50 protein-coding genes and 2 pseudogenes (2 of these 52 cut by a window edge) are annotated in these 57,671 nt (G+C 61.9%); 24 read left to right on the top strand and 28 right to left on the bottom strand.

The features are described 5' to 3' along the window. Positions 1–262, top strand: the 3' portion of a protein-coding gene (locus U9J33_RS23980) for a phosphoesterase (RefSeq protein ID WP_324699424.1). Its footprint begins 1,169 nt before the window's first position; 262 of the gene's 1,431 nt are visible here — the last part of the coding sequence; its start codon lies off the left edge, out of view; the stop codon is at positions 260–262. A gap of 73 nt (positions 263–335) precedes the next feature. Here the strand turns inward: U9J33_RS23980 and U9J33_RS23975 are convergent, their stop codons facing one another. The 3 genes from U9J33_RS23975 to U9J33_RS23965 are packed head-to-tail and all read right to left on the bottom strand — an operon-like array spanning position 336 to position 4,555. Continuing rightward, positions 336–1,772, bottom strand: a complete 1,437-nt coding sequence (locus U9J33_RS23975; protein ID WP_185999493.1) for a TolC family protein — start codon at positions 1,770–1,772, stop codon at positions 336–338. After that, positions 1,762–2,847, bottom strand: a complete 1,086-nt coding sequence (locus tag U9J33_RS23970; protein ID WP_132470139.1) for an HlyD family secretion protein — start codon at positions 2,845–2,847, stop codon at positions 1,762–1,764. Before U9J33_RS23970 ends, U9J33_RS23975 begins: the two co-directional genes overlap by 11 nt. Further along, positions 2,831–4,555, bottom strand: coding sequence for an ABC transporter transmembrane domain-containing protein (locus U9J33_RS23965; RefSeq protein WP_324699423.1), 1,725 nt, complete (start codon positions 4,553–4,555; stop codon positions 2,831–2,833). The genes U9J33_RS23970 and U9J33_RS23965 overlap by 17 nt, the downstream gene beginning before the upstream one ends. A 479-nt stretch (positions 4,556–5,034) precedes the next feature. On the opposite strand from U9J33_RS23965, the gene U9J33_RS23960 reads away from it, so the two are divergent. Beyond that, the gene (locus U9J33_RS23960) at positions 5,035–6,117 is read left to right on the top strand and encodes a sensor domain-containing diguanylate cyclase (protein WP_324699422.1); all 1,083 of its coding nucleotides are present in this window, start codon (positions 5,035–5,037) and stop codon (positions 6,115–6,117) included. 76 nt (positions 6,118–6,193) lie between these two features. Here U9J33_RS23960 and U9J33_RS23955 read toward each other — a convergent pair whose 3' ends face one another. After that, a complete protein-coding gene (locus tag U9J33_RS23955; RefSeq protein WP_420719926.1) occupies positions 6,194–7,207 on the bottom strand; it encodes a YeiH family protein in 1,014 nt (337 codons plus the stop codon). 186 nt (positions 7,208–7,393) lie between these two features. On the opposite strand from U9J33_RS23955, the gene U9J33_RS23950 reads away from it, so the two are divergent. Next, the gene (locus U9J33_RS23950) at positions 7,394–8,275 is read left to right on the top strand and encodes a LysR family transcriptional regulator (RefSeq protein ID WP_324699420.1); all 882 of its coding nucleotides are present in this window, start codon (positions 7,394–7,396) and stop codon (positions 8,273–8,275) included. 27 nt (positions 8,276–8,302) lie between these two features. On the opposite strand, the gene U9J33_RS23945 is transcribed toward U9J33_RS23950, so the two are convergent. Beyond that, the gene (locus U9J33_RS23945) at positions 8,303–9,511 is read right to left on the bottom strand and encodes a LysR substrate-binding domain-containing protein (RefSeq protein ID WP_324699419.1); all 1,209 of its coding nucleotides are present in this window, start codon (positions 9,509–9,511) and stop codon (positions 8,303–8,305) included. A 148-nt stretch (positions 9,512–9,659) separates the two neighbouring features. Between U9J33_RS23945 and U9J33_RS23940 the strand changes: the two genes are divergently transcribed. The 5 genes from U9J33_RS23940 (at position 9,660) to U9J33_RS23920 (ending at position 16,039) form a co-directional block, all read left to right on the top strand. Beyond that, positions 9,660–10,631 (top strand): PDR/VanB family oxidoreductase, encoded by a 972-nt coding sequence (locus U9J33_RS23940; RefSeq protein ID WP_324699418.1) that lies wholly within the window; start codon positions 9,660–9,662, stop codon positions 10,629–10,631. Positions 10,632–10,654: 23 nt separating this feature from the next. Further along, entirely contained in the window at positions 10,655–11,773 is a 1,119-nt protein-coding gene (locus U9J33_RS23935) for an aromatic ring-hydroxylating dioxygenase subunit alpha (RefSeq protein ID WP_054435521.1), read from the top strand. A 47-nt stretch (positions 11,774–11,820) separates the two neighbouring features. Further along, positions 11,821–13,086, top strand: coding sequence for a gallate dioxygenase (locus tag U9J33_RS23930; RefSeq protein WP_324699417.1), 1,266 nt, complete (start codon positions 11,821–11,823; stop codon positions 13,084–13,086). A gap of 77 nt (positions 13,087–13,163) precedes the next feature. Continuing rightward, positions 13,164–14,471 carry an MFS transporter gene (locus U9J33_RS23925; protein ID WP_324699416.1) on the top strand — a complete coding sequence of 436 codons (1,308 nt, stop codon included), beginning with the start codon at positions 13,164–13,166 and terminating at the stop codon, positions 14,469–14,471. 56 nt (positions 14,472–14,527) lie between these two features. Beyond that, entirely contained in the window at positions 14,528–16,039 is a 1,512-nt protein-coding gene (locus U9J33_RS23920; RefSeq protein ID WP_324699415.1) for an alginate export family protein, read from the top strand. Positions 16,040–16,490: 451 nt separating this feature from the next. On the opposite strand, the gene U9J33_RS23915 is transcribed toward U9J33_RS23920, so the two are convergent. After that, the gene (locus tag U9J33_RS23915) at positions 16,491–17,540 is read right to left on the bottom strand and encodes an aromatic ring-hydroxylating dioxygenase subunit alpha (RefSeq protein ID WP_324699414.1); all 1,050 of its coding nucleotides are present in this window, start codon (positions 17,538–17,540) and stop codon (positions 16,491–16,493) included. 101 nt (positions 17,541–17,641) lie between these two features. Between U9J33_RS23915 and U9J33_RS23910 the strand changes: the two genes are divergently transcribed. Beyond that, positions 17,642–18,571 carry a LysR family transcriptional regulator gene (locus U9J33_RS23910; protein WP_324699413.1) on the top strand — a complete coding sequence of 310 codons (930 nt, stop codon included), beginning with the start codon at positions 17,642–17,644 and terminating at the stop codon, positions 18,569–18,571. On the opposite strand, the gene U9J33_RS23905 is transcribed toward U9J33_RS23910, so the two are convergent. The 3 genes from U9J33_RS23905 to U9J33_RS23895 all read right to left on the bottom strand — a co-directional run bounded on the left by U9J33_RS23905 (position 18,568) and on the right by U9J33_RS23895 (position 25,355). Continuing rightward, on the bottom strand, positions 18,568–21,648 hold the full coding sequence (locus tag U9J33_RS23905; RefSeq protein WP_324699412.1) for an alpha-L-rhamnosidase: 3,081 nt from the start codon (positions 21,646–21,648) through the stop codon (positions 18,568–18,570). The genes U9J33_RS23910 and U9J33_RS23905 overlap by 4 nt on opposite strands. A 70-nt stretch (positions 21,649–21,718) precedes the next feature. Beyond that, entirely contained in the window at positions 21,719–23,038 is a 1,320-nt protein-coding gene (locus tag U9J33_RS23900) for a glycoside hydrolase family 1 protein (protein ID WP_324699411.1), read from the bottom strand. A 13-nt stretch (positions 23,039–23,051) separates the two neighbouring features. Next, positions 23,052–25,355 (bottom strand): TonB-dependent receptor, encoded by a 2,304-nt coding sequence (locus U9J33_RS23895; protein ID WP_324699410.1) that lies wholly within the window; start codon positions 25,353–25,355, stop codon positions 23,052–23,054. Between the two features lie 200 nt (positions 25,356–25,555). On the opposite strand from U9J33_RS23895, the gene U9J33_RS23890 reads away from it, so the two are divergent. Further along, positions 25,556–26,200 (top strand): TetR/AcrR family transcriptional regulator, encoded by a 645-nt coding sequence (locus U9J33_RS23890; RefSeq protein WP_231635480.1) that lies wholly within the window; start codon positions 25,556–25,558, stop codon positions 26,198–26,200. An 8-nt stretch (positions 26,201–26,208) separates the two neighbouring features. Here U9J33_RS23890 and U9J33_RS23885 read toward each other — a convergent pair whose 3' ends face one another. Genes U9J33_RS23885 through U9J33_RS23875 form a run of 3 tightly spaced genes read right to left on the bottom strand, consistent with a single transcriptional unit; the run spans position 26,209 to position 26,983 of the window. Continuing rightward, a complete protein-coding gene (locus U9J33_RS23885) occupies positions 26,209–26,397 on the bottom strand; it encodes a hypothetical protein (RefSeq protein WP_324699409.1) in 189 nt (62 codons plus the stop codon). A 31-nt stretch (positions 26,398–26,428) separates the two neighbouring features. After that, a complete protein-coding gene (locus U9J33_RS23880) occupies positions 26,429–26,794 on the bottom strand; it encodes a hypothetical protein (protein WP_324699408.1) in 366 nt (121 codons plus the stop codon). A gap of 12 nt (positions 26,795–26,806) precedes the next feature. Further along, the gene (locus tag U9J33_RS23875) at positions 26,807–26,983 is read right to left on the bottom strand and encodes a hypothetical protein (RefSeq protein WP_324699407.1); all 177 of its coding nucleotides are present in this window, start codon (positions 26,981–26,983) and stop codon (positions 26,807–26,809) included. Between the two features lie 303 nt (positions 26,984–27,286). Here U9J33_RS23875 and U9J33_RS23870 point away from each other — a divergent pair, with 303 nt between their 5' ends. The 3 genes from U9J33_RS23870 to U9J33_RS23860 are packed head-to-tail and all read left to right on the top strand — an operon-like array spanning position 27,287 to position 31,102. Then, positions 27,287–29,695 carry a TonB-dependent receptor gene (locus tag U9J33_RS23870; RefSeq protein ID WP_324699406.1) on the top strand — a complete coding sequence of 803 codons (2,409 nt, stop codon included), beginning with the start codon at positions 27,287–27,289 and terminating at the stop codon, positions 29,693–29,695. Between the two features lie 56 nt (positions 29,696–29,751). Then, positions 29,752–30,729: an MBL fold metallo-hydrolase gene (locus U9J33_RS23865; protein ID WP_324699405.1), complete on the top strand. Its 978-nt coding sequence runs from the start codon at positions 29,752–29,754 to the stop codon at positions 30,727–30,729. Continuing rightward, on the top strand, positions 30,704–31,102 hold the full coding sequence (locus tag U9J33_RS23860) for an FAD-dependent monooxygenase (protein WP_420719903.1): 399 nt from the start codon (positions 30,704–30,706) through the stop codon (positions 31,100–31,102). The genes U9J33_RS23865 and U9J33_RS23860 overlap by 26 nt, the downstream gene beginning before the upstream one ends. Positions 31,103–31,607: 505 nt before the next feature. On the opposite strand, the gene U9J33_RS23855 is transcribed toward U9J33_RS23860, so the two are convergent. The 4 genes from U9J33_RS23855 to U9J33_RS23840 all read right to left on the bottom strand — a co-directional run bounded on the left by U9J33_RS23855 (position 31,608) and on the right by U9J33_RS23840 (position 34,879). Then, positions 31,608–32,084 carry a nuclear transport factor 2 family protein gene (locus U9J33_RS23855; RefSeq protein WP_324699404.1) on the bottom strand — a complete coding sequence of 159 codons (477 nt, stop codon included), beginning with the start codon at positions 32,082–32,084 and terminating at the stop codon, positions 31,608–31,610. Positions 32,085–32,097: 13 nt separating this feature from the next. Then, entirely contained in the window at positions 32,098–33,111 is a 1,014-nt protein-coding gene (locus U9J33_RS23850; protein ID WP_324699403.1) for a serine hydrolase domain-containing protein, read from the bottom strand. Between the two features lie 951 nt (positions 33,112–34,062). After that, entirely contained in the window at positions 34,063–34,536 is a 474-nt protein-coding gene (locus tag U9J33_RS23845; protein WP_324699402.1) for a DoxX family protein, read from the bottom strand. 70 nt (positions 34,537–34,606) lie between these two features. After that, positions 34,607–34,879 (bottom strand): DUF2282 domain-containing protein, encoded by a 273-nt coding sequence (locus U9J33_RS23840; RefSeq protein WP_324699401.1) that lies wholly within the window; start codon positions 34,877–34,879, stop codon positions 34,607–34,609. A gap of 191 nt (positions 34,880–35,070) precedes the next feature. On the opposite strand from U9J33_RS23840, the gene U9J33_RS23835 reads away from it, so the two are divergent. The 6 genes and pseudogenes from U9J33_RS23835 to U9J33_RS23810 all read left to right on the top strand — a co-directional run bounded on the left by U9J33_RS23835 (position 35,071) and on the right by U9J33_RS23810 (position 39,872). Beyond that, positions 35,071–35,610: a sigma-70 family RNA polymerase sigma factor gene (locus tag U9J33_RS23835; protein WP_324699400.1), complete on the top strand. Its 540-nt coding sequence runs from the start codon at positions 35,071–35,073 to the stop codon at positions 35,608–35,610. After that, positions 35,607–36,248 (top strand): DUF1109 domain-containing protein, encoded by a 642-nt coding sequence (locus U9J33_RS23830; RefSeq protein WP_324699399.1) that lies wholly within the window; start codon positions 35,607–35,609, stop codon positions 36,246–36,248. Before U9J33_RS23835 ends, U9J33_RS23830 begins: the two co-directional genes overlap by 4 nt. Before the next feature lie 74 nt (positions 36,249–36,322). Then, the gene (locus tag U9J33_RS23825) at positions 36,323–36,595 is read left to right on the top strand and encodes a hypothetical protein (RefSeq protein WP_054436105.1); all 273 of its coding nucleotides are present in this window, start codon (positions 36,323–36,325) and stop codon (positions 36,593–36,595) included. A 59-nt stretch (positions 36,596–36,654) separates the two neighbouring features. Beyond that, the gene (locus U9J33_RS23820; protein ID WP_324699398.1) at positions 36,655–37,485 is read left to right on the top strand and encodes a DUF692 domain-containing protein; all 831 of its coding nucleotides are present in this window, start codon (positions 36,655–36,657) and stop codon (positions 37,483–37,485) included. Next, a complete protein-coding gene (locus U9J33_RS23815; protein WP_324699397.1) occupies positions 37,482–38,237 on the top strand; it encodes a DNA-binding domain-containing protein in 756 nt (251 codons plus the stop codon). The genes U9J33_RS23820 and U9J33_RS23815 overlap by 4 nt, the downstream gene beginning before the upstream one ends. A 697-nt stretch (positions 38,238–38,934) precedes the next feature. Continuing rightward, positions 38,935–39,872, top strand: a pseudogene (locus tag U9J33_RS23810) (Na+/H+ antiporter NhaA). On the opposite strand, the pseudogene U9J33_RS23805 reads toward U9J33_RS23810, so the two are convergent. From U9J33_RS23805 to ectA, 10 genes and pseudogenes are all read right to left on the bottom strand, one after another. After that, positions 39,863–40,093: pseudogene (locus U9J33_RS23805) on the bottom strand (SLC13/DASS family transporter); the annotation flags it as partial. The pseudogenes U9J33_RS23810 and U9J33_RS23805 overlap by 10 nt on opposite strands. A gap of 99 nt (positions 40,094–40,192) precedes the next feature. Next, positions 40,193–41,032 (bottom strand): hypothetical protein, encoded by an 840-nt coding sequence (locus U9J33_RS23800; protein ID WP_324699396.1) that lies wholly within the window; start codon positions 41,030–41,032, stop codon positions 40,193–40,195. Between the two features lie 3 nt (positions 41,033–41,035). Beyond that, positions 41,036–42,274: a mechanosensitive ion channel family protein gene (locus U9J33_RS23795; protein WP_324699989.1), complete on the bottom strand. Its 1,239-nt coding sequence runs from the start codon at positions 42,272–42,274 to the stop codon at positions 41,036–41,038. Between the two features lie 104 nt (positions 42,275–42,378). Further along, on the bottom strand, positions 42,379–43,692 hold the full coding sequence (locus U9J33_RS23790; RefSeq protein WP_420719925.1) for an MFS transporter: 1,314 nt from the start codon (positions 43,690–43,692) through the stop codon (positions 42,379–42,381). A 17-nt stretch (positions 43,693–43,709) separates the two neighbouring features. After that, positions 43,710–44,978 (bottom strand): MFS transporter, encoded by a 1,269-nt coding sequence (locus tag U9J33_RS23785; protein ID WP_324699394.1) that lies wholly within the window; start codon positions 44,976–44,978, stop codon positions 43,710–43,712. Between the two features lie 51 nt (positions 44,979–45,029). Beyond that, positions 45,030–46,469: an aspartate kinase gene (locus tag U9J33_RS23780; protein WP_324699393.1), complete on the bottom strand. Its 1,440-nt coding sequence runs from the start codon at positions 46,467–46,469 to the stop codon at positions 45,030–45,032. After that, positions 46,466–47,392, bottom strand: a complete 927-nt coding sequence (thpD, locus tag U9J33_RS23775; protein ID WP_324699392.1) for an ectoine hydroxylase — start codon at positions 47,390–47,392, stop codon at positions 46,466–46,468. The genes U9J33_RS23780 and thpD overlap by 4 nt, the downstream gene beginning before the upstream one ends. An 18-nt stretch (positions 47,393–47,410) precedes the next feature. Continuing rightward, complete coding sequence (locus U9J33_RS23770) at positions 47,411–47,797, bottom strand: ectoine synthase (RefSeq protein WP_324699391.1); 387 nt, start codon at positions 47,795–47,797, stop codon at positions 47,411–47,413. Positions 47,798–47,827: 30 nt separating this feature from the next. Next, a complete protein-coding gene (gene ectB, locus U9J33_RS23765; protein WP_324699390.1) occupies positions 47,828–49,144 on the bottom strand; it encodes a diaminobutyrate--2-oxoglutarate transaminase in 1,317 nt (438 codons plus the stop codon). Positions 49,145–49,161: 17 nt separating this feature from the next. Beyond that, the gene (gene ectA, locus U9J33_RS23760) at positions 49,162–49,653 is read right to left on the bottom strand and encodes a diaminobutyrate acetyltransferase (protein ID WP_324699987.1); all 492 of its coding nucleotides are present in this window, start codon (positions 49,651–49,653) and stop codon (positions 49,162–49,164) included. A 310-nt stretch (positions 49,654–49,963) separates the two neighbouring features. Here ectA and U9J33_RS23755 point away from each other — a divergent pair, with 310 nt between their 5' ends. The 5 genes from U9J33_RS23755 to U9J33_RS23735 all read left to right on the top strand — a co-directional run bounded on the left by U9J33_RS23755 (position 49,964) and on the right by U9J33_RS23735 (position 56,187). Continuing rightward, positions 49,964–50,410 (top strand): MarR family winged helix-turn-helix transcriptional regulator, encoded by a 447-nt coding sequence (locus U9J33_RS23755; RefSeq protein ID WP_054436096.1) that lies wholly within the window; start codon positions 49,964–49,966, stop codon positions 50,408–50,410. Between the two features lie 427 nt (positions 50,411–50,837). After that, on the top strand, positions 50,838–51,752 hold the full coding sequence (locus tag U9J33_RS23750; RefSeq protein ID WP_185999485.1) for a tyrosine-type recombinase/integrase: 915 nt from the start codon (positions 50,838–50,840) through the stop codon (positions 51,750–51,752). Between the two features lies 1 nt (position 51,753). After that, on the top strand, positions 51,754–52,950 hold the full coding sequence (locus U9J33_RS23745; RefSeq protein ID WP_186000109.1) for an IS91 family transposase: 1,197 nt from the start codon (positions 51,754–51,756) through the stop codon (positions 52,948–52,950). A gap of 518 nt (positions 52,951–53,468) precedes the next feature. Beyond that, positions 53,469–54,629 carry an IS30 family transposase gene (locus U9J33_RS23740; RefSeq protein ID WP_324695151.1) on the top strand — a complete coding sequence of 387 codons (1,161 nt, stop codon included), beginning with the start codon at positions 53,469–53,471 and terminating at the stop codon, positions 54,627–54,629. A 631-nt stretch (positions 54,630–55,260) separates the two neighbouring features. After that, positions 55,261–56,187 (top strand): family 43 glycosylhydrolase, encoded by a 927-nt coding sequence (locus U9J33_RS23735; RefSeq protein ID WP_324699389.1) that lies wholly within the window; start codon positions 55,261–55,263, stop codon positions 56,185–56,187. 391 nt (positions 56,188–56,578) lie between these two features. On the opposite strand, the gene U9J33_RS23730 is transcribed toward U9J33_RS23735, so the two are convergent. Beyond that, entirely contained in the window at positions 56,579–57,565 is a 987-nt protein-coding gene (locus U9J33_RS23730) for an MBL fold metallo-hydrolase (RefSeq protein ID WP_324699985.1), read from the bottom strand. A gap of 20 nt (positions 57,566–57,585) precedes the next feature. Then, a protein-coding gene (locus tag U9J33_RS23725) for an SDR family NAD(P)-dependent oxidoreductase (protein ID WP_324699388.1) crosses the window boundary here: on the bottom strand, positions 57,586–57,671 show its 3' end. The gene runs 670 nt beyond the window's last position; only the last 86 of its 756 coding nucleotides appear in the window; its start codon lies off the right edge, out of view — the gene reads right to left on this strand; the stop codon is at positions 57,586–57,588.

The following is a 57,671-nucleotide window of genomic DNA, read 5'->3' as shown; positions in this document are numbered from 1 at the left end:
GATCGCGGGTGGCGCTTCCGGCGTCGAGGGGGATCGCAACCGCAGCACTCGGCTCGTGAAGCGCTTTACGTCGCGCGATTTTCGGGCCGACGGCGATAGTCTGATCGTATCGCATCGGATGAAGGTTTTAGAGGGAATAACCTATCTGCGAATTCGCGGCACCAACACGCCGCAGGGCGAACCCGAGCCTGACTTCGTCGGAGAAGATCCCTGGCGTGATCTCTGGTTCTATTCCAACCCGATCTACTTTGCCCAGAAGTGAATCGCGCAATACCGTAGTTTTCACCTCGTCCGGTTGAACGTGTGGGCCTCAACTGAAAAGCGCGCCCAAACCTCTAAAGCCCCAATGCTGCGGCATTGCCGGACGAGGCCGCCAAGTCGGCGCTCGATGCGAGGCGTTTGAGATGGCCGTCTAGCAGGTTCAGGGCAACGCTGGCCGCCGCTTCCTCGCGCGTGTTGACGAGGAACAGGTCGCTGGCGCCCATCTCGAAGCGGCGCCGCTCCGCAACCGCCATAGTATCCGCTCGCTGCTTTTCCTGCTGGGACAGGGCGATAAGCTGCGTCGCGGCATCGAAGGCGATGGCGATGCCGTCCACTTCGGCGCGGATCTGCTCGTCCAGCCAGCGCGCGCGGGTCTGGTTGGCATCGAGTTCCGCCTGCGTCTGCATCAGCTTGCCGCGCGCCGTACGCTGTTCGAGCGGGACCGAGATCTTGATACCGAAACGCACGTCGTTGCCGCTGCGCGAGGCGCCGCCGGGACCGATATCGCCGATGTCGCGCGCCACTTCCATGTTGAGGTCGAGGCGCGGCAGCAGGGCATTGCGGTCGAGCGCGAGACGATCCTGCACCAGCCGGGTCTTCAGGTCGGCGACCAGCAGGTCCGGCCGCTGCAGATCGTGCGGTATGGCCGTGACGACCGGATCCGGCAGGGAGGCGGGCAACTGTTCGCGGCGTGGGATCGTGGGATTGCCCTCACTGTCGCGCCAGTAGAGCGAGAGGGCATTGGCGGCGGCGGCCATGGCCTGCTCGGACTGGACGACCATGGCCTGACGGCGCAGCACCATCTGGTCGTTCTCGGTCAGGACGATACGCGGGCGCAGCCCGGCCCTATAGGCACGATCGAGGCCTCGCTGGCGTTCCTGCGCAAGATCGAGGAGATGACGATAGACCTTGAGCCGCTCACCGCTCGCCACCCAGTTCAGGTAAGCGTCGAGCGCCTTGCGCTGCACGCCGATGGCCACCATCTGCCGCTCGGCATCGGCCACTGCGCGATCGGCATCCGCCGTCACCCGGCCGAAGCGGCGATCGTCGATCATCCGGTCGCGCAGCAGGGAGAACACCGCACCAGCGCGGATCTCGCCGAACTCGTTGGTGTAGTTCTTGTCCTCGTAGATCGGGAACCGGCCGCTGGATGCGCGGTAGCCGCCATAGATCTGGCCGCCCCAGTTCTCCAGCGGACGCGCCAGTTTCGCATCCGCATAAGTGCCGCCGTAATAACCGACCAGCCGCGATCCGCCCTCGGCGGAGAAGACCGTATCGAACGCACCTTCCGCGGTCAGCCGTTTGGCATCGGCAGCGCGGGTGCGGGCCAGCGCCTCGATGATCTGCGGCGATTGCCGGGCGGAGTTGGCGAGCAGGTCGTCCAGTTGCAGCACCGGCGCATCGAGCGGCGCAGGCCGGGGCAAGGGCGCGATTTGCTGGGCTACCCCCGGCGCAGCAAGTGCGCAGAGACCAGCAGCCAGCGACCACAGGGAAAGGCGCTTACTTGGCATTGCCGCCTTCCTTTTCCGCCGAGCCGCCGTTTCCGCTCACGCTGCCCGCATAAGTGCCCGCTTCGAGGGCACTCACCGGATATTGCAGCGGGAAGTCGTTGAGCAGGCGCCAGAGTTCATAGCCGCTCGACACGGTATCCATCATCACCCAGCCGCGTACTTTCGCGCCTAGGCGCACGAACGGCTCCTTCGGCCATGGCCGCGCGCCGGGCTTCTGCTCCACCAGCACGCGAAACAGTCCGTTGGCCGAAGCGGAAACGTCGATGGCCCGCACCTGCCCGTCGAACATGCCGACCGCTACCGAGGGCCAGCCGCTGAACTGGATCGCGGGCCAGCCCTCGAACTCCATCCGCACCGGACGGCCCGGATGGATCAGCGGCACGTCGCGCCCATCGACGTAGAGCTCCACCACGCGCACCGCCTGTTCGGGTGCGAACGTGGCGATCACATCGCCTTCCTTGACCATCGTGGCATTGTCGCCGCCAAGGATGCGCAGGATTCGCCCGTCGCGCGGGGCATGGACCATCTGAACCGACTGGCGGTTGATGTTGATGTCCAGCCGGTTGCGGTCGGCCAGGCTCTTGGCGACCTTGGCGCCGTAGTCAGCCACCTTGATCTGCGCGAGTTCGAGGTCGCGGCGCGGCGCCAGACCTTCGCCGTAGAGCTGCTGCATGCGCCCGACGTCGCGCTGGGCGACGCCCATCGCCTGGCGGGTTGCGGCAATCTCGGCATCGACTTGCGCGCGCTCGGCCTGGAGGCGCGCGATCAGGTTGGGATCGTTGTCGGCGATGCGGGCAATACGGTCGCCCTTCTTCACCAGTTCGCCGTCGGTCACATACCATTCCTCGACCCGGCCGGGGACGAGCGCGGTGATGTTCTGCACGCGGTCGCGCGGGTCGAGCGCGATGACCGAGCCGTTGCCGTTCGACGTCTGCTGCCAGGGCACCAGCAGCAGGAAGGCGACGACAATGGCCATCGCGATCAGCAGTATCCAGGCAAGCACGCGCGCGGGACGCGGCGGACGCAGGCCCTGGAGGGTCTTGAAATGGACGATATGGTCATCGCGGAAGGGCATGGAAACCTCCTTTCGCGGAGTTACGGGCGGCGGCGAAAGCCGCGCGGTCCTGTGTCAGCAATTGGGAATCCCGTCCAAGCCAGAGCATGTGGTCGAACTCGAAAGCATCGGGGCGGCAGGTGAAGACGATGATCGTCGTCTCGCGGTCGTCGAGCTGGCGCAGCGCCGGGCGCAGTTCCTCCACCGGCACCATGTCGAACAGGCCCGAGAGAATGAGTACCCGCGGGCGGGCCAGCAGGGCGCCCGCCAGCTTGAGGCGCATGGTCTCGGCGCGCGTCAGCGGCCAGCCGCTGGAGGACAGCAGGCAGTCCATACCGCCGTCGAGGCTGACGATCCGGTCGCCCAGCCCTACAAGATCCAGCACGTCCAGCACGCGCGCCGGGTCGGCCTGCGGATTGGCGAGGCGCAAGTAGTCGCGGATGGTGCTCTCGACGATGTCCGTGCGGTCGAGCACGATCACGTCGCTGCGCAGACGGTAGATGTTGAGGGCGGCGATATCGGCACCGCCCAGGGTGACGAGGCCCTCGTCGGGGCGGTAATGGCGCTTGAGCATCCGGCTGAGCAGCCGGTCGATCCCCGGATCGCTTGCCGCCACCGCATGGGTGCCCGAGGGAATGTCGAGATCGAAGCGGGCGCGGTCGCCCCCGGCTGCGATCGCCACCCGGCGCAGCGACAGGCCCCCGTCGCGCGGCCGCGCATCGCCCTCCCCGCGCGGAGCCATGTCCTCGACCGGAATGGCATGGAACAGCGAGAGTTCCTCGACCGCCGCAACCAGGTCGTAGAAGGTATCTAGATATGGCCCGAGCTGCGCGGCGCCGTAGAACACGCTCGACAGGATCAGCTCCGCCGCGACCAGCTGGCCGATCGAGAGCTGGCCGCGAATGACCAGCCAGCCGCCCAGCGCCAGCAGCGCCGCGCTGGCCAGCGCATAGAGCAGCAGCAGCGCCACGCTCTGCGGGAAGGTCGCGCGAAAATGCTCGCGGTGCGCATCGACATAGGCCGCCGTGCGCATTTCCGACATGTCCATCGCATAGTCGAGATGACGGCTTGACTTGTAGAAGCCGTTGGAGGCGCCCACACTTTCCAGCCAGTGCGCGGTCTCGTACTTGCGGTGGCTCAGCGCCACGCCGCTTTCCATCGCGCTGCGCGCCCAGATCTTCCAGATGATCCAGACCGCCAGCACGAAGAGCAGGTTGAAGGCCAGGAATACCGGGTGGTAAAACGAAGTGACGATGAAGCCGATCATCGCCTGAAAGAAGATCGTGAAGCCGCCGATCAGCAGGGAGGGCACCGCTTTCTGGACAGTGGCCACTTCGAAGAAGCGGTTGAACAGGTCGCTGCGGCGCTCGTCCTGGAAGAACGGGTTCTGGGCATGGACCGCCTGCAGAGTGATCTCGGCCACTGAACGCGCGAAGAGGCGGCGACGGAAAATTTCCATCACGTAAGTGCGCAGCGCGCCGAGCAGCGACCACAGCGCCAGCAGGCCGAACAGCACGGCGGCCAGCGTGAACAGCGGCACCGGCAGCGCCGTATTGGCCACCGAGTTGATCAGCATCTGCACGGAGATCGGCGTCGCCAGCGACAGCAGGCCGATCGCAGCGCCGTAGATCATCGCCATCGTCATGAAAGCGCGGTCTGGCGCCAGCACGCCCCGCGCCCAACCCAGGAATGTGCCCCAGTCGATCCGCTGGGGAGAATGGCCTGCCATCTGTGAAAATCCCTTTTCGCGCCCGTCATCGTCGCGAAGGGCGCAGGATGGTCCGGAGCTGCGGGCCTGAACCCGCGCCCTCGGACTACCCGGCGCGTCGTGAGATAGCGCGGCGGGGGCGCCTCTACAGACGGCGACGTAAAATTGGATGGACTGAAAGTTACATTTGGTTGCGCAAGCGATTTTGTTCATCGCGAAATGAGGGGGCTTTCGAAAGAAAATTCCTGGAAATCCGTTCCGATCCTGCCGCTAGCGGGGATCGGCGCCAGCTCTGGCTGCCCTGTGCTGTCGTTGCTCGGTCCGGCGCTGACCGTCCCACTGTCGGAGAAAGATATCCCAACAGGGCAGATGTAATTTTAAATGCTCGGACTGGTGTTTTTCAAAGTGAAATATGCCATTTTATCAACATTGCATGATGTGTTTGCCATTCGAAGATATGGTGGAGGCGACAAGGCACTGGTTTGCGGGAGAAGCTTTTGATGCCCAGGCACATTGATCGGCACCAGGGTGACTCGCTCCATGACGATCTTGAAAGCCCCGCGGATGAGGCGTCTTACGATGGCCTGTCCATTGAGCTTCCCGTCAGTTTCATCGAGGAATTGTCCGCCTCTCAGGGCATAGACGATATCATGAACGTGATAGCGCGCTGGTCACGCGTAATTTTTCGGGCCGACCGCGTCACGATCGCACTGCCGGGCGCGGATGCAGACCATCTTCGCCTGGTCGCTATGGAAGGCAATGACGCTATTCCCATTGATATGCCCGTCCCTGTTTCCGGTACCATGGTCGGGCGGGTCTTTGCCCAGGGGAAGGCTGAAATCTGCCCGGATCTCTCCTTGTTGGACGATTGGGATTGCAAGATCCTGAGCGACAAGGGTTTGAAATCATGCCTCGATGTGCCCTTGCTTAGCGGATCGCGCTGCTTCGGCACGATCAACATCGGGCACTGCCAGACATATGCGCAGGACGTGGAAGACATGATGCGATTGCAGGGGATGGCGCATTGGGTCGCCACATCTCTGCGCATTCATCATCAGATTATGGAAATGCAGACACTGGCAGATATCGATCCATTGACGGGTGCCCTGAATCGCCGCGCCTTTGCTCGAGAGTTCGCGGCCCTGTGTGCAAACCGGCATGAGGACGGCAGCGGGGAGATGGCTCCACTCGGCATTGCCATGATCGATCTCGATCATTTCAAAGCGATTAACGACCGTCACGGGCATGCGGCGGGAGACCGGGTGCTCATTCATGTCAGGGATGCGCTGACAAGTAACTGCGGCGAGCGCGATTTGATTGCGCGCATGGGGGGCGAGGAATTCTGCGTGGCGATAACGGGCATGAGCAAGCCGAAAATGCTGGCGCTGCTTGCCCGTTTCACCAAGGCCATAGAGTCCATCTATATTCCTGAGGCGGATCTCAATATCAACGTCACGGCAAGCGTCGGGGCTCTGCTGGTGCAGGGCAGAGTGGAGGATCAGGAGCAGTTATTGTCTCTGGTCGACAGGGTGATGTACCGGGCCAAGGAAACCGGCCGAAACCGGATTGTATTTCACCAATAGTGTCGCGCGGTCCGAGGGCGCAGCATCGGCAAGGCTGCGATGGGCTTTGCTTGCGGATTACGCCGTCGTAAACTCGTCACGCGATATGCAGCACGAACAGAAGCGTGAGGCTGATAGCGCCCAAGCCAAGAAGCGAGAGTACCACGGCCGCTGTGAGGCGCCCCCCGGCTCTCGCTACGCTCAACACATCCACGCTGAGGCCCAGGGCTGCCATCGATACCACCGTCAACAGCGTGGCGACCTGGCCCATCGGGGCGACCATACCGATCGGCACCACACCGAACGAACGGCACGCAACTAAGCCCAGGAAGCCGATGATGAACCACGGTACGAGATGGGCAATTCCCGGTTGCTTCGTCTTGGTGCCAGCGGCGGCTTGCTCGCCATTTCGATCTGTCCGGGGAGGGAGCTTTGGCGCGACAAAGGAAAGGGCGAGGCAAACCGGTCCGAGCATCAGCACTCGCACCAGCTTGACCAAGGTGCCCATCTGGACGGCGATCGCGCCCAGCGGCGAAGCGGCCGCGATCACTTGCGGGACAGCGTAAACGGTCAGCCCGACGAATGCGCCGAAAGCGAGCCCGCTCATTTCGAGTCCGATACCGATCAGCGGCAGGCCGAGCACCACGATCACGCCCAGAACGGCGGTGAAGGCGATCGACGCGGCGACGTCGTCGCCGTTCGCGTCGATCACCGGCGCTACAGCCGCTATGGCGGAATTGCCGCATATCGAGTTCCCGCACGCAACCAGCAGCGCCATGCGAGGCGGCAAGCCGAGCAGGCGACCAATTCCGAAGCTCAGGAGGATAGCGGCGACCACCACCCCGATAATGCCGAAAAGGAGGCCGGTGCCGGCAGACAAAATCATCGTGGCGCTAACCGATCCACCAAGCAGGACCACTGCAACTTCGAGTGGATATCTGGCACTGAACGCGATCCCGGAATGCCACTTATCGCTGGGGTTCCACAAGCTCCGCACGGCCGTGCCGACAAGGATCGCTAGTACGAGCGCCTCCAGCCACGCCTTGCCTGTAACTGCCCGCTCGGCAGCCTCCAGTGCATAAGCGGCTGCCGTTACGGCCAGGCAGAGCATGGCACCCGGCAGTACGGTGGGGCGCTGAATGAGGGGCAAGTGGGACAGGGCCTGGCGATCATGAGCGAAAACAGCCATTGCGATCTCCTTTCGCAGATCCAGCTACGGCCGATCGATCAATCAATCCAACCCGGACTTTTTATCATTCCGATCGTTAAATCATATTGATTGTGGTATGCGTCGTTTATGACTCTGGAGCAGCTTCGCATCTTCGTCGGCGTGGCCGAGCGTGAGCACATGACTGCTGCAGCCCGCGCGCTCAACGTTACCCAGTCGGCAGCTTCGGCGGCGATTGCGGCGCTGGAGGAGCGTCACGCGATCAAGCTGTTCCATCGTGTCGGGCGTGGCATCACGCTGACCGAAGCCGGGCGTCTGTTCCTGGCCGAAGCCCGCGGCGTACTCGCGCGAGCGACCGCTGCTGAGACGGTTTTAGAAGAATTGGGCGGTCTCAAGAGAGGATCGCTGCGTGTCGTCGCCAGCCAGACCATCGCCAATTATTGGCTTCCGCCCTTATTGGCGGTGTTCCAGCAGCGGTACCCGGCACTCGGTGTGGAGTTGACGATCAGCAACACCCAGCAGGCGGCGGTTCATGTCCATGACGGCAATGCCGATCTCGGCTTCGTCGAAGGCGAAATCGATCATCCGGCTGTCGCCCACTGGCCCATCGGCGAGGATCGGCTGGTGCTCGTCCAGTCCCGGCCGTTCACGACCGAACCGATCGACGCGGATTGGCTTCGAAAGGCTCGCTGGGTGATGCGTGAAAAAGGGTCCGGCACGCGTTCCACCCTCGACAGCCATCTGCGCGATCTTGGCATCGATCCGGCATCGCTCGACATCGCACTCGTGCTGCCCTCCAACGAGAGTGTCCGCACCGCCGTGGAGGCAGGCGCGGGCGTCGCCGTTCTGTCCTCGCTGGTTGTCGCGCCGGCTATAGCCGCCGGTACGCTGTACAAGGCAGGGATAGAGTTTCGGCCAAGGCCATTTTACGGCCTCAGACACAAGGAGCGGTATCGGACGAAACCCGCAGATGCATTGCTACAAATGATCGAATCGCAGCGCCGAGGCTGACCGTTCCCGCCCTTGACACCGGCGGCTTCAGCTTTCGGGCGGCAGGCATCGCTGCAGCACCTGCAGGAAGAGGTCCTGCGGCAGGGAGAGGGAATGTCCGACGGGCCAGGTGATCCCGATCTTGCGCACCGCTTCGGGGAAATCGGACGATACGGTTCCGAGCCGCTCGTGTAGCGATAGCTTCTGCCGGGAAGAGTATGTCAGAAGTCCGACCGCATCGCTTTCCAGGACAAGTTTTTCGGCGAGCGGGAAAGTCACCATTTCGCAAATCTGGGCTGGCGGTGTCATGCCGCGCTCGAGCAGGAACGCCTCGAAGAACTGCCGGGTCGGCGTGCCGTGCGGACCGACGACCCAGGTTTCGCCGATCAGGGTTTCAAGTTCGGCATGGCCTTCTGTCAGCCGATGCCCGGGGCGGGCGATAATCGTCAGGTGTTCGTCGAGAAGCGGGGTTTCACGCAATGCGCCGGGCGCTGCCGTTCCGCGCAGTGGCCCCAGCATGAGATCGATTTCGCCGCGGCGCAGGGCATCGGTGAGGGCCGTGTAGCTTCCGGTCACTGCCTGCAGCCGTAAATGGGGATGCTCGCGGATAAGGACCGAGAACGCCTCCACCACGACATCCTGCTCTGAAAATGGAAGGAGGCCGATCGCGACGCGTCCCGTCACCTGATCGGCCAGAGCACCCAGGTCCGTCATGATCTGACCGGCTTCCTCGCGCAGTTCGCCGCGAAGGGTTTCCAGTATCGGAACGCAGGGCGTTGGGGCCATGCCCGAGGCGATGCGGATGAAGGGGGCTTGCCCGATTGCAGCGGCGGCTTGAGCCAGCGTTCGGCTGATCGTTGGTTGAGAGACGGAAAGGTAATCGGCGGCCATCGAGGCGCTTCCCGTGCGGCGGACAGCGTTGACGACATCGAGAACGAACCAGTTGAGATGGTAGCTGAGATCGCCGGCATGGGCGCCAAGCGCATTCAGATCGCGGCTAGCCTGTACGATCCTGGTCATCATGCGGCGTGCATGGACAATCATGATGGCCCCGAATGATGTCGGCTCCATGCCGTTCCAGCCGCGCTGGAACAGCTTGCGGCCCAGCGCTTTCTCGGCGTCCGCAATCTGGCGTGATAGGCTGCTTTGGCTGATCGCCAGTTGTTCGCTTGCGCGGACAAGGCTGGCATGTTCCGAGACGGCCACGATCGCGCGCAATTGCTTGATCGAGATGAGCGGCTCGGTTTCATGGGCCATAGCGCCCACCTGCCAGTATTATACCTATTTCGCAAGTCTGCTTCTGCAAATTGCATAAGCGAGGCTGCGGGCGATTCCGTAGGTCCGTGCCGAAGCAAAGCGCAGGTTCGCCAGCCCGAATGATCTGGCGCTGCGCAGTGGAGAGGCCATGCAGGACAAGTACCTGGACGCCGTCATAGTGGGGCGGCGAAATCTTACAGACCGTATCTCGGAGTTTCTCATCGGGGCCGCCGATGGCCGCCCGTTACCGCCCGCCGAAGCCGGCAGCCATGTGGAACTGCGCTTTGGCGGCAGCGAGGGCCGGTTCCTTCGGCACTATTCGGTGGTCGGCGCACTCGACGCAGGTGCAGCGCCCGAACCGTTCTGGCGGATCGCCGTCCAGCGCGAGGACCGCTCGCGCGGATCGGCGTTCATCCATGGCAATTTCGAAGTCGGAACGCGGCTGCGCGTATCGCGCGCGCTGAATGCCTTTCGCCTGATCCGCAACCTGCCGAACCACCTGCTTATCGCCGGCGGCATCGGGATCACCCCGATCTTCGCAATGGCACGTTCCCTCGGCTCCCGGCAGGAGACGTTTTCGGCGGTTTACATCGGCCAGGAACGCGGGGCCATGGCCTATGTCGGCGAACTGGAATCGCTGTGCGTCGGCCGCCTCGCGGTGATCGAAACCAAGCGGGGCGGGATGCCCGATCTCAAGGCGCTTCTCGCCGCGCAGCCCGAAGGCACCCAGGTCTATGTCTGCGGTCCTTCGGGAATGATCCAGGCGCTCGTGTCGGCCGCAGAGGAGCTTTGCTGGGATCCGGCGCGCATTCGATACGAAGTGTTCAACGCGGCGCACAGGCCCGATGATCAGAGCTTCGAGGTCCGATTGAAGAATGGGGCAAGGGTGCCGGTTGGTGCCGGGATCACCATCCTCGATGCACTGGAGGCCGCGGGTGTCGAGACTTACGCGGACTGCCGGCGCGGAGAATGCGGGCTGTGCATCGCCGATGTGACCGGTTGCGACGGCGCGCTCGATCACCGCGACCATTTCTTCAGCGACGAGGAGCACGTCGCGGGCGGGCAGATGACCATCTGCTGCTCGCGCATCCGCGGCCGCGTGCTCGAACTCGATCTCTGATCCTTGGACAACAGGACGTATCCATGACTACGACCAACCCCGAGGCACCCGCCCGGCAACGCACCGACAACGAGATTTTTGCGGCCATGGAGCCGCAGGATTCCGGCTCCTTCGCCAACAATACAACCCCGCTCATCCGCAATTGCTGGTATGCCTGTGCGCGCTCGACCGAGATCGGACGCACCCCGCTTGCGCGCAAGCTGCTGGGCGTGGACGTCGTGCTTTATCGCACTCTGGACGGCGCGCCAGTCGCTCTCCGCAACCGGTGTCCGCATCGATCCTTCCCGCTTGCGAAAGGCAAGCTGGTGGGTGACAAACTGGTCTGCGGCTATCACGGCATGGAGTTCGGGACCGATGGTGTCTGCGCCAAGCTGCCCGCGCTCGCCAACGTGCCGGCCACCGCTGCGGTGCGGACATTTCCGATTGCCGACCGCGGTCCGCTGACCTGGATCTGGATGGGTGCGCCCGATCTTGCCGACGAGGCGCTGATTCCGGACACCTGGTGGCTGAGCGATCCCGAATGGGGCACCGTTTCCGGCGATTTCCATATCAATGCCGATTACGTCTCGATGCATGAGAACCTGATCGACCAGACCCACTTTCCCTTCCTTCATCCCGACACGGTAGGCACGCCTGAATATGCGCGCTCGAAGCTGAGCGCTTCTACCGAGGACAACCAGGTGGTGATCCGGCGCGAACTGCTCAATTCCTCGCCGCCGGGTGTCTACGGCAAGCCTGCACAGATCATGGACAAGCGCGTTGACCGCACCTCCGAGGCGCGCTTCGTTTCGCCTGCCTTGCACACCGCTTATGCGCGCGTCCGCGTCCATGAGCCGGATGAGGGCAAGCCGGCGCTCTATCGCTACAACATCACCCACGTCTTCACGCCCGAGACGAACGATTCGATGCACTACTGGTGGTTCAACTCGCGCGACTATCTGCCGGGCGATGCGGATATCGATGGCTTCATGCTCGAAGCGCACACGCAGGCCTATTCCGAAGATGTCGAGGCACTGCAGTGGATCAACGAGGTGGTCCGTACCGACGGCGAGGAGCAGTTCGACCTGAGCTTCGCGCCGGACAAGCCCGGCCTGATGGCGCGGCGGATCATGTACCGTCTGGCGATGGCCGAAGCGCGCTGATCCCGATCGCGACGCGGATGCACTTTTTCTGAGATTCCGGAGCTCCCATGGCAACCATCATCGGTGCGATCGCCACCTCGCACACCCCGACCATCGGTTTCGCGCTCGACGCGAACAAGCAGGAGGATCCGGCCTGGAAGCCAATCTTCGAATCCTATGCGCCGATCGGCCGATGGATCGAAGACCGCAAGCCCGACGTCCTGCTGATGATCTACAACGATCACATCACGTCGTTTTTCTTCGATCACTATTCGGCGTTCTGCCTCGGCGTGGATGACAGTTACGCTGTTGCGGACGAGGGCGGCGGGCCGCGGCCGATGCCGCCCATCGCCGGACATGCGGGCCTCTCTCGCCACATCGTGCAATCGCTGATGACCGACGAGTTCGATATGAGCACGTTCCGTGACAAGGGACTGGATCATGGCATCTTCTCCCCGCTTTCAGTGCTCCTGCCGCACGATGCGGCGGGATGGCGGGCGAAGATCGTGCCGCTGCAGGTCGGTGTGCTCCAGTTCCCCATCCCGACGGCCCTGCGCTGCTGGAAACTGGGGCAGGCGCTGCGCCGGGCGATCGAGAGCTATCCGGAGGATATAAAGGTCGCCCTCGTCGCTACCGGCGGTCTTTCGCATCAGGTCCATGGCGAACGCTGCGGGTTCAACAACACGCCGTGGGATGAGGAATTCCTCGAACTGTTGGAAAAAGACCCGATCGCACTGACGCGCCTCACCCATGCCGACTACGCCAGGCTCGGCGGCATGGAAGGGTCCGAGGTCATCATGTGGCTCATCATGCGCGGCGCGCTTTCAGCGAGTGTGCGCAAGGTTCACCAGAGCTACTATCTCCCTTCGATGTGCGCGATTGCGACCGCGATCTACGAGAACGAAGCGGCGCCGATGAGCGAGGCCCAAGCAGAGCAACATCGCCAAGCGATGGATGCCGAGCTTGCGGGCGCGAACCGGCTGGAGGGAACCTATCCCTATACGCTCGATCGGAGCGCTGGCGGTTGGCGGGTCAACAAGTTCCTGCATGGCCTCATCGACGCCGAGACCCGCGCCGCATTCCAGGCGGACGAGGAAAGCGTACTGGCCCTTGCGGATATCACCGATGAGGAGCGTGACCTGATCCGCCGCCGGGATTGGCGGGGCCTGATCCACTACGGCGTCGTCTTCTTCCTTCTGGAGAAGCTGGCGGCGATCTCGGGCGCTTCCAATCTGGACATCTATGCCGGCATGCGCGGGCAGACGGTGGAAGACTTCCAGAAAACCCGAAATCAGCAGGTGACCTACTCGGTCGCCGCCCCGGTCGGAAACTGACCGACCTTTCAACCAGGCAGAACAAGTCCGGCGGGCTGGCCACGCAGAATGGCCTGCGCCGGTAATGGGAGAATACGATGGAAGATCCCCGCGCGATCATTGCGCGTGAGCCCATGCATTACCGGCAGGTCCTCACAGTGGCGACCGCCACTGCGCTCAACGCACTTGACGGTTTCGACGTGCTCTCGATCAGTTTCGCTTCGCCCGGCATCGCTCACGAGTGGGGGATTACGCGCGCCGCGCTCGGGTTCGTCCTGTCGATGGAATTGATCGGCATGGGGATCGGCGCATTCCTGCTCGGCAATCTGGCAGATCGGTTCGGCCGGCGTCCGACCATTCTGGGCTGCCTCGTCATCATGGGCACCGGCATGGCGCTGGCCTCGCTTGCAGGCAACGTTACGATGCTTTCGGCTTTCCGCCTGTTCACCGGGCTCGGCATAGGCGGAATGCTGGCCGCGACCGGAGCGATCGTGGCGGAATGTTCGAACGCGCGCCGTCGCAACCTTGCGGTTGCGATCATGGCGGGGGGCTATCCGATCGGCGCGATCGTTGGCGGGAGCATCGCCTCCGCCCTGCTCGCTGCGACCGGCCGCTGGCAGTCGGTCTTCGAGTTCGGCGCACTGGCGACACTGTGTTTCATCCCGCTGGTGCTGTGGCTGGTGCCGGAAACGATCGCGTTCCTTGTGCATAAGCGACCGGCAAGGGCGCTGGAGAAGATCAATCGCACTATGGTCCGCCAGGGCCGCGCGCCGCTTTCTGCATTGCCGCCGCGCGATGTGCAGGTCGCGGGCACCGGCGTCGCCCAACTGTTCGCGCCTGGAATACGCTCGATCACGCTGTTGCTGACGATGATCTACTTCGGCCACATGATGAGCTTCTACTTCTTCGTGAAGTGGATCCCCAAGATCGTCGTCGACATGGGGTTCGCGGCGGCGGCTGCAGGCGGCGTGCTGGTCTGGGCCAATGTCGGGGGGGCGCTAGGTTCGCTCGGCGTCAGCCTGCTAAGCCAGCGCTTCAGTGTGCGCTATCTGGTTGCGGCGGCGATGTTCGGCGGAGCTGCGGCGCTCTGCGTGTTCGGGTACTGGCCGACGACGCTGGCCAGGCTGTCCATCATGGCCTGCGTGGGCGGCTTCTTCACCAATGGCGCGACCGCCGGACTCTACGCCGTGATCGCGCAATGCTTCCCGGCCCATCTGCGGGCCGGCGGCACCGGGCTTGTGATTGGCGCCGGCCGGGCAGGCGCTGCGCTCGGGCCGGTCATTGCCGGGTTGCTGTTCACGTGGGGTTGGTCGCTTGGCCCTGTCGCCGTGATGTTGGCCTGCGGAACCTTGCTCGCCGGCATCGTCCTTCTGACCTTCAGATATCGCGAAAGCACCATCGCCTGAACGGGCTCCCGCAAAACCGGGAACTGGCCAGCAAGAATGAATTCGAGGCCGGGCTCATGGAGGCCCGGCCCAGGGAGAGTCGCATCGTGAATACGCAAAAATCACCCGAAATGCGCCGTCTGCGCGTTGCCTTGCTGGGCTTGGCTGCCACCGCGCTGCCTGGGGCCGCGCTTGCACAAGTCTCGCCGGCGCCGGTTCCCCTTGCACCTCCTGTGCCCGAACCCGTGCCGGGCGGCGTTCCCGCTCCCTCCGGCATGCCGCAAAGCCTGCGCTGGACAGAGGACTGGAAAGCCGCCGCCGACCCCGAATATCGCAGGAAGAACCCGCTGGAGAGCCTGCGCCACGTCCCGGTGATCGGTGACGACGTCTACTTCTCCGTAGGTGGGGAAATCCGCTACTACTACCAGAACTGGTCGCACCAGAGCCTTGGCGCCAACGCGGACGACAAAAACGCAAACCTCGGACAGCGGCTTCGGCTCGTCACCGACCTTCACGTCACGCCTTACCTGCGTATCTTCAGCGAACTGGGGCACAACAGGGAATACGACGCGACGCTCAAGACACCGCCCAATCATGACAAGCTGGAATTCCAGCAGATATTTGCGGACGTCACGATTCCCATTGGCGAGGATGCACTCGTTACGATCCGTCCGGGCCGGTTCGAGATGCCGCTCGGTAATGGCAAGCTCGTCGGCCTTCGGGACGGTACCAACGTTCGCTTTACCTATCAGGGGGTGCGCGGAACTTTCATCCTCAAGCACAAGCTGCGGATTGACGCCTCTGCCGTTCGGCCCATGCAATTGTTCGAAGGGTCTTTCGACGATAAGGCGAACCCGGACCGCCACTTCAACGGCGTGACCATCTCGGCCGTCAAAGGACTGATCCTGCCGGACACGCAGATCGACATCTATCACTACGACGTGTTCAATAAAGTCGCGAAATTCGCGCTTCTGACCGGCGAGGAGCACCGCCGGAGCTGGGGGATGCGCATCGGCGGCAAGAGCGGCGCGTGGGACTACGACGCCGAAGGGACGTACCAGACCGGCAGTTTCGCCGGAGATCATATCCGGGCGTGGGGGTTCAACAGCGACTTTGGCTACAGCCTGCCGAAATCGACACCGCTGCAGCCCCGGCTGGGTTTACATTTCGATGCGTTCAGTGGCGACGGTAAGCCGAACAACGGCTCGCTGGGCACTTTTGCGCCTCCTGCCCCGCGATTGCCGCTTTTCGGCGATGCCGGTTTCCTGAACTTCTCGAACATCGTCGATCTCTACCCGAACCTGACGGTCAAACCTGCCAAATCGCTCACACTCGTGGCAGGTCCGGAGTTCTTCTGGCGCGAAACGAAAAACGATGCGACCTATCAGGGGCCGACAAACTATCCGGGCATTCGCCCCGTCGGCTCTTCCTACATCGGCACCGGGTACAATTTCCAGGCAGACTGGAATGTCACCAAAAACCTCAGTTATCGCCTGTTCTTCACGCGCTGGGTCGCCAGCGACGCCTTCCGGGCCGGCGGCGGCAAGAGTTCGAATTACGTCGGCGTTTGGCAGCAGATCCGCTTCTGATCGCGACGGGATCGCAGGTTGCCGTTTCGCCGAACACGCCGCCTAGTGGATCGGGCATGATGATCATTCACCGCTCCCCCGTCGTCTCCTCCATTCTGTGATGGGCTAACGCAACTCAAAGCCCGCAAAGAACTGAGCAAAATCCACTAGCAACACCGCTCATTTTACGATCGTTGTCGCCAACATAGCGGCCGTTCATCACCCATTTTGGTGTTCTGAAAGCCGCCCTCCGTTCACCGAGACGAAGGTGATCCTGAAACTGCCGGAGTGGAAAGCTCGCGATTTTCGGCTTCGGAGGGCCTGGCTAAAGAAACCAGACACCTCCAGCGTTCAGGTTACTCATGATGCATCGGCAGCAACCGCCCGATCCTGCCCTCGCTTTCAAAGGAATCCTGATAGCGGTCATTCCCGACAATCAGGAATGGCTCATTTGGCCGAACTGATTCGATTTCTATATGGCCTGAGCCGAAACAGCGGGCGCTTCCTCCCGAAATAGTTTGGCGATCAGTTGGCGGGTATGCCGCCCTCCAACGTCACTGGCGATGTCGATCATCGGTGCCGATGGGTTTTGGGAAATGCGAAGCTGTTGCAGTTCCAGCACCTCTTGGTCCTCGCGGAATGTCCGCGCCGTCTGCTCAAAGACCTCGTCAGGAATACCGTTGTCCAGGATATTCGTGGCCATGGACCAGAAATAGTGGGTCGTCGTGGCCGTTTCCGGCGTAATGCCGTGAAAACCGCGCATCGAAAACCCGCTCTCCTGATTGCCCTCGTAGGCGCCAGTCCCGGCGTCGCAGGCTCCTGTGTGAATCCTGATATTGATCGGCGCAAACTCAATTTCTTGCCAACGATCGATGCGCCCCTTGAAACCAGCAGCATCCACATAAGTCGGAGGCGGGACAGAATCAGGCATGTGGCGAACAACGCGCACGCCATTGGCAAGTTTTTCTGACTGCGTCTTCGTCTTGAAGTGCAGTTCGGGGTTACCGCCGATGGTGTTCGCGTGAATGTATGGCAGATGCGACAGGTCCATCAGGTTGTCGATCAGCAGTTGCCAGTTACCCTTCACCGGAAAATGAGCGCTTCGCCATGCGTAGGCCGGATTTTCATGGATTGGGTAATCAGGAACCAGCGCACTGTCCGCCCGGTCGGCAGCGCCCATCCAAATCCAGATGAGCCCCTGCTTTTCAACGATGGGATAGGTCCGGACGCGCGCCGTTTCTGGAACTCGATCTTGAGCAGGAATGCGCGTGCACTTGCCGTCACCACCGAACTCCAAGCCATGATACGGGCACCGAATGCTGCCATTGTCGACCACGCCTGCCGAAAGCGGCATGGCGCGATGGGCACAACGATCCTCCAGCGCGAATGCGGTACCGTCCAGCGAACGCCACAGTACGACCGGCTCATCAAGGTAAGTACGCCCGACGCGATCTCCCGGTGCCAGATTGCTGCTCCAACCCGCAACGTACCACAAATTCTTTAGAAAAATTGCATCGGCCACGGCCAGATCCTCTCTCGTTATGAGGATACGATAACGAGGCACCTGCCGATTTGCAGGACTGTTTATTCTGATATAGCTTATTCCTGAAACGGATAACCTCAGTGAACTACAGACATTTCGACCTCAACCTCCTCATCGTTCTTGACGCGCTTCTCGAGGAGGGCGGTGTGAATGCGACAGCCCGACGCCTAGGGATGAGTCAGCCCAATGTCAGTTTCGCATTGAGTAAGCTTAGGGCTCAGTTTGAGGACGAGCTGCTCATCCGAGTCGGCAATACCATGCAGCCAACCGCTCTTGGACAATCGGTGCGTGAACCGCTGCGCAAAATGCTGGCTTCCCTTGAAGATGAGATATTCGCCCAGCGAACGTTCGATCCAACATCTTCCGATCGTCGCTTCACCATCAGCACATCGGATATCGGGGAGCTGGTTTTTCTCCCCCGCCTCATGTCCGAACTGGCAGTACGCGCGCCCGGCATCACCCTTCAATCGCGGTCGATGGCTCCGGACGAACTGCAGGCAGCTATGGCGGATGGTGCGGTGGACCTTGCTCTCGGCTATTTCCCCGATTTGGATGGCAGCAATTTTCTGACCCAAAAACTGTTCGACCATCCCTTTGCCTGCATCGCACGCGCCGACCATCCTCACGCGAACGTTGGCTGGTCACTGCAGACTTACTTGGGCCTCGGGCACATCGTCGTCGCGCAGCGCGGTCGAAGCCAGGAACTCTTTGAAGCGAAGCTGAGGGAAATGGGTCTATCACGGCGAATCCAACTTCAGTCACCACACTTCATGAGTGTGCCGCTGCTGGTAGCTGGGTCCGATCTGATCAGCACCGTCCCGGCTGCGGTCGGGGGTATCTTTGCGACGATGGCCCACCTCAAGGTCATCGCCCCGCCTCTGCCGTCGCCGATGATCAGCCTTCAACAATTCTGGCACCGCCGGGCCCAGGACGATCCCGCCGTTTTGTGGCTACGCCGGCTTATCGCTGAACTCTTTCTCGGCCGCGACCCATCCCCGACGAGTGCCTAGGTCACAAACCTGTGTGAACCGGCCGTGATATCGACTGGACCGTTCGGCAAGGCCACAGTCGCTCGTGAGTTGCTGGGGACGACAATTTCGAGAACGCGGCCTTGGCGTGTTCGGCTCCAACGCGTCTCGACCCGCCCGCGCACGGTTTCCAGAGTGGCGCCTGCCGATGGGATGCGATCATCCATCACGGGCGAAACCGCAAACCGTGCGAAGCCAGGCTCGATTGGGGCGATTCCGGCGACCCGGCGGTAGAGGAAGCCGCAGACAGCACCGAGCGCATAGTGGTTGAACGAATTCATCGCGATGTCACCGGTATCGCCGTTCCAACGTTCCCAGATGGTCGTCGCGCCGTGGTCGGCCATGTAGCCCCAAGAGGGATAGTCGCGGCGCAGCAGAAGATCCCAAATCAGCTTTTCCTCGCCAATGCTTGCCAAAGCATCGAGCGCCAACGGCGTTCCCAGAAAGCCGGTGGAAAGGAGCGTACCCCTACGGCGGATATCGGCCGCAAGCAGCGCGCCGGCTGAGGCGCGTTGCTTATCGGTCAGCAGATCAAGGCTGAGCGCCAGGACAAAGCTGCAATGACTGCCGTTCCCGACAGTCCCATCTTCCGCAACGAATGCCTGCCGGAATGCACGCCTGGTCTGTTCGAGCCGCGCCTGCCAGCGCCCGGCCTCATCGGTGCGCCCTGTCCATTTCGCCATTTGAGCGACCTGTCCGATCGACCTGGCGAGCATCGCAGTGGCAATCAAAGCCTTCGGCGTTGTTTCATCCATCGGACTCTTAGCATCAAGCGCCAGCCAATCGCCGAGATCCGCACCTCGATCCTTTGCCCAAAGGCCATCCGGGTTCGTAGCCAGAATTCCGTCGAGGTAGGACGTCATAGCTTGCCAGTTCTCATCGACGATCGTGGCATCGCCGCTGTGCAGGTAGCTGATGTAAGGCAGCATTACGCCGGCATCTGCCCATCCCGGTGTCGCTGATGGCGTGCCCCAGCCCAAACCGGCCGGATTTGGAGCCCACAACGGAAATGCGCCGCTCTTGCCTTGAGCATCGCGCATGGCGCGGCAAAAAGAGCGGGTGAAGCCGCTGGTATTCATGTTGAAACTGGCGGTATCCCAGAATACCTGCGCATCGCCCGTCCACCCCAGGCGTTCGTCACGTTGAGGACAGTCGGTCGCAATCCCCATGAAGTTCGAGCGTTGGCTCCAAAGGGCATTGAGCCACAATTTTTGCACGCGCGGCTCTTCAACCCGGAGGGTGCCGATTTCACCAATATCACTGGAAAGGACAAGGCCTGTAACCATCGTCTTGGCGATGATATCCAGACCTTCGGTCCGAGCGTACCGGAAGCCCTGGTAAGTCAGAACGGGAGCAAGCACTTCATTGCCCCCCCTGAGAATGTAGCGGTCCTGCGCGCGTGCAGCGCGCAAGTTGCGGCGATCAAGATCTCCGTCGCCGCCAAGCACCTCTGCGTGACTGACCGTGATCACGTCACCAGCCTTGCCGTCGACTCGTAGCTGCACTCGCCCCGCGAAATTCTGCCCAAAATCGACGACGAAACGCTTTTCGCCGAGTTTCACAATCGATTGTGGCACAAGCTCTCTGATCACTCGGACGGGTTCGGAAATGGCCGCCGAAAAGGAAAGCTGGGGATCCGGCGCTTCCCATACGCTTTCCCAGCCAGTGTCGTCATATCCCGGCGCATTCCAGCCATCAGGCAAGAGACGAAGGTCTTGATCTTCGCCCGCGTAGTTCTCCGACATCGTGAGATGCGAAGTCTTGTGTCGCCAATCGCCGTCGCTGACAACGCGCTGGATTGCCCCGTCATCACCGAAGATCTCCAAAACCGCCTGGAACCGTCGGGGCGCTCCCAAGTAGGGATACCGCCCCTCCGGAGCTTGATAGCTGGCGAAGTTGCCATCCCCCACCAACGCGGCGACGACATTGTCTCCCTGACGCAGGAGGTGGGTTACATCATAGGTTCTGACAGGAACCCGCTTGCTGTAGTCGACCGGTTCAGCTTGCAATTCATCATCACCGACACGGGCGGCGTTGATCCAGAAGCGGTAACCGGCAAGCGCGGCAACGTGCAGCCGTGCTCGCGCGATTGTAGCCTTGCTTGAGAAGTTGCGGCGCAGCATCCGAGCAGGCGTCGGCGGCCACGGGAAGTTCGGCTGATTTTCCGCCTTGTCGGCCATGCTCCAGACCGTTTCCGTTGGCATTTGAGTTTGCCAACCACTGGCGATTCTTGCCTGAGCTCCGTTCTGGGTCGTCACCCGAACAAGCGATGCGAGCATCACCGTTGGCTTCACGAAAAAGCCAGGAACAGGTGCGACCAATGCGCTGAGCAGATGGTCTCCTTCGCCCAGTTCCAACTCGAATTTGGCTGCAGGAGCGCCGCCGAAGGCATTGGGATCGCGCGCCGGCAGGGTGAGTGGTCTGCCGTCGATTGCTAGCCTGGAAAGCGCGCCGTCGGCGACGATTGTAACTACTGCCGGCCCCTTGCCACTGGTAAAGGGAAGACGGAAGGCTCGAGGCTTGTCAGTTCCTGGCGATGACCCAAGCACCCATTCGGGGGCCGCCAAACGGTCGATACGCTCATCCATGGCCTCGGCAGCCAGCCATTTTCCGGTCCAGTCTGAAGCAACAATGTAGCCCATTTCCCACGTTGCAGACGTGCTCCAAGCGCGCTGTTCCGCTGAGTTCCAGCAGCAAACCTTCCAATGGCATTGGCGGGTGCTTGCGAGTTCGGCACCGTCATATCGAATTCCGGTCGAAGCGCTGCCTTCTACGCGGCCACTGTCCCAAAGGTCCCCGCGACCGCTGGCAAGAATTGCAGGCGATGAAGCGACCAACACGCGCCAAGCCTTCTGCTCAGTTCCGGCGGGACCCTCCATTCGCCACGACAAGGCAGGGCGATGTTCGCCGATGCCAATCGGGTTCAACCGTCCGGCGGTTTTCAGGTCGACGATTTTCATGGCCTGCGCCGCTAAAGCAGAACCCGGGCGTGATCCGGCCGCCGTCGTTGCAGCGAGTGCCCCGGTTACGAGAAGCGAGCGGCGATCGATGTTCGGCATTGGTCTCCTCTCCAACCGGGGCCTTGGGCGGTGTGCCGCACTTCTGGCCCCCGTTCAGTTGCGGGCGCGATCAGATTTTGTTGGTTCTGGCGTAGCGGCCGAGATGCGGCCCGCTAGGCTTGATCGTGCGCGCGAAGGTCTTTCGATCAACGGCAACCAGGCCGAACTGCGCGGTATATGCCCGATTCCATTCAAAGTTATCGAGCAAGGACCAGTGAATGTAGCCGCGAACGTCGGTACCGGCATCCATTGCCCGGCCAAGTCCAGCCAAGGCGCGATCAATATAGGCGATTCGGCGGTCATCGTTGTTGGTCGCAACGCCGTTCTCAGTGACAATGATGGGGCGGCCGGTTGCTTCGGCGACCCATTTCACGGTGACTTCGAGCGCTTCGGGATAGAACTCCATACCGGTCTGCGTGACTTCTGCGCCGGCAGGTGGCGGAATATCCGCATCGGGTCCGACAACAGCGCGTCCATACGTCTGAACCCCCACGAAATCGTCCTGGGCCACTGCGTCAAACCAAGGCTGGTACACTTCGGCAATCTTGCGCTGAAGTGCACTTTCACCCGGCAATGCCTGTTCGTCGGCCACTGCAAGGCTGAGACCGATTTCCACGCTCGGGTGCACCGACTTGATGGCCTCGCGACCGCGATGGTGGGCTGCGATGGTGTTCGCGAGGGTTTTGGCAGGGTCCGAGGTCAACGTGGAAGCGAAGCGATCGGAACCGATCATCTTGGCCGCCTGCTGATTGCCCATCGCAAAATACTTCATCGCCTGGCGAAACTCCGGTTGCCAGGAGAGTTGGGCCGCCAGGTTCGGTTCGTTGAACGTCAGGGCATGACCATAGCCGGTGCCCAGCGCCCGGGCTGCTGTCTCGCAGAAGCGGCCAAACAGCTCAACGCTTTCGGGATTCTCCCAACCACCGTTGCCTGCAAACCAGCGAGGTACGGTGAAATGCGAGAATGTGATGATGGGTTTCAGCCCCAGCTCCAGGCAGGTATCCACCATCGCTCGATAATGTGCGAGGCTAGCCAGCGACCATTCGCCCCTGGCAGGCTCGATGCGCGACCACTCGATCCCGAAGCGATAGGTGTTCAGGCCCATTCGCTTGACGAGCGCGATATCTTCCCGCCAGCGGTTCCAGCTGTCACAGGCATCGCCGGACGGTTCGGGGAACGAGCTGGGCGACAGATGTTCCGACACCCAGCTGTCGCTGTTGATGTTTCCGCCCTCGACCTGATGGCCTGCTGTGGCTGCGCCCCACAGAAAATCACGAGGTAGTCTGCGCTGCACTCGCGGAGATGCGCCGAGAAGGGGCGATGCCCCCGCGAGTACCAGACCGGTGCCCGCCGTTTTGAGGATGTTGCGGCGGGTCATGCGATCAATCACGCGCTTTCCTTCTTCAGAACTTGAACTGGAGGCTGGCGCCGATGGTGCGAACCGAGTCGAAGCCGAACTGCTGCGGGTAGGTAGCGACGCCGGCGATCGCATCGCCCGAGTCCAGGCCGATGAAATTCGGATTGTATGCGCTTGTGCAGTTCTTGCAGAAGATCGAGATCCGCATGCCGTTGTCGAGGTTTAGACCGGCGCTTGCCCCGATCATGTCGAGCCTCGGGACCTTTGCCCCCGGAGCGCGGTTGATCAGGTAATTGATTGACGAGCGATGATACCAGTTCGCCTCGATAAAGGGATGCACGGAGCCCGAAGTCTGGAACTCGTACATCGCTTCGAGGGACGATGTGAACTTTGCCGAGGTAGGTGTCCGGCGGCCCTTGGCGTTGAAAGAAGAACAGCCCTGTCCAGGATAGCACTCGGCGCCAGGAAAGTTGCCGAACTTCGAATCCAGCAGCGTTCCCGAAGCGTTGATCGACAGGCCATCCACCGGCGTAGCGTTGATGGTGGCCTCGATGCCCTTGGTCGTGACCGATGCGGCGTTTTGAACCACGAAGGCCTGCAGATTGGTATCGAGCGACTGGACTTGATAGTTGTCGAACTTGGTGTGGAAAGCCGAGATGTTGAACACAAGGTGGCGATCGAACCAGCTCGTCTTGAAACCGATTTCGCCGGTGTAGGACTTTTCGGGCCGCACAACGAGGTTTGCGTCCGCCGTTGCAGCGGTGTCGTTAAATCCCGGCCCCTTATAGCCGCTGCCGTATGACCCATAGAACATCACGTCCGGCGTGAAGTTGTACTGGCCGCCGACCTTCCAGCTGAAATCCGTGTGACCATAGTCCTGATTGAAGCTGCCAGGAACCGCCAGCGGAACAAAGTAGGCGTCCTGGACCTGATCGAGGTCGATCGAGATTTCATCACGAGTCACGCGGCCGCCAGCAAAGACCTTGAGGCCGTCGGTGATGTTATAGGTCAGCTGACCGAAGGCGGCGTAGCTGTCCGTCTTCATGCTGTAGATGTAGTCGCGGCCAAGGAAATAGCTGTTCGAGTATGGGCAACCGGTGGCCGCCGATCCACCGACGCAGAACGGGAAGACCGGCAACAGGAAGCTGGGCATATAGTTGTTGCCCGCGATCTGGCCCTTCTGATCGATTGTCGAATGGAAGTAGTAGAGACCGGCCTGGCCCGAGAGCCGGTTGCCGGCCGGCAATGCCACGCGCAACTCGTTGGAGAACTGGTCATAGTTCGCATGCGACCAGTTACGGCTAGCACCGTCGAGGTTGGTGAAGTCGGTATCGAGCTGGCTGTCGAAATTGTAGAATTTCCACGCGGCGATGTTGCTGACGACTATTCCGTTGGGAGCGGTCCAGGTTAGCGTTCCCTGTGCCCCGCCCAGCTTGAGGTCGCGCCAGTAGCCACCATCGCCGCCGAATGCGAAGTTGTTGTCTGCAGGAGTGATGCCGGTGATAGCCAGAGCGTCAGTGTTGACGCTGCCCGCACCGACAGAACGATAGGTGCGGTCATAGATGCCCGCGACGCCGTGGGATTCAGCGTAGTCGCCGATCACATAAAGCTCGAGCGATGGCGAGATTTCCTGGAGATACTTGGCGCGAACGCCGTACTGCTCACGATTCAGGTCGTTACGTACGTTCCTCAGCCCCACGAACGTCGTGCCGGGTTCCTCCCACGAATAGCTGCCATTGATCCGCAGAGCTGCGCTGTCGCCGACGGGTACGTTGATCGTCTGGCGACCGATCATTGACCAGGCAGAGCCGGTTTCGTCGGGGGTTTCACGGCTGTCCAGCTCGAGATTGGTAATGCTTTCGAACTTGTTGAGCCTGGGCTTCGTGGAGACCACATTCAGCAGACCTGCCGAGGCGTTCTTTCCGAAGAGCAGACCTTGCGGACCGTTGAGCACTTCGACACGTTCGACGTCATTGAACATGCCTTGCGCCAGAAATGGGCGGCCAAGGTTCACGTCGTCGAAGGCGGTCGCAACGGAAGAATCGATCGTGGTGGCAAAGGCCTGGGTGCCGACGCCACGGACGGCGAAGGTATTGTCACTGCCAACCTGCAGGCTTGGCGCAGCAATCGCGATCTGGCTCAGATCATTGATCTGGCGCGCCTCGAGAGCGGCCGAACCCAGCGCGGTGACACTGAGTGGCACGTCTTGCAGGCGCTCGGTACGGCGCTGTGCGCTAACGATGATTTCTGCGACCCCGCCATCGTCCTGAACGGACGCTGTGTCCTGCGCGAAGGCCGGACCTGCTGTGGCGCAGAGGCTGACGCCGATTAGGAATGCTGTCTTTCGCATCGAAATACCCTCCCATGTAATTGCGCCAATTGCCGACGCTTGACCGGGCTGATACGGATTTAAGATACAAACGGTCAAGCATGAATGTTTTTTGTGGCTGGTGATCGCTCCAGTCGTTGGTTAGCGCTTGCCCAGGGAGATCGACTTGTGACTTGGCTTGCTTCGAACACCGATAGGATCGGTCAGTTCTGGACATGTGGATGACGATGACGGTTAAAAACAAGGTTCGGCGCACGCAGGAAGAGCGGACGGCTCAGACCCGGCTTGCGCTGCTTGAAGCGGCAATCGAAGTCATTCACGACGTCGGATATGCGGCAGCCAACACGTCAATGATCTCCGAGCGGGCTGGCGTTTCCCGAGGGGCTATGCTCCACCACTTTGGGACGCGAGCGGCGCTAATGGCTGATGTAGTCCGCCATGTATTCGACAGCGAAATGGTCGAATACGAGAGGATCAGGCAATCGACCGGCCTTGGAAATCGCTTGGGAGACTGGCCGAAGGTGCTCTGGCAGGTCCTGGGCCGCCCCTCCGGCCTAGCCGTTCTGGAGATCCTTCAAGCAGCGCGCAGCGATGCACACCTGGAAACGCTTGTGGTTCCTATGCAGGAAGAAGTGGAAGCGCGAGCTCTCCAAGTCATGCAAGGCGCTTTTGGCGGAGACATGACGCTTGCCCGGACAGTGATGCGCCTGATGGTATGGTCGGTGCGGGGACTGACTATCGCCGAAAGGCACTTGCCCGTTTGCGAAGAGAATGTCGCTGCAGTCGAAATGCTATCCCGCCTGCTCGAACTGGCAGCGCCAGACGGCAGCATGGAGAACCTGCCCGCGGTTCTTGCACGAAGTTAGGTCGTCAACTAGCCTTCCTGCCTTCCATTTTCCGCCACCTCGGCGAACAGGCGGTTCTTGAGCCAGAGCATCCCCGCATCGGTCAAGCGCGCTGCGTGATACTGAACCATCTCCCGCATCAGCGGAACTTCAATCGGAGCCGGGCGGATTTCCAGCAGCAACAACGGTGCGAAGACGCGGGCGAGCCGCTCGTGCATCAGCGCCCAGGAGATTCGTTCCGGGAAGCAGTCAGGGCACGATGGAGATCGACGGAGCGGTCACCTCGATCCGCCGCTGGTCATCCACGGTCATGAAGTGCTTGTCCGCGAACGTCGCGACGCCGGTGATTCTTACCGCCACATGACCGCAGGAGTGGAATGCCTCCCGCGTCATTTCGCCGGCGAAAACCCTGTTTTCCCGCCATCCCACGACTACGTGGCGTTCTTCGAACAGAAGCTCGCTGGGATGCTCAGGGCTAAGGAACTGTTCGGGCGTGATCTGAAAATCCAGTTTGCCGTCTTCGAGGACTGCGCTTATTTCACGCGTGGGCAGTTGGATGTTGAACCCCACACCCGGCGCTTCGCGCTTTAGTTTTGGTAGCAGCGGTCCAAGCAAGACGGTCGAAAATCAGTCCGATACACCGATCTCGAAGCGTCTGTCCGACGTGCCCGGATCAAATGCCGTTGCGCCCGAGATCAGCACACGCAGATTGCGGACCGTTTCGGAAACCATTGGGACCAATGCGAGAGCGTGCGGCGTTGCGATCATGCGCCGACCGTGTGCGACCAGCAATTCATCGTTCATGGCCTGCCGCAACCGGGCAAGTGCGGCGCCATTGATGACTGCGTGAGATTGGCCCGCTGGGCGGTTCTCGTGACATTGCGCTCCTCCAAAAGGAGCTCAAAAGCGATCAGGAGATTGAGATCAAATTTGTCGAGGCGCATCGCGCGCGCCCCTCTCCGCAGCTTCTGCATTTTATGGACGGAGCACAACTACCATTTTTGTTTGTGGAAACTGACAAAAACAAAAAATTTGATCTGTTATTTATCGAACTGCATCCCTCTCCCCACAAGAGGCCGCACCAAGCGGCAAAGGGGAGAGAAAGACATGCGTCAGGCACTTCTGCTGGGCACAGCACTTGGATTCGCGCTCGTATCGAGCCAGGCATTTGCGCAAGAGAGCGCTCCAGCGAATTCGGCCCAGGCCACGGCAAATGACAGCGAAGCGCCGGCGGGTCTCAACGAAATCGTGGTCACTGCGCAGCGCAAAGCGGAGAGCGCTCAGCGCGCCGGCATCGCTATTGACGTAGTCGGCGGGGGAGACCTGATCAAAAGCGGTCTGACGCAAGCAGCGGGCCTCGGGCAGCTGGTGCCTGCGCTCAATGTCCAGCAAAACGGCGGTGCGAACGCGGTATTCTTCTTGCGCGGCGTCGGCAATTTCACCGTCAACGGCTACTCCGATCCAGCGATCGCCTTCAACTATGACGGGGTCTATATCGGCCGCCCGACTTCGGCGACCGGCGTTTTCTACGACCTCGAGCGAGTGGAAGTTCTGAAGGGCCCACAGGGCACACTCTACGGGCGAAACGCTACAGGCGGCGCCGTCAACGTGATTCCCGCCAAGCCCAAGCCAGGTGAATTCTCGGGATTCGGTGACATTTCCTACGGGAACTATGACGCCCTCACACTGCAGGGTGCCATCAACGTACCGGTCGGCGAAGACGGTGCCATGCGGATTTCGGGCAGCCTGACCCGACACGACGGCTACCTTTTAGACGGCATGTCGGACGACAAGACCGGTGCGCTACGCGTGCAATATCTGGCTGAACTGACGCCAGATCTCACCGTTCGCGTGGCGGGCGACTATTCGCATACGGGCGGCAAGGGCGTCGGCGCTGCCTACCAGGGCCAATATGCCTACAACTTTGGTTCGACGGGATATACGTTCGTTCCGTCAGGGCTGAGCAAGTCGACCGGGCTGCTCGATCCCGCTTCGCAAGCCTATCGCCAGACCCTGTTTCTTGGCCTTTCCGGCCGGACCGCTGATCCGCTCGATACAAACCTCTATCAGGACAACAGCTATTATGGCGTCAATGCCGAGGTCACGTGGCGTACGGGCGCGGGCACGCTGACGGTTGTTCCGGCCTGGCGCTATTCGGATCTCGACAACAGCTTCGGAAACCCCGGCTTCATCGGCTACATCCAGGAGAAGGATGAACAGTTCAGCCTGGAAACGCGATTTGCAGCCAACCGCGTAGGCATCTTCGACGCCATTTTGGGCGCATACTATTTCGACGAGAGCGTCGACGGAAACTACACTTTCGCCCAGCAGGCGCTCAACGCCTACCAGGAATTCAAGTCCGATACCCGCTCCTACGCTGTTTTCGGACGACTGACTGCCAATCTCAACGATCGCCTGCGCCTGATAGGTGGCCTTCGCTGGACTCGCGATGAGAAAGACTTCGACGGCACTGCCGACGTGTTCCTGGTAAAGTGCACCCGTACGGTGAACTTCGTACCGAGCTGCCCGACGGCGACGCTGCTGCCGGTGACCGACAGCTTCACCCAGCTTCCGGCGCCGTTCATCGTACCGCCGCCTGGCGGGGTCACGCCCATCGGTTCCTCGGGGGCGCTCCTCATCCGCGCGCAAACGGTCGTCGATCAACCGCTCAAAACTTCGAAATTGACGTGGCGTGCAGGCGCAGAGTTCGACGTGGCACCCAACTCGCTGCTCTACGCGAGCGTCGAAACGGGCTATCGCTCGGGCGGCTTCTCGATGTCGGTCGGATACGAAACGTTCCAGCCGGAATATATCACTGCCTACACCCTGGGCATGAAGAACCGCTTCTTTAACAACCGCCTCCAGTTCAACGTGGAAGCCTTCTACTGGAAGTATCGCGACCAGCAGGTGAACCACACCGGCATCGATCTTGCCGGCAACCAGGGGCAGTTCACCGAAAATGCCGGTCAATCCACGATCAAGGGCGCGGAGATCGAGACCCAGTTCCTGGCGACCAGAAACACGCTGCTGTCCGCCCAGGTTCAATACCTCGATGCGCAGTACAAGGACTTCGTCTACCGCGAACCGATCGGCGCGACGCCGCCGCTGACATCGTGTCCATACGCCGCGAGCACGACTTCGCAGGGTCAGTACGAGATCGACTGCTCCGGCCGCCAAGCCTATCAGTCTCCCAAGTGGACGATCAATCTGGGCGCCCAGCAGACGGTCGACATCGGCGATTACAAGATCGTGCTGTCAGCCGACACCCAGTACAAGACGAGCCGATACGTCGCCTTCCAGTACATGCCGGAGCAGCGGGTTGGGGACACTTGGACCAGCAACGCCAACATCACGTTCTCGCCGCAGAATGATCGTTGGTCGATCGGCGCATTCGTTCGCAACATCGAAGACAATCGCGTCATCACGGCCGGACTGACTTACAACGCGGCTTCTGCGTCCACCATCATCACGTCGCCGCCGCGCACTTATGGAATCCGTGCGGGGGTGAAGTTCTGATGCGCCTCGGCCTCATTGCCTTTGCGGTTGCTTGCACAACTGGGATGTCCCCCGCCTTGGCGCTTGCCAACGCGGGGGCAGAGCCGGCGGCGTCGGGGGACGCCCCGGCCCCGGCCCCGGCCCCGGTTCCGCCTCAGCATGCCTCCACCAGCTGGTTTACCCTCGGCACCATGGGAGGACCGATTGCTTCCGGTCCACGCAGCCAGCCTGCGAATCTCCTGGTGCGCGGGCGGGATGCTTACTTGATCGATTGCGGTGACGGCGCGCTCGAGCGGCTTGCCGCTACCCGTATCCGCCTTCAGCAGGTCCATGCCGTTATCCTGAGTCACCTGCACTTCGACCATACCGCAGGGCTTCAAGCCGTGCTGGGTCTGCGCTTCCAAACCGGCGTGGAAGATAAGCTGACCATCTACGGCCCACCTGGCACGCGTGCGGTGGTGGACGGCCTCCTGGCATCGATGAAGCCGGCAGTGGAAGCGGGTTATGGGCTGCCTGGCGAACCCAGCGCCAATCCTGCCAACAGCGTGGCAGTCGTCGAGTTGACTGACGGCTCCACCTTCAACCTGGAGGACGTGGCCGTCACAGTCCGGCAGAACACCCACTATTCCTTTTCGGCAGGCTCTGCGGCCGACCGGCATTTCAAATCGCTGTCGTTCCGGTTCGCAGCACCAGACCGCACGATCGCCTACACCGGGGATACCGGCCCAAGTCCTGCCGTGGAACAACTGGCCAAGGACGCAGATCTGCTGGTTTCCGAAATGATCGACGTAGATCGCACCGTGGCCAACGTCCGCCGGAACAGCCCGGATATGAGCGTTCGCGCGATGGTAGGGATGACCCAGCACCTTTCGACCCACCACCTAGCACCCGAGCAGGTCGGCGAACTGGCCGCGCGCGCCGGGGTCAAATCGGTGGTCGTTACACACATCGTCGCGCCGACAGCCAGTGCGGGGGATCTCCTTGACTACCTCGCCAGAATCTCGGCGACCTATCGCGGCCCCACCGTGATTGCCGAGGATCTCGACGAGTTTTGAGCATCTGCCATTTCGAGGAGTTATTGATGCAGAATCTGAAAATTCTCGTGGTTGGCAGCAGAGAGGCGTGCTCGACACGTTTCTTGATGCCGCCCGCGGTTTCGATGCCGTCGAGATTTTTCTGCCAGATGGTGCGAAAGTCGCCCGCGTCCCAACGCCCGCATTGGTGGAAGGCAAGCCAGCCAACGTGGGCATCGGTCGCCGCGCACTCCAGAAAGTTCTAGGCGACAGCGCCGTAGCGCTCGGAGCGGACATCCGTCTGGGCGTAACAGTGGAGGCGTTAAGTCAAGACGATGCCGGTGTATCGGTCAAGTTTTCCAATAGAACTGAGGAGCGATACGATATCGTTGTCGGCGCGGACGGTGTCTATTGAGGAGGCTTCTGCGGCACTTCATGGCACCAAGATTGACCAACTTGTTTCGCGTTCGCAAACGGGGGCCGAAAACGGCAAAAGCCCCCGGCCATTGGGCTGGAGGCTTCAAGTCGTACATAATCGGTTGCGGGGGTAGGACATTTTTAGCGGAATATGTATTTGATTCTAAAGTTTATTTTTAATTTCTTTAATTTCTACACCCCCCAAAATACCCCCACTCGTCATTGCTTGCGACCAATCGTTCTCCCAGAGCGCCAAATCGAAAAGGGCTGCCCGAGCAGATCGGGTCGGCCAGAACAGCTTTGAGTATTTTAGTTATGGCCGCTCCATCAATGCACTGACCGCCGACATAGCTGACACTCAATGCCACATCCGGGCATCCTGAAAGCTGAACTCCATTAACCGAAGCGCGAGCGAACGTGAACGACCTCCATTGGGCTAACATGGCGCGTGCTGCGCTCAAGCTGTCCCATTGGATGTTCCCAATCGGGAGGCGGACTGTGAGCTATTTTTCAGCAGCGCCCTGCTGCTCGGCGAGCGTCGCAGCGCGATGGCCGTAGCTGAGGACGCTGGTGATCCGCCAGATGCCGTCCTGTTTCGCCCAGACCATCACGAACTTGGCGATACCCTCGCATCGTCCTGTAGCGAGTTCACAGAAGCGGTGTTCACCTTCCTCAATCGCGCCATAATCCTTGATCGGATAGACGCGAAACGTGGCTGGGATCAGCTCGCGCTTCACCTTTCCGCAAATGTATTTGCGCACACCATCTACCATCGCGTCACGCTCGAACGTCGCACCGCCGGTGTCGTGATAGAAGGCGACCTTGGGGTCGAAGTATCCGGAGAAGGTCGGCAGGTCGCAGCGGTTGTAGGCGTCGAATACCCTGGCATCGAGGGCGCCGATCTCCGTCGTTAACTGATCGGCCGGAGGCGGCACGGGCGCCGCGAGCAGCGCTGTGGCAACGGCGATGGCGGTCATCATGCTCATGCTCCTGTCAGTTCATCTGGCCGCGGAGGAATGCGATCAGCCTCGGATCGCTGCCGGTGCGTTCGAGGATGGGCAGGATGACCCGCCATCCGTTGTCACTGTTGGTCAGGATGACTATCCCGTCACCGCTCGCGCGATTGATAGCGGCGAAGGTGAAAGCCCCGGCATCCTTGCCGGTGTGGAGCATGATCGTCTCGCCAGGAAAGCCGAGAAGCTGCCAGCCTAGCCCGAAACCAGTCCAAGGCGGACAGGTGGTTGCCTTCGCTCCGACGCATATGTCGGGCGTCAGGTCGGCCTGCGATCGGTTGCGCTCCGCCGCGATGGAAGCGGTAATGCCCCGATCATTGCGGACCTCGATTAGGAAGCGCGCATAATCGCGCGCCGTTGCATGGGCCAGGTCGGCAGCATTGAAGCGCGTTACCGGCTCGACGTGCAGCAGCTTGCCCGTTTCGTCATAGGGCACTGCGAGTGGCTGGGTCGCTCCTTGAGCGGATACATAGCCGGATGCACGCATATGGGCGGGGGCGAACAGCCACCGCTCCGCAAGCGCCTCGAACGACTGCCCGGTGCGACGCTCTGCGTAGCGCGCCGCATATTGATACCCTTCGCCTGAATAGCCGGTGGTTGTGCCGGGATCATAATCGAACGCCAGCCCCTTCGCATCGCGCCAGTTCGGCAACCCGCTGCGATGGCTCAACGACATGCGGACCGTCAGCTTCGTCCGCCGGAGATCGGACGACAGATCGGGGTCGCTCCAGTAGCGATCCATCGACTCATCGAGCGACAGCTTGCCGGCCGATACCAAACGCAAGATGACTTCTGCCGTCAGCGGCTTCGTCAGCGATGCAAGGTTGTATGGTGTGGCGATGGTCGCCGCTCGGCTTGGGCCAGCCATGCCCCATGCGCCCGTCGAGACGATCCGCCCGTGGCGGATCAGCGCGACCGACGCGCTCTCCACGCGCTGTTCGCGGAGGGTTGTGGTCATGTCCGGCAACAATGCATTGGTTCTGGCTTCTGCCATCGATACGCAAGCCAGAACCGCAATAATGACGCTCGGAGCTATCCGTTTCAGCACACCAACTGTATTACTCATGCGCAACAGTTAGCGAAGTGGATGTGCGGCAGCAACACGGATTGCTCGGCTGTATCGTCCTGCGTGCGTTGGGAAGGAAAGCGAGATTCCCATTTTATTACCATCGTTTATGGGACGCAACTGCTCTAAAACCGTCCACGATCTTCGGCTTGGGAGTTGCCCAGGTCGACAGTTCAGCATGCATAGTCGCGACACCAGCGTTCGAGTAGAATGACCGCTGCCGACCGGAGCTGCCGTTTGTCGAATGCTTCGCGAATGGCGGGCTTGTCCCAGACCCAGTCATAATTTGAATGACCGCTTCCAAGCACGGCAAAATCTCGGTCGGACGGCTTGGATGGGGCGCGTAGCTGCCAAGCCCCTGCCCTGCACTCCCGATCCAAAACGCCGACAGACCTGCCGTTCAGCGCATCACTTGCCAACCCTCAAAGCAGCCTTCCGTTCACCAATCTTCACCCTCTTCTGAACAACCTAATTTGGTCGATAGCTGACGTCTTGGCGGCGTTGGCTGCCGACCCAACCCAGACGCTTGGCGCCAAAACGTCGTTTGATAAGTGCTGAGGTTCCGCCTTACAACTGCAGGGCGGTATCCGGCGAGCAGGTCAGCTGCGCGCAATTTTCGGTAAATCCAGTGCCTGCTGCGTTATCTTGCCAGTCACGGTGAGCTTGTGGGCTGTTTGGAGTTATCGCAGCATCTTGCGCATTGCAGCCTCGACATGACCATCGATTGTGCCCGCGTCACTGTGGCTAATAACGCCAATCTGGTCCCGGTTTGAAGGCCCGGTGGCTGGGCGGGACGACGCTGATTTATGAGAATCTGACGGTCGTCATGTTCCACGTCGCATGTGGTTGTATCGAATGACGGCTCCCTTGGCCTCGATGTCATGCATGACGAGGTTCTTTCCGGTAAAAAAGATATGAAACAGTGGCGAGCCGGTCGAGCGACCATGCCCCGCCTCCGCGCGCGATGAGCGGAAGCAGGAGCCCTGCCCAACTCAGGTGCGTCGGCCAGGCAGCGGGATAGACGAAGATCTCGATCACGCATGTCATGCCTAACAGCGCGAGGGCCGCAGGCCGGGTGAATAGACCCAGCACCAGCAGCAACGGAAAGAGATGCTCCGAATATGTTGCGAGGCGGGCGGCCGTCACCGGATCGATGTAGGGCAAGGCGTATTCGCTGCGGAACAGCTCGTAGGTGCTGTCGGTAATAGAGAGCACCCCCTCCACCTTGGTCCGACCCGACTGGAAGAATACGGCAGCGATACCGAATCGGGCAACGAGGAGCAGTGCTGCATCTGGCAGAGCGTCCTGTACACCGTCTCGGGCGCGGCGGTAAATCTGAAGGGGGGATGCCATAGTGATCCTCTCAATCGAGGGGCAGCGCCGTCCGTAGCGAGGCGGCGCCGTCCTTCTCAGGCTTGCCTATTCAGGCCTTGGGGCTCAGCGATCCCATGCCCTTGGGCGTCTTGATCGCGGCGCAGGTTCCGGCTTTCACCAGCTTCCAGGCGTTGCCCTGGTAATCGACCTTCGAAGTGCCCGCGCAGCTGGTCCCGGCTCCAGCCTTGCAGTCGTTCTTTCCAGCCTTGGCGACGCCGTAGCACTTTTCCATCGGTGCCTTCGCGCCATCCGCGGCATGAGCGCCGGCAGCGGTGAGGGTAAGGGCAAGAGTGGCAGCGAAAGCGGCATGAGTGCGGTTCATCGGAAATCTCCTCGAATGGGGTGTCTGAAAGACTCTTCAGGGCCGCATCGATGGATCGGCGGTCCATGCCGGGACTTACGCAGCGGGTCGCAGGCCGGTTACACAGAGTTCGGCAGAAAGTTTTCTGATGGATGTACGCTCGGCGTGTAACCTTGCGCCACCATGCCGCGTAGACATGTGCTGGAGGCCGAATGCAGGCGAGCGAAGCACAACTCAGACACTGGATGACCGCAGGTCTCGATGGCGACGCCGCGTCGCACGAGGCGCTGTTGCGCGCGCTCGTGCCGCTGTTGGGGGCCTTTTACCGTCGCCGGATGCGCGACGCACAGGACGATGTCGAGGATCTGGTGCAGGAAACGTTGATCTCGGTACATGGCAAACGCGCGACTTACGATCGCGACCGGCCGTTCAGCGCCTGGCTCTACTCCATTGCCCGCTATCGGCTGATCGACCATTTTCGCAGGCGGCGCCTGTCGGTGTCGATCGAGGATGTAGAGACGATCCTGATCGTCGAGGGGTTCGAGGATGCGGCATCGGCGCGCATGGATGTGGACGCGCTGCTCTCCACCCTGTCCCCCAAGCAGGCGCGCGCGATCCATGATACGCATGTCGATGGCCTCAGCATATCCGAAGCCGCCGCCGGTGCCGGCATCGGGGAATCCGACGTTAAGGTATCCGTGCATCGTGGACTGAAGGCGCTCGCCGCCCGTATCCGGGGAGAGCGGACATGAAGACCGAAGACCTCATCCGTTCCCTCAGCCGCGACGCGCCGCGCGTATCGCGAAGTGCGATGGGCCGCAGGATTGGGCTTGGCATCGTGGGTGGTGGGCTCGTCACGGCGGTGCTGGTAGCGAAGGTTCTGGGCATCCGGCCCGATCTCCACACCGCAATGCACGGCTTCTCGTTCTGGATGAAGTGGACCTACACCGCTTCGCTGGGCATCGGCGCAATCGTTGCCGTCATTCGCCTGTCGCGCCCGACATCCTCCGGCTTGCGCGGATTGTGGTGGCTGATCGTGCCGGTCCTGCTGCTTGCCGGGATCGGCATCGCCGAGCTTGCCGCCACCCCGTCGCGCGAATGGCTCGGCATGTGGCTGGGGGCGAGCTGGAAGGTCTGTCCGTGGCTGGTGCTGACGTTGGCAATGCCGATCTTCATCGGCCTGCTGTGGTCCTTCCGCCGTCTCGCGCCCACGCGCCTGCGCGAAGCGGGCGCTGCTGCGGGACTTGCGGCAGGGGCATGGGCAGCGACGATCTATTGCCTGCATTGCCCTGAAGTATCGGCGATCTTCGTGCTCACCTGGTACAGCCTGGGCATCCTGTTGGCCGCACTTGCCGGTGCCTTTCTGGGGCCGCGTCTTCTTCGTTGGTAGGTGTGTGTAACCGGGGCCGACGCACCTGCGTAGGAGAAGGGCCAATCCGGCAAATCTACCTACAGGAGAGCATCATGACCCCATCCAAAAGCACTGCCACCGCAGGTTTCGCCGCCATGGCCGCCCTCATCGCCCTGTCCGGCACCGCAGCCACCGCGCCTGCCTTTGCCAAGAGCAGCGCCAAGCAGGTCGAATGTTTCGGCGTCAACGCCTGCAAGGGCCAGTCAGACTGCAAGACCGCCAGCCATGACTGCAAAGGCCAGAACGACTGCAAGGGACAGGGTTTCAAGTCCGAGAGCGCCAAGCAGTGCGCAGCCGATGGCGGCAGCCTGACCCCGCCGAAGTGATAGAGCGGCCCGGCCGTCGCTTCTGTCGTTGGCCGGGCTATTTTTTCAGGAGCAATACGATGTTCGCGACCCACCGGTTCGGCCTTGGCCTGCGCAAGCCGCACTACAGCGATTTCCTGGACGGCGAAGCAGCCGTCCCGGTCGATTTCGTGGAGGTGATCTCGGAGAATTTCATGGTCGATGGCGGGCGCCCCCTCGATGTGCTGCGCCGCGTTCGGGAGCGTCATCTGGTGGCCCTGCACGGCGTCTCGATGTCGATCGGCTCGGCAGATGGTCTAGATCTGGACTACCTCGGGCGCCTGCGCTCGCTGGTCGATGCGATTGATCCGCTGTTCGTCTCTGATCACCTGAGTTGGTCGCGAATCTGTGGCTTCAACTCGCACGACCTGCTGCCGCTGCCCTATACGGCCGAGGCGCTGGACGTGGTCTGCGCTAATATCGATCGGGCGCAGGACTGTCTGGGCCGCACGATTCTGATCGAGAACCCGTCGAGCTATCTGGCACTTGAGGGTGAGATGAGCGAATGGGCCTTTCTCGCCGCACTGTGCCAGCGAACCGGCTGCGAGCTGTTGCTGGACGTGAACAACATCTATGTCAGCGCCCGCAACCACGGGTTCGATCCCGTCGCTTACCTTGCAGGCATTCCGGCAGACAGGGTGCGTCAGATCCATCTGGCCGGCCACAGCCAAGGCCGCGAGCTGCTGATCGACACCCACGACAAGCTGGTGCCGCCGTCGGTCTGGTCGCTCTATGCCGAAGCGATCGCCCACATCGGCCAGGTCGCGACGATGATCGAACGTGACGACGCGATCCCCCCGCTTGCCGACCTGCTGGCCGAACTGGACACGGCACGCCGTATCGCCTGCGATCCGGCGAGGAGGACAGCATGAGCCTTCTGGCCCTGCAGGCAGGATTCCGCGAGTGGCTCACCAACGAAGCGCGGCCCGCTCCTCTCTGCGCAGCCCGGTTCGAGGCCGGCTTAAGCATCTATCTCAATAACTACCGTGCCCAGCTGATGGACTGCCTGCAAGAAAGCTATGGCACCGTCCACGCCTGGCTGGGCGATGCCGCTTTCGAGGCTGCGGCAGCCACGCATATCGACCGCGCCGCGCCGACCAGCTGGACGCTGGATGGCTACGGCGCGGACTTTGCAGTCACGCTCCGGCGGCTCTATCCGGGCGATCCGGAGGTCGCGGATCTGGCTGTTCTGGAACACGCGCTGGCACAGGCCTTCACCGCGCCGGATGCCGCTCCACTCGATCCGGCCAGTCTGGGCGCGATCGAGTGGGATCACGCCCGGCTGCACTTCGTCCCCAGTCTGACCCTGCTGACCACGACCAGCAATGCCGCCGCGATTTGGTGGGCCCTTTCGCAGGGCACGGCGCCACCGGCAGCGCAGCCGCTTCCTGAACCGACGACGATCCTCGTCTGGCGTGAAGGGTTCACGCCGGCCTTCCGCACACTCGAACCGGCCGAAGGGCAAGCGTTGGCAGGCCTGCCGAAGGGGGGCACGTTTGGCGCATTCTGTGCCGAATTGGTGGCGCATGTTGGGGAGAAAGCAGGCCCTGCAATGGCAGGCGCCTACCTCGGGCAATGGCTGTCCGACAGCATCGTTGCCGAAATAGCTGACGCCAAACTGTAACTCGGCAAAGTTGCATTGCGTAGGCCTTCCTTTAAAGGAAGGAGCTATTATCGCGGATTTGAGCAGATTGACGACTGCCGCACTTTTCCTTCAGGGAGACGGGACCGCGGTGCCACTTCGGCTGATCGTCGGCTTCGGCTTCTTGGAGCATGGCTGCCTCTAACTGTCGCGCTGGCCGGAGCACTTCGAGACGATCCTTCATGGCATGAGCGGCAGGATCGCGTTCGGAATCTTGGGTAATATCTCCTGCAACCTGCCATTCTTCAGATGATCCATTACCTGATAAGCAAACCTCCGGACGATCCCGTGGCCAGAAAGAACTACGTCGATGCCGGCTTGCGTGCTGTTGACCGAGAGGTGCGGCCTGATCGAACTCCTATGTCCGTCTACAGCGCCGCTTACCGGTCTTTCCGTCGCTGATCTTTCTAGCCTTCGTGCGTCCAGATTTGTTTGCCCATTCAGGATTTTCGAGACGGGCCGTGAAGAGATCGGTGGATCCCGTGCAAAGGTTTCGGGAAAACCGCGAACTCCGATCTCGGCACTGCTTGAAGTTTCAAGGACAAGCGAACGTTGTCAGTTTCAGAAACCATGACCCTTGCGTCATGCTCTTCCGGTCTGCAATAGCGACAGCCGGGAGTTCGCCATTAATGGCGGCAGGTTTTGTAGCATCGGTCGGGCCGCCGTTGCATGTCAGACCATGCCCGGAGTCCGTCTGGCCCTCGCTCGCCTCAAATCCCCCAGTGCGCTTCGTCGTTTTCTCGACGGTCAGGCCAATGCCGGCCTGATCCTAATGGCGATGGCAGCGCTTGCGCTCGTCCTCGACAATTCGCCTCTTGCCCTGGACTATGAGGCAATCCTGCGTTTTCATGTCGGACCACTTTCGCTGGCGCATTGGATCAACGATGCGCTCATGGCGGCGTTTTTCCTGCTGGTCGGACTGGAAATCAAGCGCGAAATGCTCGACGGGCAGCTCGCCTCGTGGCCCCGGCGTCTCTTCCCCGGCATCGCCGCGCTTGGCGGAATGCTTGTCCCCGCATTGCTGTTCTTTGGCCTCAATAGCGATGAAACGGCACGCGGATGGGCCATTCCTACTGCGACGGATATTGCTTTTGCGCTGGGTGTCATCTCGCTGCTCGGCACCCGTGTTCCGGCATCGCTAAAGGTATTCCTTGCAGCCTTGGCGATCATTGACGACCTCGGTCCACTGCACCGGCTCGAAAAGGCGCTGCACGTGCCGGTGGGCTTCATCATCGTCCCGCTGTTCGCGCTCGTAAACGCAGGTGCCCCGGTACTCACCCTGCCGCTTCGCGCGCTTGCCGAGCGGTGACGCTTGGCGTCGCAGTGGAGTTGCTTCTCGGCAAGCCGATTGGCGTCTTCGGATTTACCGCGCTTGCTGTCTGGTTTGGTCTTGTCGATGCGCCTGCCCACGCAAGCCGGATGCAGATGCTGGGGGTTGCCCTGCTGTGCGGCATCGGTTTCACCATGAGCCTGTTCATCACGCTCCTGGCGTTCCCCGGTGCTCCGATACTCCAGTCAGAAGCGAAAATCGGTATACTTGCAGGCTCCCTCCTCTCGGGGCTGGCCGGCTTCATCGTTTTGCGCCTGGCGCACCGGGAAATCCCGGATCAGGCGTAAAGGAGCGAGAGGGTTAGCGCGGCGCAGCCCACGACGAGCGCAACCAGCGGCGCACCCATGTGCGGGTAGTCGCTGAACCGGTAGCCTCCGGGCCCCATGACCAGGAGATTGTTCTGATGACCGATCGGCGTCAGGAAATCCGACGAGGCGCCGATCAGCACCGCCAGCAGCGCGGCATCTGGACTTACATGCAGGAGGTTTGCTGCATCGATCGCCAGTGGCCCCGGCCTGTCCGATCGGATCAGGAATGCATGCAACGCTATGCCGATCTCCGTTAAAGTCCGCTGGTATCAATCCCGTGCGATGCGATGCGTGGATATTTATTGGCTCCGCTCGCATGGCCCAAGTGCCGCCAGAACCATGCGATAGTCCGCGTAAGCTTGCTGTTTGGAGGGGAAAGCGCCCGAGACGTAAGCACTTTGCGGAGGTGACGCCGGAAGGAAACAGGCAAGGTTGTACCATTCGAGCGTGTCTTTGGTGGGGGGATGCAGATCGCCTCCCGTCAGTTCCGAAAACGAGACACCCCAGTTTTCGGGCTGGCCGGGCATGTGACGCACGGCGATGGTCACCGGACCCTTTTTCGTATCAAGGAAGATCTGCGTGCGACCCTGCCCCGCAAGATTTCCGGGAACATAGCCCAGTTCCCTTACACCGGTTACGGGGGCTGTCTCACGCGGCGAGACCAGCGCACGAAGTACCCCGCGCAGGCGGCTCTCCCGTTCCGGGGACCAAAGCTGCTGCGCGGCGGGTTCCACCAGCTTGATCTCTTTGGGTCGACCAGGCACGCGCGATGCGAAAAGGAAAACATCCTTCCCCATCCAATCGGTGGCGCTTTGCGCTGAAGCTTCGGGCAGATCGACCAGATACTGCAGCGAACCACCGATCCCGTTCTTGCCGTATAGCAGCGCCCGCGTGCTGGCTTCGGCATAGTAGCGACGATGATTTGGCAGCCGTGTGCCCGGTGCAGTGCCCGCTACGGGCTTCAATTGCGTTATCCGCGCAAGCACGACAAGGTCGGCCTTTTTCGAGAGCTCTACTGTGTCCACGTAGGTTCCCTGGTCCGCGGAAAGGGAACGGACCTGCGCACGCGAGGCACTGGATATGAGCGAGCAGGTGGCGGCCGCCAGGCCGATCAGCAGGATTGGGAGGCGAGCGGGCATAGTTCAGGGGTTCCGCTGAAAGGATACAGGGGTGGGCGAGAGGAACTTGCCTTCAGGGCTACGCCCTGGACCTCGCGAGAGAAAGGCAAAATCTGCCCCCGTTGGCCGCTGGAAAACCCTCAGCCCGAATTCCGGCATGACTGCGAGCAGATGGTCGAAGATGTCGGCCTGGATCGTTTCGTATTGCGCCCAGACCGTAGTTGTTGCGAAAGCGTAGATTTCGAGCGGAAGGCCATTCTCGCTGGGCGCCAACTGACGCACCAGCAGGGTCTTGTCGTCGGCGATATCCGGCCGCGCTTTCAGATAGGCCAGTACATAGGCGCGGAAAGTGCCGAGGTTGGTCAACCGCCGTGCATCGAGCACTTCGCTGGGAGCATGCTCCCGGTTCCACCCCTGCACTTCGTCCTGACGCTGCCGGAGATATTCGCGCAGCACACCGAACCGCGCGAATTTCGCAAGGTCGGCCTCACCGAGAAAGCCGATCGAACTCTGGTCGATCATCAACGCACGCATGATCCGGCGGCCGCCGGACTCGGACATGCCGCGCCAGTTACGGAAGCTCTCCGTAATCAGGCGATAGGTGGGGATCGTGGTGATCGTCTTGTCGAAATTCTGAACTTTCACGGTGTGCAGGGCGATGTCGATCACATCGCCGTTGGCATCGAGTTTGGGCATCTCGATCCAGTCGCCCACGCGGACCATGTCGTTCGAACCGATCTGCACGGACGCGACGAGCGAGAGGATCGTGTCCTTGAAAACCAGCATGAGAACCGCCGCCATGGCGCCGAGGCCCGACAAGAGCAGTAGCGGCGACTGGTTCATCAGCGCCGCCAGCATCAGGATCGCGGCTGCGGCATAGACCAGCAGGTTGGCCACTTGGACATAGCCTTTGATCGGCCGGTTCCTGGCATCGGGGCGGCGCTGGTAGAGCTCGTTGCCGAGAGTCAGCGTCGCCGTGACGGCAAGGGCAAGCGTCAGGATGATGATCACTGCGCAAAGGCTGTGGACGAGCGAAACGAACTCCATCGGCAGGCCAGGCACAGCGGCGATGCCCACTTGCACGATCACGGTCGGCAGGATGTTCGAAAGGCGCGCGGCGATGGCGCCGACATGGCGGGCTTCCGCTTCGAACGGGCTACGCCCGAGCAGGCGAAGCACGCCCTTGAGCACGATCCGCTTGGCGATCCAGTTCGCCAGGGCCGCACCGGCCAGTAGCGCCAGCAGGGCGATGCCCGTCTGCATCCAGGGCTCGCTCGCCCAGGGCAGGTCCAGGGTTGGAAAACGGAAAGTCGATGGGGATCGGGTAGGCAAGACGGTTCCTCAAAAGGATCGATACGGCGACCTGTTCAAGTCCTTGGCAGTGGTTTTCCGGCGCTCTCGGGTGTTAATTCCAGCGCGAGAAGACCGCAGAGGCAGGCCAGTATCATGACGTAGGCCGGTATGAGCGGGTTGCCCGTCACATCGATGAGCCAGGCGTTGACTACGGGCGCCGTGCCTCCGAACAGCGAGGTAGACAGGTTGTAGGCCAGCGCAAAGCCCGCAAATCGTACCGAGGTGGGGAAGAAGGCCGGGAAGGTCGCCGAAATCGTGGCGAGTTGGGGCACATAGAGCAGGCCGAGCAGGACGTAGCCGATCGCCGCCTGTACCGGGCCGATGCCCATAAGATGGTAGAGCGGGATGACCAGCAGGGTGAGCCCCAGCAGCGATGCCCGCCACATCGGTTTGCGACCGATCCGGTCGGACAGGGCACCTGCAAACGGGAGCAGGAGCATCATGAACAGCATGCCCGAGATCGGCACGATCAGAGCCGTGTCGGTGGCAAGGCCGAGGCGGCGCTCCAGATATGTCGGCATATAGCTCAGCAGCGTGTAGTTGACCACGTTGAGGGCGATGACGAGGCCGCTCATCGCCAGCAGGGGGCGGCGATAGCGGGAAAGCAGGTGGCGAAGTCCGGCTGGTTCCGCCTCTCCGCTCTCGCGCTGCGCCTCCGCTTCCTGGAACAGCGGTGTCTCCGCCATGCGCGCCCGCAAGTAGAGGCCGACCAGCCCCAGCGGACCGGCCAGCAGGAACGGCAGGCGCCAAGCCCATTCGCGCATCGCCGTATCCCCCAGCAGCAGCGAGAAGCTCAGCATCAGCAGCGCGCCGGCGCTGAAACCGGCCAGAGTGCCGACTTCCAAGAAGCTGCCGTAGAAGCCGCGCTTCTCGTCCGGGGCATATTCGGCCATGAAGATCGCGGCACCGCCGTATTCGCCGCCGGTGGAGAAGCCCTGCACCATGCGCAGGACCACGAGCAGCGCGGGTGCCCAGCCGCCGATAGCGGCATAGGAGGGGATGAGGCCGACGCCGACAGTGGCACCGGCCATGAGCAGGATCGTCAGGCCGAGCACGGCCTTGCGGCCATAGCGGTCTCCCAACGGCCCCCAGAACAGGCCGCCCAGCGGACGCACCAGGAACGAGATCGCAAAAGTGGCAAGCGCGAATAGCGTCGCCTCCGCCGTCTCGCCGGGAAACAGGGCGGCGGAAATGTAGCTCACGCCATAGGCGTAGATACCGTGGTCGAACCACTCGGTGGCATTGCCGATGGCGGATGCGCAGATGGCTCGGCGCAAGTCGCGCGGTTCGGCTCTCGCTGTTACGGCGGGCCCTGTTACGGCGGGCAGTATTCTGGCGGGCGGATTCAATGACGGCTCCCTGTTTGTCCAGACTCGTCCGGTGCCGCGGATGTTTCCGGGGCGAGCGGATCGAGCGAAGCGGCCAGCGGCGAGGTGCGCGGCAGGCCGATGTAGCTTTCCTGAAGGTGGGCGGGCACGGGGTCCGACTTCGCCTGCCGCAGCAGTGCGAACGAAGCCGCGGCGCTCGCGCAGGCGGCGATGAACAGGAACAGTCCTGAAGCCCCGGTCAGGGACACGGCCAAGGATCCCGTGGCCGGTCCGGCAGCGGCGCCCAGCGAATAGACGAGCACGAGACCGCCGCTCGCCGCCACGCGCTTTTCCGGCGCGAGGTGATCGTTGGTATGGGCCGCGCACAAGGGATAGAGCGCGAAACTCAAGCCTCCGAACAGGGCGCCGAGCCCGAGCAGCAGCATCCCCGCCTGCGCCGTGAGGGCGATCGCAAGCGCGGCGGCCAGCGTTCCGGCGAAAGCGAGCACGATCACCTTGCGGCGGTCGATGCGGTCGGACAGCCAGCCGAGCGGCCATTGCAGCACCACGCCGCCCAGGATCACCACGCTCATGAACAGGGTGGTCTGCGAAAGATCCATGCCCAGCCGGCGCGCGAACACGGCGCCGAGCGCATAGAAAGCGCCGAGCATCACCCCGGTCAGCCCGGCACCGACCATACCGAGAGGCGAGGTTTGGTAGAGTTCCCGAAACGGCAGCGGCGCGAAATCGCCGGTTTCGGGCGCGGCGATACGGGTCAGCAGCACTGGAATCGCCGCCAGGGAAATCAGGATCGATCCCACCAGCAGCGGCACTGCCGGTCCCCCCGCTCCCAGGCGGATAAGGAACTGCCCCGCCGCCTGCCCGCCGTAGAGCATGATCATGTAGCCGGCCAGCACCATGCCGCGACGATCGGGTTCGGCGCGCTCATTCAGCCAGCTTTCCACGCAGACGTAGATCCCCGCGAGGCACAGGCCATCGAGGAAGCGCAGCGCGCCCCAGAACACCGGGTTGGTGTGGAGCGCATAGGCCAGCGTATCTGCGCTGAGCAGCGTGACGAAGGCCGCGAAGGCCCGGATATGGCCGATGCGCCCGACCAGCGCGGGCACACGAACCGACCCCAGGGTGAGGCCGGCGAAATAGGCGGTCCCGACGAGACCGATCGCCAGCGCACCGCTTCCCGCCCGCTCCAGCCGCAACGCGACGAGCGTGTTGAGGAACCCGCCGCCCGCCATGAGCAGGAAGATGGCGATCAGCAGGCTGCGGACGGGAAGGATGGCCTTTAGCATGATGATGCGGCGCCCTTTCCGCCAAAATGCGGAAAAGGGCGCGTTTTCCGGTCAGGCCGCGGCGCGGTCGGTGGCGGTGCCCGCCTCGACCAGCGCGGCGTGAAGGGCACGGACGGCTTCCTCAAAGTCCGGCGCCGCAACGATGAACTGGACGTCCACGTTACGGATCTGGTGCTGGAGCGCGACGAGGCCGATGCCCGCGCTGTCCAGTGCGGCAAGAGCGCGGGGCACCAGTCCGGGCTCCGACAAGTCGGTGCCGATCACCGAGACCATCGCCACTTCCTGCGCGGTCACCACCGATCCGGGCCACTGCGCGCACAAATCGTCGACGATCTGCGCGGCCTGTTCGCTGCCGGTGCCGCTGAGGTAATGGGTGATGGTATTGGCGTTGGAACTCTTGCTGACGATCCAGGCGCCGTGGCGGGTCAGCGTTTCCAGGATCGCCGCGTCGTAGCCCTTCTCTCCCACCATGTCCTGCTCGAAGAATTGCAGGGCCTGGACCGAAGCGAGCCCGGTGACGATCTCCACGCGCGGTGCCTTCGAAACGTAGTCGCCCTCGATCAGCGTACCCTCGTCATGGCGTTCGAACGTGTTGCGGACGCGCAGCGGGATACCCGACTGGCGCAGACCCCTGCCCGCACGCGGATGGATCGCTTCCATGCCGAGGTTGGCGAGCTGGTCGGCCACGTCGTAGTTGGTCCAGCCGATCTTGCGCGCCCGGCTTTCGCCGACGAGACGGGGATCCGCGCTGGATAGATGGAACTCCTTGTGGATGACCGCCTCGCGCGCGCCGGTGACGACGGCGATACGGGAGAAGGTCATCTCGGAGTAGCCGCGGGCATAGCGGCGCACCATGCCGCCTTCGCAGCCCGCGTAGCCGGTGACGATCGGCATCTCGCGAGAGAGATCGATCGAGGCGAAGGCGGTGCGGATGCGTTCGTCGAGATCGACCAGATCGTCCTGGCTCCAGACGGAAAGATCGACGAAGACGGCATTGACCCCGCGATCGCGTAGGAGCAGCGCCGTCGAGTGCGCGGCATGGGCCTCGCCCAGACCGGCCAGCATTTCCCGCAAGGTGGCGATCTGCTCCGAGAGGCGGAAATGGCCGTGGCGGCGCAGGCGGTCGAGATCGTCGAGGCAGGATTCCAGCGCGGCGATCCGCTCTGCAACGAAACGGTCCACTTCCTCGCGGCTTTGCGGGCGCGCGAACATTTCGGCATTGCGCGCCCACATGGCGCCCAGCACTTCGGTCAGCGCGGTGCGCCATGCGCCCGGCGTTTCGTTGCGCACGAAATGGCCGTGAACGCCCGGCTCGCCGCTCTTCTTATGCTCGAGCAGCAGATCGGTCATCCCGGCATAGGCCGAGACGACGAAAATCCGATTGTAGAGATCCGCGCCCTTGCGTCCGGCGACCAGTACGTTCTCGAACACGGTGGAGGTGGCGGCCATGGACGTGCCGCCGATCTTCTCGACGCTGTGCGTTCCCGTCATGCCGCTACTCCTTCGACAAGTCCCTCGATTGCGCCGGAAATCGGCACTACCGGTGAGAAATCGCGCGCAGCGATGAATTCGGGACGCGGCGCGGGCGCGGCATAGGGCGACGTCAGCCGGTTGCTGACGGCGTTATAGACCAGGAAGGCATTGGCGCGCGGGAAAGGCGTGATGTTGCCGTTGGAGCCGTGCATGATGTTGCAGTCGAACACCACCACCGTACCCGGCTTGCCGACTGGCGCGTCGATCCCGTGGCGATGGGCCAGCTCGGCCAGGCTGAGTTCGTCGGGAACGCCGTATTCCTGGCGGCGCAGCGACTGGCGGTAGTGGTCCTGCGGCGTTTCGCCGACGCAGGACACGAAAGTCCCCTGCGAGCCGGGGATCACCATGAGCGGCCCGTTGTTCGGCGTGTTCTCCGCCAGCAGGACCGACATGGACAGCGCCCGCATCACGGGCATCCCGTCCTCGGCATGCCAGGTCTCGAAATCGGAATGCCAGTAGAACTCCTTGCCCGCGAAGCCCGGCTTGTAGTTGAGCCGGGTCTGATGAAGGTAGACCTCGTCGTCGAGCAGGAAGACGGCGACACCGGCCAGTCTCCGGTCCGCGGCAAGGCGGGCCATGACGTCGCTCTGGGCGTGGATCTCGAAGATCGAGCGGACTTCCCGGCTGCCGGGTTCGGCAATGACCGTCTCGTCCTTCAGACCGGCGGGATCGGCCAGGAGGCGTCCGGTTTCAGCCTGCAGCGTGGCAACTTCCTGCGCGGAGAACAGGTTTTCCAGCACGAGATAGCCGTTCCGGTCGAACTGTTCGACCTGGGTTGCGGTCAGCGGCGCAGCTGGGTGCCAGGCCCGCCGCGCGACGGGTTCGTCCCGCGGCTGTAGCCTGGGTTCGCTTTCGCATCGGGTGGGATAGAGATCCTGCATCGTTTGCCTGTCCCTCCCTCAGTCAGCCAGAGCCGGATAGGCGCCGTTCTCGTCGTGGACCTCGCGGCCGGTGACGGGCGGATTGAAGGTGCAGGCGCAGAGTATGTCCTCCACCGGGCGCACGATGTGGCGGTCATGGGCATTGAGCGCATACATCACCCCCGGCTTCAGTTCGTGGGTCTCACCGGTGCCGAGATCCTCGATCGTGCCGCTGCCCTGAAGGACGAGCACGGCTTCCAGATGGTTCTGGTAGTGCATGTGCAGTTCCTCGCCCGCGAACATTGTAGTGACGTGGAACGAGAAGCCCATCCGGTCATCCTTGAGCAGCAGACGGTCGCTGACCCAGCCCTTGCCCTGGACGTGACAGTCGGACTTGCGGATATCTTCGAGATTGCGAACGATCATGGGTATGTTCCTTTAATGCTGGGATCGGGCTCAGGCGGCGACGCCGAGCTTGCGCGTCGCTGCGAGCGCGGGGAGCGCCTCGGCCACGGCTTCTTCCAGGATATCGAGACCGGCGTTGAGCACGGCATCGTCGATCACCAGCGGCGCCAGCACCTTGACGATCTCGTCGTAAGCGCCACTGGTTTCGATGATCAGGCCCTGCGCGAAGCAGGCAGCGGTGATCTTTCCGGCCACCTCGCCGCTCCCCACATCGATGCCGCGCATCATGCCCCGGCCGCGGGTGGACAAACCGTGGCGGGCGGCGATCGCTTCGAGGCGGCGTTCCAGGATGCCGCTGCGGCGGGCAATATCATCGACGAAGGCCGGATCCGCCCAGAATTCGCGCAAGGCCGCCGTGGCCGTCACGAAAGCGTGATTGTTGCCCCGGAACGTGCCGTTGTGCTCGCCGGGGGACCACTGATCGAATTCCGGCCGCATCAGGGTCAGCGCGAAGGGCAGGCCCATGCCGGAGAGCGACTTGGCCAGAGTGACGATGTCGGGCGTGAAGCCCAGGCCGTCGAAGCTGAAGAAGTCGCCGGTGCGGCCGCAACCGGCCTGGATGTCGTCCACGATCAGCAAAGCGCCGTGCTTGTGGGCGATGGCGGCGATCCGGCGCAGCCACTCGGGCGAAGCGGCATTGAGGCCGCCTTCGCCCTGCACGGTCTCGACGAGGAAGGCAGCAGGCGCATCGAGCCCGCTGGACGGATCCGACAGGCGCTGTTCCAGCAGTTCGGCCGTATCGACATCCGGCCCGTAGTAGCCGTCGAACGGTTCATGGCTGACATGGTTGAGGGGAACGCCCGCACCGCTGCGCTTGCCCGCATTTCCGGTACAGGCCAGCGCGCCCAGAGTCATGCCGTGGAAGCCGTTGGTGAAAGCGATCACCATCTCGCGCCCGGTGACCTTGCGCGCCAGCTTGATGGCCGCCTCGACAGCATTGGTGCCGGTGGGGCCGGTGAACATCGCCCGATAGTCGAGCCCGCGCGGCTCCAGGACCACTTCCTCGAACGTGCGCAGGAACTCGCTCTTGGCCTTGGTGTGGAGATCGAGCGCATGCGTGACGCCGTCACGGGCGATATAGTCGATCAGGGCCTGCTTCAACACCGGGTGATTGTGTCCGTAGTTCAGCGATGAGCAGCCCGACAGAAAATCGAGATAGCGCCCGCCCTTGCTGTCGTGCAACCAGACGCCTTCGGCGCGGTCGAACTGGCGGGGCATGGCGCGCGAATAGCTGCGAACCTGGGATTCGCGGCGGTCATAGATGCTGGTATCCGGCGCATGCGCGCTCGGTTGGGGAATCGTCGTCATCTGGAGGAATTTCCTGTTCAGTTGGACGGAATGAACGGCAGCGGCGAAATGCTTGCCTGCCATTCGGTATCGTTCGCTCCGGCGAAATGGGCATCGCGTTCGAAGCGCGTGGAGCGCGTCAGGACGGCGCCGTGGCGCCGCGCGAAGGCGGAAAAAAGGGCCCAGGAGGCCGAGTTCGCCTCGGTAATGGTCGTGGTGAGTTCACGCGCGCCGCGCGAAGCGCTGCGGGCGATCAATGCGTCGAGCATGCGCCCACCCAGGCCCTCCCCGCGCGCCTCGGCCGCCACGGCGACCTGCCAGACGAAGATACAGTCGGGACGGGAGGGCGGACGATAGGCGGAAATCCAGCCGAGCAGCCGGCCTTCCCTTTCGGCGACCACGCAAGTGCCGGCAAAGTCGCTGCACTGGAGAAGATTGCAGTAGGCCGAGTTGCCGTCGAGCGGCGGCGATGCCGCGATCAAGGCGGAAATGGCCGGCCCGTCCTCGGCTTTGGGTTCGCGCAGGACGATAGCAGCGCCGGAATTTCCTTCCGCAACGCCGCCCTCGTCGCGCGCGCGGATCGGGCTCGCGGAATCGCTCTGCGGGCCAACTTCATTCACATTATCATCGAGTATTACTTCACCCTCCGAAGCACGTTCGCGTGCTTGGCCGTTGCCATGTCATTCGTGGTTCTCGCGTCATACCATAGGGATTGCGAGAATATGCGCAACAGTACGGTTTCAAAAGTTCGCTTTCACACCGTCATGGAACTGCAATTAATTCGATTTTCGAAGCATCTTCACGCTTGGCGCAAACCCGCAGGAAAGCTAGCTATCGGGCATGGAAATCGATCTCACACCGGCGGCACTTCTGGCCCTGCGAAAAATTCTCGACGCAGCCGAGCTAGAGAACCGGAAAATGGCCGCTGCGACGAGCTTGACCTCCTCGCAGGCACTGGTGCTACGGCAGATCGGAGGCAACGAGACGATCACGCCGAGCGCGGTCGCGAGCGCCCTGGGTTTTGGACAGGCGACGATCACCAACATCGTCGATCGCCTGGTGGCGGCGCAGCTCGTGACGCGCACGCGCGGCCTTACCGACAAGCGGCAGGTATTGTTGCAAGTCACCGAACTCGGCCGGGAAAAGCTGAAGGCCTCGCCGTTTCCGCTCCAGATGCGCTTCAGCCAGGGTTATGCCGGCCTTGCCTCTTGGGAGCAGGCGATGATCCTGGCTGCGCTGGAACGGCTCGATGGGTTGCTTACGCCCGAGAGCGCAGGCCTGGTCTGATTAAACTGCTTCGAACGGACGGATTTAGAGAATCGGCGGAGATTGCCACGCATCCTTCCCATCACATCGAAGTCATCGCTGGAGCGCTGGGGAGACAGACCGACAAACAACACTGAACATTGGGAGGAATGGCCGAAAAGGTCATCGAGCGCTTTGAATGCAAGTGCAACCAGCCTCACCCCTGTCAGGGTGACTTGAGACGCGGACAGAGCCGCCATTCAGCGCCTTCTAAGAGCATCTCCAAAGCGGTCATTCGTTGACTGAGAGATCGGCGATGATGAACGGCCGGCAATGGGACAAGTACGAACCCGCTACGCGGGAGTAGCGCCTGGCGTTAGGTCCCTCATCGCTCTGGTGCAGCACCATGATTGAGCCCTGCTTCGGGTAGGCAGACCATCGCGACTCCTTTCAACCAAGGAGACGAACGATGATCGAGATTATTTCTGACCTTCCAGTCAGCTCGTTGCGTCAGCGCATGATCGACGAGATGAACATGCGCCGGTTCGCGCGTAAGACCCAGATCGACTATGTTCGCCACGTAGAGCGCTTTGCCTATTATCTCGGACGCCCTCCCGACACCGCGACACCAGAGGAAGTGCGTCAGTTCCAGATTGATCAGCAGGATGCGGGCGTCGGTGTGCCGACGATGAACAGCATTGTATCGGCACTGCGCTTCTTCTTCACACGCACAATCGATCGACCCGATCTCTCCCGCAGGCTTTACTTCGTTAAGCACCCTCGAGCGTTGCCCACGGTCCTTAGTCCTGACGAGGTCGCGCGTCTGCTCGGCGCGACCACCTCGCTGAAGCATCAGGCAGCATTATCGGTGGCGTATGGCGCAGGCTTGCGCGTGGCTGAGGTGGCGATGCTCAAGGTGCGCGATATTGACAGCGAGCGTATGCTGCTCCGCGTCGAACGGGGCAAAGGCGGAAGATATCGCAATGCGATCCTCCCTGCCGATCTGCTCATCCTGTTGCGCGAGTGGTGGAAGGTCGGGCGTCAACAAGGCGTCATGCATGCCGATGGATGGCTGTTTCCGGGACAGCATTATCTCAAGCCGATCAGCACGCGCCATCTGTATAGGATCGTCGCGGAGGCGGCGCACGCGGCCGGTATCGCGAAGAAGGTCGGTCCCCATACCTTACGACACAGCTTTGCGACCCACCTGTTGGAGGATGGCGTGAGCATCCGGGTAATCCAGGCGCTGCTGGGGCACGAGAAGCTGGAGACTACGGCCTTTTACACCAAGGTTGCGACCCGAACTGCGCGTGCTGTCATCAGTCCGCTCGACAAGCTCGCCTTGCTCCCAGCACCTCAGCCACAGGCAGCGCCAGACGGCTGAGCTGTTGCGCACCTCACTCGAGGTCGCCGATATCTTCCGTGCCGCCGGGCCGGCCTATCGGGCCGCCCATGCCGGACATCTGAGCCTCACCCAGCTCAAGGTAATGACGGCGATCGAGAACTGCCGCACCTCAGCCCTTGGGGGTCACGTCGAGGGCTGCGAGGACTGCGGGCATTGGCGGGTCGCCTACAACAGTTGCCGCAATCGGCACTGCCCCAAGTGCCAGGGTGCGGCGGCGCGCACTTGGCTGGCGGAACGCGAGGCAGATCTGTTGCCGGTCGGCTACTTCCATGTCGTCTTTACGCTACCGGCAGAGATCGCCAGTATCGCCTTTCAGAACAAGGCGGTGGTCTATGATCTGCTGTTCAAGGCAGCGTCGGAGACCATGCTGACAATCGCGGCCGATCCCAGGCATCTAGGCGCCAGGATCGGGATCACCGCCGTGCTCCACACTTGGGGCTCGGCGCTTACGCACCATCCCCACGTCCATATGGTGGTGCCAGGTGGCGGCATCGCACTCGACGGAACGCGCTGGATATCTACGCGGCCCGCCTTCCTCTTGCCGGTGCGCGTCCTGGGAAAGCTGTTCCGCCGTCTGTTCCTGACCCGGCTGATCCAGCTTTACGACGCCGGTAAGCTCGCTTTCTTCAGGTCGCTCGCATCACTCACCGGAAGGCGCGCCTTCCTGCGTCATCTGGCACCGGTCCGGAAGACGCGATGGGTGGTTTATGCAAAGGCGCCCTTTGCGGGCCCTGAAGCGGTGCTCGCCTACCTGTCCCGCTATACCCACCGGATCGCCATCTCCAACCGACGGCTCATCGCCTTCGACAAGACCGGCGTCACGCTCCGTTACAAAGATTACCGTCGCGATGGACCCGAACGACAATGCGTCATGACCCTCGCCACCGGCGAGTTTATCCGGCGGTTCCTGGCCCATGTCCTGCCTCGTGGCTTCCACCGTATCCGGCATTATGGTCTGCTGGCCAGTTCATCGCGCAAAGCCAATCTTGCGCGTGCTCGTGACTTGCTCGAGGTCGCCGCGCCGCCCGACGATGCTGTACTGGAAGAGCCCGTCGATCTGCGACCACCGTGCCCTTGTTGCGGCGGGCATATGATCATCATCGAGACCTTCGAACGCTGGCGACAACCGCGGGCACCGCCAAACATCCCGATCCGTAACCCGGAGACCGCGCCATGATCCGGCATGGCCTGGCATATATACATCCTGCCCAAGCACCGTGGCGGGAAGCGCTGACGCTCGCGCTGCGCATCGCCGATGCCATAACGCATGACGAAAACGATGCGCACTGCCACCAATTAAACCGTCTGAACCGGGCGAACGGCAGTCCGCCTGGGCCACACGGATCATACCAAACCAGTAATAGCGCCAGCGCGCTTAACGGCTCTGATCCGAAATCCCCATAGCTCAGCGCTTGAGGCACCGCGGGTCGTACATGTAAGACTTTCGTACGCCTGCCGGCGCCCGAAACCCTTCGACATTTTGCTCGGTCCGGTTCCGAGCACGTAGCCCAAGAAAGCTGACGCTCCTGGCATAGAGATTGCCATCTGTGCTTTGACAGCTACGCGCCCATCCAAGCCGTTCAATTGGAAAAGCAGCGCGCCTATGAGCAGTCAGTCCGCTCATGACTGAGGCTGGGGGTGGGTTCAACGGGTGGTGGCAACACTTTAATCTTTTGAGGAAGATGGAGTGTCGCGATGAAGCAGCGTCGTCGGATATATTACACGGCCAGCCAGCGAGCGGAGATATGGGATCGTTGGCAGCGCGGGGAATCGATGAGTTCGATCGGGCGAAGGTTTGATCGAGAGTCATCGTCGGTATTTTCGGTGATTTCGCCGACCGGCGGTATCAGGCCCGCCGATCGCAAGCGTGGCCGCCTTGCGCTGAGCCTTGCCGAACGGGAGGAGATATCGCGGGGCCTGAGCGTCAGTGAACCCTTGCGTGCGATAGCACGGCGACTGGGCCGCGCGCCTTCGACGATCAGTCGCGAAGTCAGGCGTAACGGCGGCCTTGCACGGTATCGGGCGACCGTGTCCGATCAGGCGGCCTGGGACCGAGCCTTGCGGCCCAAGCCCTGCAAGTTGGCTTGCTCGCCGCCATTGGCCCGGGCAGTATCGGCCAAGCTGTGCCGCAAATGGTCACCAGAGCAGATTGCGGGGTGGCTCAGGCGCAGCTTTCCCGAGGAGCCGCATAGGCAAGTGTCGCACGAGACTATCTACAGAAGCCTGTACATACAGGCGCGGGGAGTTCTTAAGAAGGAATTGCTGGAGCATCTGCGCGCCCGGCGCACCATCCGCAGGTCGCGGCACGCCAGCCTCAAGCGCAACGGGCTGGGACAGATCAAGGATGCCGTGTCGATCAGCGAGCGTCCCGCGTCGGTCGAGGACCGCGCCATTCCCGGCCACTGGGAAGGCGATCTGATCGGAGGCACAAAGAACAGCTACATCGCGACGCTGGTCGAACGGCATTCGCGCTACGTGATGCTGGTCAAGGTCGCCAACAAGGAAACAAGGAGCGTGGTGTCGGCGCTGATCAGGCAGACGCAGCGCCTACCGCGCGAACTCTACAAGTCGCTCACCTGGGATCGCGGCAAGGAACTGGCCGATCATCCGCGCCTCTCACTGGCTACCGATGTCGAAGTCTATTTCTGCGATCCGCAATCGCCTTGGCAGCGCGGCTCCAACGAAAACACCAATCGTCTGCTACGACAATACTTTCCCAGAGGAACCGATCTATCGCTATACAGCCAGGCCAAACTGAGTGCCGTTGCCCGGCAACTCAACGAACGGCCAAGGAAAACGCTCGAATACCAAACACCCGCAGAGCGCTTTCAAGCCTGTGTTGCCGCCACCCGTTGAACCCACCACCCATCGCAGCCGATCAAAGACGCAAACGTCACGAGCCTTGCACAAACCCGCCGGACCGGTTTCAAGAGAAGCGATAAGGGCACCACAAAGACCGGGATGGGTGGATGGCGGTCAGGCCGCTTTCGGGTGACAGGCCGCCGATGATTGACATTGATCGCACCCGACCAAAGCGGCACCTGCCGACCAGATCTAGCCGTCCCATTTCGCGCCTTTCAACCGCCAGTGTCGCCTGGCAGTCGGTCGACCCGTCCAATCAGATCGCAGAGCCTCGATCAAACATATCGCGATTAATTAACGATCCTGAACTCCGCCGCTCGCGGTTATGCCCGCTCACTTATTGAACCGCAGCTCGCTTCTTCCGCGCGCGTACGTCCTCCACGGACAGAGGCGATCCATAGTTACAGGCTATGGCCTATCGAGAAGGCGCTATTGGACGCGATGGAACGTGTCGTTTACCCTGAAAACGCAGGGACGATGATCCCAACGTCGATCAGTGGAGAGATAATAAATGGACGTATCACGTCGGGACTTGCTCCAAGTTTCCTTGATAGCCGGGTCTGCGCTTGTTGCTCCTTCGTTCGGTTGCAGCGCGGAAGTCAAGTTTCGATCAATTCGAAATCCGATGAAGCTTCCGGCAGGTGTATGTGACCCGCAGATCCGGGTCTACAATGACGTCGCCTGGCTCTACGCGACACATGATGCGAAACCAGACAATTTAACCTTCACCATGAACGATTGGCAAATCTGGCGTAGCACCGATCTCGAAAATTGGATGCTCGCAGGAACCCTCACGCCGGAACAGACCTACTTGCGTCAGCCAAGTACCCAATGTTGGGCTACGGATGCGGCCGCTCGAAACGGAAAGTTCTATCTCTACTTTTCCATGGGTCCGGAGGACATCGGGGTGGTCGAGAGCTACCGGCCAGAAGGTCCGTGGAAAGACCCTCTCGGGAAGCCATTGATCGCAAAGGGGCAAGTTCCGACTGCATCGCGCGACCCGGGCATTCTCCAAGAAGCGGACGGGACCAGCTACATGGTCTTCGGCACCTTCGACTTCTATGTGGTGCGTCTTAACGAGGATATGGTCTCCTTGGCCGAGGAACCGCGTCTGGTCGAGATTACCGACAAGGAAGGGCCGTTCGGACCCGGTAAAACGGACGACAAGCCGTTTCTCCACCGTCGAGGTGATCTCTATTACTTGTCTTGGGGCACCTACTATGCAGTCAGCAGCTCACCGTACGGCCCCTTCAAGTGTCAAGGGGCGTTGCTGAAGCCTGAAAATGTAGACGAGACCTTCCGCAACGACAGCGCCATGCGCGGGCCCCATGCGCCCCCGCCACAATATCGTCCGAAGGACTGGCTCAATTTTGATCGGCACGGGTCGTTCTTTGAATGGCGCGGCAAGTGGTTTTTCGCGTGCAATGATCAATCCCAACCCGGCACTTCACCGCTTTTCCGCCGGAGCGTTCTCTGCGAGGTCAACTACCTGCCGGACGGACGCATTGCGCCGCTGCATCTGAACCGCAGCGGTGTGCGTATACCGCGATAAATAGAGAGTGTGAATGGGGGCGCTTGCACCGGAGGACCGCCGCAAGCGCCGATGTTCCATAAACATGACTGAGATGGGGCTCTCTGGTCAGGTTGCGTTCCTTCCCGAGCGGTGAGCACCGACAGGCCGCTATGGAGCGCGACCCTCCGGCTGATGAGGGGCCGCAATGGGGGGTCTGCAGACCGGCAGCAAATCTCCTTTGTTGGCGATGCGCCAAACGAAAGGCGACGGGCAGCTATCTGCCGATCTGAGCCGGTGAGCCGCCATTCCGCAACCGGCCAGTCTTGGGCATCCTGAATGGCATAGCAGACCGGCTGCACCTGGGAGCGGACAATCGGCGGTTGAACGGCGACAAAGGGTCGGTGGTGTACGCGCACCCCGGGGCATGTAGCTATTCGAATTCAGCTGTTTCAGCAGGCCGCATGGCTATGAATTTCGCGGCATCGATGCCGCCTGTACGCAGGCTCGCCGTTAGGCGCCGGGCGGGTTCATCCCAGGGTTCGTCCGTCAGCTTGAATGTCCCCCAGTGCATGCCGACAGCCGCTTTTGCATCCAGGTCCAGCATGATCTGGATGGCATCGTCGGGATCGATATGCTGGGCTGCCATGAACCAGCGCGGTGCATACGCACCGATCGGTAGGATTGCGACATCGACCGGCCCGAAGCGTGCCCGCAAGTTGCGAAAGATCGCACCTGTGCCGTAGCCAGTGTCCCCAGCGAAATAGACCGTCCGGCCAAAGGCCTGCAACATGAAGCCGCCCCACAGAGCCATGCGGCGGTCGCGGGCACCACGCGATGACCAGTGCAAGGCCGGTACGACATGCGCTTGAGCACCCGGGGCGATGTCGAAGCGGTCGAACCAGTCGCCCGTTTCGACGCGGGCATCGGGGATGTGGCGGCGAATTATGCTGTCGTTGCCCAAAGGGGTGATGATCCTTGGGGCATGCCGCGCCTGAAGCTGACGCAGGGTCGCAACGTCCAGATGGTCGTAGTGATTGTGGGACAGGAGGACCGCGTCGATGGGTGGCAGATCGCTCATCCGGACACCCGGCGCGGTCACGCGGCGCGGCCCGGCAAAGGCGAGCGGACTGGCACGGTTGGACCAGACCGGATCGGTCAGGATGTTGAGCCCGCCGGTTTGGATCAGCACGGATGCATGGCCGACCATGGTGATGCACAATCCCTCCACCCGTTCCGCCGGAACGATGGGAGACACCGGCATCGATTTCGGCCATCTGGTCCGGGGAGCCGTGCGATACCAGCGCAGGATATCGCGCATAGACCGGTCCGTTTCCGGCTCTCCTGCCGAGTTCGTAAAGCGGTGCCCGTCGAAGTGGGATGAGACGGGCCCGGAGTAGTAGCGGTTCGCGGATGACATAGGGCCTCGCTTCAAGTGGATCACTTCACCTCCGCCCAGGCAATGGCGTCTGCGCCCGCCGGAAGAACCGCCGGACAGTCCGCGTCGGTCGCCGCACGGAAGATCG

This window comes from Novosphingobium sp. RL4, assembly GCF_035658495.1.
Taxonomy (GTDB): Bacteria; Pseudomonadota; Alphaproteobacteria; order Sphingomonadales; family Sphingomonadaceae; genus Novosphingobium.
The sequence above is the reverse complement of the archived record's forward strand: the minus strand, read 5'-3'. Positions and strand labels throughout refer to the sequence as shown.

Coding starts and splice junctions, on each gene's coding strand:
- U9J33_RS23975 (WP_185999493.1), bottom strand. CDS start 1,772: ATGCCAAGTAAGCGCCTTTCCCTGTGGTCGCTGGCTGCTGGTCTCTGC.
- U9J33_RS23970 (WP_132470139.1), bottom strand. CDS start 2,847: ATGCCCTTCCGCGATGACCATATCGTCCATTTCAAGACCCTCCAGGGC.
- U9J33_RS23965 (WP_324699423.1), bottom strand. CDS start 4,555: ATGGCAGGCCATTCTCCCCAGCGGATCGACTGGGGCACATTCCTGGGT.
- U9J33_RS23960 (WP_324699422.1), top strand. CDS start 5,035: ATGCCCAGGCACATTGATCGGCACCAGGGTGACTCGCTCCATGACGAT.
- U9J33_RS23955 (WP_420719926.1), bottom strand. CDS start 7,207: ATGCTCTGCCTGGCCGTAACGGCAGCCGCTTATGCACTGGAGGCTGCC.
- U9J33_RS23950 (WP_324699420.1), top strand. CDS start 7,394: ATGACTCTGGAGCAGCTTCGCATCTTCGTCGGCGTGGCCGAGCGTGAG.
- U9J33_RS23945 (WP_324699419.1), bottom strand. CDS start 9,511: ATGGCCCATGAAACCGAGCCGCTCATCTCGATCAAGCAATTGCGCGCG.
- U9J33_RS23940 (WP_324699418.1), top strand. CDS start 9,660: ATGCAGGACAAGTACCTGGACGCCGTCATAGTGGGGCGGCGAAATCTT.
- U9J33_RS23935 (WP_054435521.1), top strand. CDS start 10,655: ATGACTACGACCAACCCCGAGGCACCCGCCCGGCAACGCACCGACAAC.
- U9J33_RS23930 (WP_324699417.1), top strand. CDS start 11,821: ATGGCAACCATCATCGGTGCGATCGCCACCTCGCACACCCCGACCATC.
- U9J33_RS23925 (WP_324699416.1), top strand. CDS start 13,164: ATGGAAGATCCCCGCGCGATCATTGCGCGTGAGCCCATGCATTACCGG.
- U9J33_RS23920 (WP_324699415.1), top strand. CDS start 14,528: ATGGAGGCCCGGCCCAGGGAGAGTCGCATCGTGAATACGCAAAAATCA.
- U9J33_RS23905 (WP_324699412.1), bottom strand. CDS start 21,648: ATGCCGAACATCGATCGCCGCTCGCTTCTCGTAACCGGGGCACTCGCT.
- U9J33_RS23895 (WP_324699410.1), bottom strand. CDS start 25,355: ATGCGAAAGACAGCATTCCTAATCGGCGTCAGCCTCTGCGCCACAGCA.
- U9J33_RS23890 (WP_231635480.1), top strand. CDS start 25,556: ATGACGATGACGGTTAAAAACAAGGTTCGGCGCACGCAGGAAGAGCGG.
- U9J33_RS23885 (WP_324699409.1), bottom strand. CDS start 26,397: ATGCACGAGCGGCTCGCCCGCGTCTTCGCACCGTTGTTGCTGCTGGAA.
- U9J33_RS23875 (WP_324699407.1), bottom strand. CDS start 26,983: ATGAACGATGAATTGCTGGTCGCACACGGTCGGCGCATGATCGCAACG.
- U9J33_RS23870 (WP_324699406.1), top strand. CDS start 27,287: ATGCGTCAGGCACTTCTGCTGGGCACAGCACTTGGATTCGCGCTCGTA.
- U9J33_RS23855 (WP_324699404.1), bottom strand. CDS start 32,084: ATGATGACCGCCATCGCCGTTGCCACAGCGCTGCTCGCGGCGCCCGTG.
- U9J33_RS23850 (WP_324699403.1), bottom strand. CDS start 33,111: ATGGCAGAAGCCAGAACCAATGCATTGTTGCCGGACATGACCACAACC.
- U9J33_RS23845 (WP_324699402.1), bottom strand. CDS start 34,536: ATGGCATCCCCCCTTCAGATTTACCGCCGCGCCCGAGACGGTGTACAG.
- U9J33_RS23840 (WP_324699401.1), bottom strand. CDS start 34,879: ATGAACCGCACTCATGCCGCTTTCGCTGCCACTCTTGCCCTTACCCTC.
- U9J33_RS23835 (WP_324699400.1), top strand. CDS start 35,071: ATGCAGGCGAGCGAAGCACAACTCAGACACTGGATGACCGCAGGTCTC.
- U9J33_RS23830 (WP_324699399.1), top strand. CDS start 35,607: ATGAAGACCGAAGACCTCATCCGTTCCCTCAGCCGCGACGCGCCGCGC.
- U9J33_RS23825 (WP_054436105.1), top strand. CDS start 36,323: ATGACCCCATCCAAAAGCACTGCCACCGCAGGTTTCGCCGCCATGGCC.
- U9J33_RS23820 (WP_324699398.1), top strand. CDS start 36,655: ATGTTCGCGACCCACCGGTTCGGCCTTGGCCTGCGCAAGCCGCACTAC.
- U9J33_RS23815 (WP_324699397.1), top strand. CDS start 37,482: ATGAGCCTTCTGGCCCTGCAGGCAGGATTCCGCGAGTGGCTCACCAAC.
- U9J33_RS23800 (WP_324699396.1), bottom strand. CDS start 41,032: ATGCCCGCTCGCCTCCCAATCCTGCTGATCGGCCTGGCGGCCGCCACC.
- U9J33_RS23795 (WP_324699989.1), bottom strand. CDS start 42,274: ATGCAGACGGGCATCGCCCTGCTGGCGCTACTGGCCGGTGCGGCCCTG.
- U9J33_RS23785 (WP_324699394.1), bottom strand. CDS start 44,978: ATGCTAAAGGCCATCCTTCCCGTCCGCAGCCTGCTGATCGCCATCTTC.
- U9J33_RS23780 (WP_324699393.1), bottom strand. CDS start 46,469: ATGACGGGAACGCACAGCGTCGAGAAGATCGGCGGCACGTCCATGGCC.
- thpD (WP_324699392.1), bottom strand. CDS start 47,392: ATGCAGGATCTCTATCCCACCCGATGCGAAAGCGAACCCAGGCTACAG.
- U9J33_RS23770 (WP_324699391.1), bottom strand. CDS start 47,797: ATGATCGTTCGCAATCTCGAAGATATCCGCAAGTCCGACTGTCACGTC.
- ectB (WP_324699390.1), bottom strand. CDS start 49,144: ATGACGACGATTCCCCAACCGAGCGCGCATGCGCCGGATACCAGCATC.
- U9J33_RS23755 (WP_054436096.1), top strand. CDS start 49,964: ATGGAAATCGATCTCACACCGGCGGCACTTCTGGCCCTGCGAAAAATT.
- U9J33_RS23750 (WP_185999485.1), top strand. CDS start 50,838: ATGATCGAGATTATTTCTGACCTTCCAGTCAGCTCGTTGCGTCAGCGC.
- U9J33_RS23740 (WP_324695151.1), top strand. CDS start 53,469: ATGAAGCAGCGTCGTCGGATATATTACACGGCCAGCCAGCGAGCGGAG.
- U9J33_RS23735 (WP_324699389.1), top strand. CDS start 55,261: ATGAAGCTTCCGGCAGGTGTATGTGACCCGCAGATCCGGGTCTACAAT.
- U9J33_RS23730 (WP_324699985.1), bottom strand. CDS start 57,565: ATGTCATCCGCGAACCGCTACTACTCCGGGCCCGTCTCATCCCACTTC.